The organism is Psychrobacter sp. Sarcosine-02u-2 (assembly GCF_002836335.1).
GTDB lineage: Bacteria > Pseudomonadota > Gammaproteobacteria > Pseudomonadales > Moraxellaceae > Psychrobacter > Psychrobacter faecalis.
In genome coordinates this window covers 1-42,852 of the sequence record NZ_PJBX01000125.1, presented here as the reverse complement: position 1 = coordinate 42,852, position 42,852 = coordinate 1, and the positions used below count along the sequence as shown (strand labels likewise).

The 42,852-nt window shown below is 44.6% G+C and carries 34 protein-coding genes and 2 riboswitches; of the genes, 19 read left to right on the top strand and 15 right to left on the bottom strand.

Going from position 1 to position 42,852, the window contains the following annotated elements; all coding sequences use genetic code 11:
- Nucleotides 1–8 precede the first annotated feature (8 nt).
- Entirely contained in the window at nt 9–989 is a 981-nt protein-coding gene (locus CXF58_RS03755; RefSeq protein WP_102076651.1) for a hypothetical protein, read from the bottom strand.
- Between the two features lie 460 nt (nt 990–1,449).
- Between CXF58_RS03755 and CXF58_RS03750 the strand changes: the two genes are divergently transcribed.
- From CXF58_RS03750 to CXF58_RS03740, 3 genes are all read left to right on the top strand, one after another.
- Nucleotides 1,450–2,685 carry a lipoprotein-releasing ABC transporter permease subunit gene (locus tag CXF58_RS03750; RefSeq protein WP_102076645.1) on the top strand — a complete coding sequence of 412 codons (1,236 nt, stop codon included), beginning with the start codon at nt 1,450–1,452 and terminating at the stop codon, nt 2,683–2,685.
- 51 nt (nt 2,686–2,736) lie between these two features.
- Nucleotides 2,737–3,417 (top strand): lipoprotein-releasing ABC transporter ATP-binding protein LolD, encoded by a 681-nt coding sequence (gene lolD / locus CXF58_RS03745; RefSeq protein ID WP_068408142.1) that lies wholly within the window; start codon nt 2,737–2,739, stop codon nt 3,415–3,417.
- A gap of 186 nt (nt 3,418–3,603) precedes the next feature.
- Nucleotides 3,604–3,921, top strand: a complete 318-nt coding sequence (locus CXF58_RS03740) for a hypothetical protein (protein ID WP_102076644.1) — start codon at nt 3,604–3,606, stop codon at nt 3,919–3,921.
- Nucleotides 3,922–4,030: 109 nt separating this feature from the next.
- Here CXF58_RS03740 and CXF58_RS03735 read toward each other — a convergent pair whose 3' ends face one another.
- Complete coding sequence (locus CXF58_RS03735) at nt 4,031–4,609, bottom strand: DUF2062 domain-containing protein (protein WP_068404088.1); 579 nt, start codon at nt 4,607–4,609, stop codon at nt 4,031–4,033.
- A 287-nt stretch (nt 4,610–4,896) separates the two neighbouring features.
- Here CXF58_RS03735 and CXF58_RS03730 point away from each other — a divergent pair, with 287 nt between their 5' ends.
- The 4 genes from CXF58_RS03730 to CXF58_RS03715 all read left to right on the top strand — a co-directional run bounded on the left by CXF58_RS03730 (nt 4,897) and on the right by CXF58_RS03715 (nt 11,179).
- Nucleotides 4,897–7,971, top strand: a complete 3,075-nt coding sequence (locus tag CXF58_RS03730; RefSeq protein WP_102076643.1) for a ComEC/Rec2 family competence protein — start codon at nt 4,897–4,899, stop codon at nt 7,969–7,971.
- A gap of 258 nt (nt 7,972–8,229) precedes the next feature.
- Nucleotides 8,230–9,285: a signal peptide peptidase SppA gene (sppA, locus tag CXF58_RS03725; RefSeq protein WP_102076642.1), complete on the top strand. Its 1,056-nt coding sequence runs from the start codon at nt 8,230–8,232 to the stop codon at nt 9,283–9,285.
- A 126-nt stretch (nt 9,286–9,411) separates the two neighbouring features.
- A complete protein-coding gene (locus CXF58_RS03720; RefSeq protein ID WP_102076641.1) occupies nt 9,412–10,299 on the top strand; it encodes an alpha/beta fold hydrolase in 888 nt (295 codons plus the stop codon).
- 91 nt (nt 10,300–10,390) lie between these two features.
- Nucleotides 10,391–11,179, top strand: a complete 789-nt coding sequence (locus CXF58_RS03715; protein WP_228706531.1) for a CPBP family intramembrane glutamic endopeptidase — start codon at nt 10,391–10,393, stop codon at nt 11,177–11,179.
- A gap of 98 nt (nt 11,180–11,277) precedes the next feature.
- Here the strand turns inward: CXF58_RS03715 and dusA are convergent, their stop codons facing one another.
- The 3 genes from dusA to CXF58_RS03700 all read right to left on the bottom strand — a co-directional run bounded on the left by dusA (nt 11,278) and on the right by CXF58_RS03700 (nt 15,498).
- On the bottom strand, nt 11,278–12,249 hold the full coding sequence (gene dusA / locus CXF58_RS03710) for a tRNA dihydrouridine(20/20a) synthase DusA (protein WP_102076640.1): 972 nt from the start codon (nt 12,247–12,249) through the stop codon (nt 11,278–11,280).
- 174 nt (nt 12,250–12,423) lie between these two features.
- Nucleotides 12,424–13,725 (bottom strand): MFS transporter, encoded by a 1,302-nt coding sequence (locus tag CXF58_RS03705; protein WP_102076639.1) that lies wholly within the window; start codon nt 13,723–13,725, stop codon nt 12,424–12,426.
- 102 nt (nt 13,726–13,827) lie between these two features.
- Complete coding sequence (locus CXF58_RS03700) at nt 13,828–15,498, bottom strand: phospholipase D family protein (protein ID WP_068404079.1); 1,671 nt, start codon at nt 15,496–15,498, stop codon at nt 13,828–13,830.
- Nucleotides 15,499–16,104: 606 nt separating this feature from the next.
- On the opposite strand from CXF58_RS03700, the gene CXF58_RS03695 reads away from it, so the two are divergent.
- From CXF58_RS03695 to CXF58_RS03680, 4 genes are all read left to right on the top strand, one after another.
- A complete protein-coding gene (locus CXF58_RS03695) occupies nt 16,105–17,301 on the top strand; it encodes an O-succinylhomoserine sulfhydrylase (protein ID WP_416375567.1) in 1,197 nt (398 codons plus the stop codon).
- Between the two features lie 90 nt (nt 17,302–17,391).
- Complete coding sequence (locus tag CXF58_RS03690; RefSeq protein ID WP_068404078.1) at nt 17,392–17,721, top strand: YbaB/EbfC family nucleoid-associated protein; 330 nt, start codon at nt 17,392–17,394, stop codon at nt 17,719–17,721.
- A gap of 121 nt (nt 17,722–17,842) precedes the next feature.
- Nucleotides 17,843–18,436 (top strand): recombination mediator RecR, encoded by a 594-nt coding sequence (recR, locus tag CXF58_RS03685; RefSeq protein WP_102076637.1) that lies wholly within the window; start codon nt 17,843–17,845, stop codon nt 18,434–18,436.
- 142 nt (nt 18,437–18,578) lie between these two features.
- Nucleotides 18,579–19,907: a ribonuclease D gene (locus tag CXF58_RS03680; RefSeq protein WP_102076636.1), complete on the top strand. Its 1,329-nt coding sequence runs from the start codon at nt 18,579–18,581 to the stop codon at nt 19,905–19,907.
- Nucleotides 19,908–19,941: 34 nt separating this feature from the next.
- Here CXF58_RS03680 and CXF58_RS03675 read toward each other — a convergent pair whose 3' ends face one another.
- From CXF58_RS03675 to gcvT, 5 genes are all read right to left on the bottom strand, one after another.
- Nucleotides 19,942–20,634, bottom strand: a complete 693-nt coding sequence (locus CXF58_RS03675) for an esterase/lipase family protein (protein WP_102076635.1) — start codon at nt 20,632–20,634, stop codon at nt 19,942–19,944.
- A gap of 179 nt (nt 20,635–20,813) precedes the next feature.
- On the bottom strand, nt 20,814–23,711 hold the full coding sequence (gene gcvP, locus CXF58_RS03670; protein ID WP_102076634.1) for an aminomethyl-transferring glycine dehydrogenase: 2,898 nt from the start codon (nt 23,709–23,711) through the stop codon (nt 20,814–20,816).
- Between the two features lie 78 nt (nt 23,712–23,789).
- Nucleotides 23,790–24,548, bottom strand: coding sequence for a nitroreductase family protein (locus CXF58_RS03665; RefSeq protein ID WP_102076648.1), 759 nt, complete (start codon nt 24,546–24,548; stop codon nt 23,790–23,792).
- Between the two features lie 280 nt (nt 24,549–24,828).
- A complete protein-coding gene (gcvH, locus tag CXF58_RS03660; protein WP_102076633.1) occupies nt 24,829–25,209 on the bottom strand; it encodes a glycine cleavage system protein GcvH in 381 nt (126 codons plus the stop codon).
- 70 nt (nt 25,210–25,279) lie between these two features.
- On the bottom strand, nt 25,280–26,464 hold the full coding sequence (gene gcvT / locus CXF58_RS03655) for a glycine cleavage system aminomethyltransferase GcvT (RefSeq protein ID WP_102076632.1): 1,185 nt from the start codon (nt 26,462–26,464) through the stop codon (nt 25,280–25,282).
- A gap of 182 nt (nt 26,465–26,646) precedes the next feature.
- Nucleotides 26,647–26,805: riboswitch (glycine riboswitch) on the bottom strand.
- Between the two features lie 52 nt (nt 26,806–26,857).
- Nucleotides 26,858–26,994, bottom strand: a riboswitch (glycine riboswitch).
- A gap of 236 nt (nt 26,995–27,230) precedes the next feature.
- Between gcvT and CXF58_RS03650 the strand changes: the two genes are divergently transcribed.
- The 6 genes from CXF58_RS03650 (at nt 27,231) to CXF58_RS03625 (ending at nt 34,310) form a co-directional block, all read left to right on the top strand.
- The gene (locus CXF58_RS03650; RefSeq protein ID WP_102076631.1) at nt 27,231–27,551 is read left to right on the top strand and encodes a YcgL domain-containing protein; all 321 of its coding nucleotides are present in this window, start codon (nt 27,231–27,233) and stop codon (nt 27,549–27,551) included.
- 249 nt (nt 27,552–27,800) lie between these two features.
- Entirely contained in the window at nt 27,801–28,418 is a 618-nt protein-coding gene (locus CXF58_RS03645) for a hypothetical protein (RefSeq protein ID WP_102076630.1), read from the top strand.
- Nucleotides 28,419–28,674: 256 nt separating this feature from the next.
- Nucleotides 28,675–29,538: an AAA family ATPase gene (locus CXF58_RS03640; RefSeq protein ID WP_068404060.1), complete on the top strand. Its 864-nt coding sequence runs from the start codon at nt 28,675–28,677 to the stop codon at nt 29,536–29,538.
- A gap of 81 nt (nt 29,539–29,619) precedes the next feature.
- The gene (locus CXF58_RS03635) at nt 29,620–30,843 is read left to right on the top strand and encodes a vWA domain-containing protein (RefSeq protein ID WP_102076629.1); all 1,224 of its coding nucleotides are present in this window, start codon (nt 29,620–29,622) and stop codon (nt 30,841–30,843) included.
- 339 nt (nt 30,844–31,182) lie between these two features.
- Nucleotides 31,183–32,373, top strand: a complete 1,191-nt coding sequence (locus tag CXF58_RS03630; protein WP_102076628.1) for a globin domain-containing protein — start codon at nt 31,183–31,185, stop codon at nt 32,371–32,373.
- Nucleotides 32,374–32,552: 179 nt separating this feature from the next.
- The gene (locus tag CXF58_RS03625) at nt 32,553–34,310 is read left to right on the top strand and encodes an FAD-dependent oxidoreductase (RefSeq protein ID WP_102076627.1); all 1,758 of its coding nucleotides are present in this window, start codon (nt 32,553–32,555) and stop codon (nt 34,308–34,310) included.
- Nucleotides 34,311–34,405: 95 nt separating this feature from the next.
- On the opposite strand, the gene CXF58_RS03620 is transcribed toward CXF58_RS03625, so the two are convergent.
- The 4 genes from CXF58_RS03620 to CXF58_RS03605 all read right to left on the bottom strand — a co-directional run bounded on the left by CXF58_RS03620 (nt 34,406) and on the right by CXF58_RS03605 (nt 39,157).
- Nucleotides 34,406–35,248, bottom strand: coding sequence for a phosphodiester glycosidase family protein (locus CXF58_RS03620; protein ID WP_102076626.1), 843 nt, complete (start codon nt 35,246–35,248; stop codon nt 34,406–34,408).
- Nucleotides 35,249–35,304: 56 nt separating this feature from the next.
- Complete coding sequence (locus tag CXF58_RS03615; RefSeq protein WP_102076647.1) at nt 35,305–37,107, bottom strand: FMN-binding glutamate synthase family protein; 1,803 nt, start codon at nt 37,105–37,107, stop codon at nt 35,305–35,307.
- A 583-nt stretch (nt 37,108–37,690) separates the two neighbouring features.
- The gene (locus CXF58_RS03610) at nt 37,691–38,149 is read right to left on the bottom strand and encodes a DIP1984 family protein (protein ID WP_102076625.1); all 459 of its coding nucleotides are present in this window, start codon (nt 38,147–38,149) and stop codon (nt 37,691–37,693) included.
- A 180-nt stretch (nt 38,150–38,329) separates the two neighbouring features.
- Nucleotides 38,330–39,157, bottom strand: a complete 828-nt coding sequence (locus CXF58_RS03605) for an IclR family transcriptional regulator (RefSeq protein WP_102076624.1) — start codon at nt 39,155–39,157, stop codon at nt 38,330–38,332.
- A 174-nt stretch (nt 39,158–39,331) separates the two neighbouring features.
- Here CXF58_RS03605 and CXF58_RS03600 point away from each other — a divergent pair, with 174 nt between their 5' ends.
- Nucleotides 39,332–40,516: an acyl-CoA dehydrogenase gene (locus CXF58_RS03600; protein WP_102076623.1), complete on the top strand. Its 1,185-nt coding sequence runs from the start codon at nt 39,332–39,334 to the stop codon at nt 40,514–40,516.
- Nucleotides 40,517–40,687: 171 nt separating this feature from the next.
- The gene (locus tag CXF58_RS03595; protein WP_219621719.1) at nt 40,688–41,887 is read left to right on the top strand and encodes a CaiB/BaiF CoA transferase family protein; all 1,200 of its coding nucleotides are present in this window, start codon (nt 40,688–40,690) and stop codon (nt 41,885–41,887) included.
- Here CXF58_RS03595 and CXF58_RS03590 read toward each other — a convergent pair.
- Nucleotides 41,884–42,648 carry an IclR family transcriptional regulator gene (locus CXF58_RS03590; RefSeq protein ID WP_102076622.1) on the bottom strand — a complete coding sequence of 255 codons (765 nt, stop codon included), beginning with the start codon at nt 42,646–42,648 and terminating at the stop codon, nt 41,884–41,886. The two genes, CXF58_RS03595 and CXF58_RS03590, sit on opposite strands and share 4 nt — an antisense overlap.
- Between the last annotated feature and the right edge of the window lie 204 nt (nt 42,649–42,852).

Here is a 42,852-nt window from a genome sequence, read left to right as displayed (position 1 = left end):
CTTCTAAATTAACTGGCTTTTGATTGTTGCGCAGTTGTTTGTGGTTTTTGATTTTCTTTGTAAATTGCCGCTTGTAACCAGATATTCGCCTGTACATAGTCATGCACTTCAATAGCAGCGGTGGCTTCGGTTTTAGGTGCGCCGATACGAATGACAAACGGGTCGGCATCTTGCTCTCGCAGTACCACCACATCAAATAAGATGATGGTCTGGCCATTAAATAGTGTTTCTTGCTTACCGAGTACCTGACCTTGACACCAAGCTTCGTCTTCTTGCCCTATGGTATCGCCGAACAAATACGCGCACATATGACCAAGATTAATCTCGACGGGCGCCATTTGTTCTTTGGTTTCAGGCTGCCACGCTTTGATTTGCTCTTGTAAATCGTCAGGCATTTTTCCATCGTTGGCGGCGACGATGTCGTTAAAAGCGCGATGGTAGCGAATGGCTTCTTGGTCTTCGACCATAATCACTTCGTCTTGTTCACTCAGCTTAATCTCATGCGCCCACGCACTAAAGTTCACATAATAAGCGGTATCTTGCTGATATAAATGACGGTTAGCGGTATACAGCTGGTCGAAAGCATAAATAATGCTGCCATCAGCGGTGCGTAAGCGTAAGACGGCATCGTGAGTGTTGTCATTGACAATCATGCGCTCGATTTTGCACGTCAAACCATAAGGGCTATCGACACAAGGGTAGGCGTTAATAAAGCATTCAGGCTTGCCGTCATTCATCGCCAACACTTGATTGATATGACAAGGCTGGTCTTCCGATAGCAATAAGCAGCTGTCTTTGGCACTGACATTGCTATTTAGGCCTTTAGGCATGGCAGCCTGCTCGATCATCTTTTGCAGCCATTCTGGCACGTCATGACTCATATCATCGGTCAGAATGCGCCAATGATCGGCGTGACCAGCAGACTGCTCGTCAGTTAAGGTGATTTTGGTAGGCGATTGGATGTTTTTATATTGATAATTTATGGTCATGAAGATACTCAAACTTAAGTCAGCCATGCGGTTTGGGTCTAAAACTGTGATTGCTGAACCATTATCCTATCGTTGATTGGATTGGTTTATGATAACCAGCAATGTCGTCAGTAAAGAGGCAACAAACAACAATGAGGGGTTAATGACAATTGTCCTTAGCATACAATATATAGGTATAGACGCAACCAATAGCAAGTCCTGCCCGAAAAATAATCATAAAACTTAGGTTTTTGTGAGAAAATACCCGCAGTTTTTGCGAATGACTGGCACAAATAAGTCAAATTGTGTCAAACTAGCTCCCTTTTGACAGCGATATTTGGCTGCTCATAACCTGTTTTTGTGTTCGATTGATATGTTTCTGCGGCAAAGCCTCTCATAAAGGCGATACTATGCAGCATTTGCCGTGGCTGATTTTTTAACATAAATAAAGTCGCACGTAGATAAGATAAAGAGTTTGAATATGTTTCGTCCTTTAGCGTTATTTATCGGCTTACGGTACACCCGAGCAGAACGTAGTAATGGTTTTATCTCCTTTATATCCTTGATTTCTATGATTGGTCTCACGCTTGGCGTCGCGGTCTTGATTACGGTGCTATCGGTCATGAATGGCTTTGATCGTGAGCTAAAGACTCGTATTTTGGGGATGGTGCCGCAAGCGACGGTTATTTCAACCGAGATTATCGGCGACTGGAAGGAGGTGGCAGATAAGATTAAAGAAGATCCGGAAGTCGCCGCCGTCGCGCCCTTTATTCAGCTGCAAGGTATGCTGACCTCTAATGGTCAAGTGGCGGGAATCATGGTCACCGGCGTCGATCCAGAGTACGAAAAGAACGTCTCTATCATCAACGAGCATATGGTAGAAGGCAGTATTGATACCTTACAAAACGGTGAGTTCAGTATTGTGCTTGGTGAAGAGATGGTGCAATCTTTGGGGCTGCGCTTAGGCGATAAAGTGACGTTGGTGTTGCCAGAAGCGTCGCCATCACCAGCGGGTGTGATACCGCGCTTTAAGCGTTTTACGTTGACGGGTATCTTTACCATCAGTCCAGAAGTAGATAGCCTAATGGCGTTTATTCCGATGGGCGATGCGGCAAAATTACTGCGTCTGCCAGAGGGCGCGCAGGGTATTCGTATGAAGCTTGACGATATCTTTAACGCACCGATGGCCGCTCAAAGAGCTGCTGCCATTGCCCCTGAGCAGTTATATCCTAGCGATTGGACCCAAACGCACGGCAATCTGTTTGGTGCGATTCAAATGGAAAAAGCCATGGTTGGCTTGCTGTTGTTCTTAATTATTTTAGTTGCCGCTTTTAATATTGTCTCAAGTCTGGTCATGCTAGTGACCGACAAAAAAGCCGATATTGCCATTCTAAAAACCTTTGGCGCTTCACCGCGTCTGATTACCCATGTGTTTATGGTACAGGGCATCGTTATTGGCTTTATTGGTACCATTGCGGGCACCATACTTGGTGTTATCTTTGCCCTGACCGTTAGTGATATTTTGGGCTTTATCAATCAAACCTTTGGCCTCAATTTGTTTGATGCTTACTTTGTAAATTATCTGCCATCGCAGCTGCGTTTGACCGATGTGGTGCTGATTACCAGTGCGTCATTTATACTGAGCTTTTTGGCGACCATTTATCCAGCGCGCCGAGCGGCGAAAATTCAGCCTGCGCAAACGCTGCGTTACGAGTAATCTACAGGCGTCAATCGTCAAAGCTATGATAAATAAAACAAAGGAAGTACCATGTCTGAAATTTTAAAAGCGACCAATATTAATAAAATTTATGATGAAGGGGCGGTGAGCACGCAAGTATTGACCGGTCTGGATTTGACCGTCAATGCCGGTGAGCGCATTGCGATTGTCGGTACCAGTGGTTCGGGAAAAAGTACCTTGCTGCATTTACTCGGCGGACTGGATACCCCCAGTAGCGGTGAAGTTTGGCTACATGGGCAGCTATTAAATAGTATGAATGAGACCGAGCGCGGGGCGATGCGTAATAAGCACTTGGGGTTTATTTATCAGTTTCACCATTTATTAGCAGAGTTTACTGCTGTTGAAAACGTCGCTATGCCGCTACTGATGCGTCCAAAAGTATCGACGACCGAGGCACGTCAACAAGCGATAGATATTTTAAAAAGTGTCGGTTTGGAGCATCGTTTGGCCCACAGACCCGGTGAGCTATCAGGCGGTGAGCGTCAACGTGTGGCGATTGCTCGCGCGCTTGTGACCAAACCATCACTTATTTTGGCCGATGAGCCGACTGGTAACTTGGATTATGACAACGCGCAAAGCGTGTTTGGGCTGTTATCCGAGCTACAAAGCACCATGCAAACCGCGCTATTGATGGTGACGCATGACCGCAGTTTGGCAGCCCTTGCTGACCGTCAGCTCCTGCTCCGTAATGGACATTGGGAAGATTACTAAAGCCGTCATTTTTAATACTTTTTTTCAATAAGCTGTAGAATTGCTGTTACTGAGCAGCAGCATGATACGGTTAGCTTTTTTATAAAAGTTACTGACTATAAAAATTAATGATAAAAACGACGAAAAAAACAGACTGTATCTAGCAGCTTTAACAAGTAGATAGAATGATAAATAAGGAATGATGAGATGGATAAAAATGATGATCCGATTGAAGCGTTTGGTAGTGCCGAAGAGGGCAATGAGCCACTAAAGCCTTATATGGATCCGACGCTATTTGACACCATTGATAAACAAGCACAAATAGACTTGCTGACGCCGGTTTTTGACTCAATTACCTTAGCGGGTGCAGATTACGATTTAAAGGCGCAAGATAGTGCGACTGGCAAGCGTTATACGCTGCTAAAAGATGAGAAAGTGCTAGATATCTTTGTGATGGATGCCAACCTCACCGACAATGTTAAAAATGCTATCGACAAGCATAAAGAGGAAGAAGGCGAGTTATAAGGTCGCTTATAAATTGGGCAATGATTTTATAAGATATTTCCAACTTTATAAAATGCTGCTATTTTTACAAGATGACTAACGCGACAAGATCGATTATTAATAATTAAGGCTATTCATGCTTGCTGGTTTTTTCAGCAGAGTCTTTCTGACGTTTTTGCCAGCTGGTGACAGTCTTATAGCGCCAGATGGCTTTAAACGCCAAACCGCAGACAATACTGCTGATGACCGCTAAAATTGTTAATCCTAGACAAAAAGCGGCGATAGATACCGTACCTTTATAAGTAATAAAAGGATTGGCGCCATCAGAGATGAGCCATAAGCTAAAATCTGAAATCATTCTGCCGATAATTCGTAAGCTAATCATCGGCACATCAAGGATTTTGGCACCGATATAGTAGCCAGCATAAAACACCGGCAGAGTCGTCAGCGGGTTAGTAATCCAAGTCAGACCAAGCGCCATCGGCACATTGGCACGAAAAATAAGCGCACCGATTAAGGCCAGCAACATCTGTCCTGGCAACGGGAAAAATGCGCTGAGCACGCCGATATAAACCGCTTTATTTAAACTATGGCGATTAAAATGCCATAAACGAGGGTCGGCAAGTTGCGGCGCAAATAGTTTTAATGAGCGACTTTCTAAGATTTTTTCAGGGGTAGGAAGTAGGTCTTTTAGACGTTTGTTTGGCACAGAATCGCCTTTACGTGTTATCTTCAGCCCGCTCAATCATATTGATGGGCTGATATACAGTGATATTATTAATAAAAAATATAGCTATAAATGTTATCAGAAAAGCGGCTAGATAATGTTGAATAATCACTATTGCAATATTTCTGGTAAGTATAGGGTAATAGCCACATAAATGCCATCGCTTGACGGTTTGCTCACTTGATGGTTGGTTCAATGTTTAGAACGGTCATTATTCATCACACAACTTATATGCAATGGACGAGCTATCAAGCAAGCGAGGAGCGCTAGTGTACTGGTTAATTGGTAGCTTGATAATCATCGTTATGATGGGAGTTTTGGCCGTTGCAGATACTATGCCGCTGCCTGTTGGTTCCTTATTACCAGACCTCAGCACATCTTCTATCTTGCCGTTATTATTAATAGCTTTGACCATCGTTCTGGTATTTATCAATCAGCGTTACATTGCGTTTTCACCCTCGATTGACGCTAAAAAGAGGTATGTTAAAAATTCCTCTGCTCAAAATTTTGCTGTTCAAAATGCTGCTAAAACCCCATCTTCTACATCATCATTACTTTATAAATTTGCTCATCATTTATTAATGGCAGTATTAGCAGTGGCGCTGATTAGTGGTAGTGGGCTGCTCGCTTTGATAAATCAGCAACAGGCGCAAAGTAATGCCATCAAACAAACTGTGCGCGTGCAAGCGTTGGTGAGCATCGAAGGCATCAGTGACAGTGTCTATGACGACGCAAGTAATAGTGGCTATCGGCAGGTTGCTACCATTAGCCATATATCGCCTTTACTGTCCGAGCTAACGTCGCAGGGTTTGGACAAACTGAGCGTCAATTACAATGCCAATTATAGAGAAGATGTTAATAATAGCCTAAGCAATAAAGAAAATAACTTAAACGGAGATAATTTCGAATATTTCGAAAATAAACAATATCGTATACTGCTAAATGCTTATCCAAAAAAATCTTTCTCTAAAAAGCCGCTCCCTAAAAAACCTTCTAAGAAAGGTACTGAGAATAAATCGCAGACTATAGAACTAAATCATTTGCAGCCAGGTGATCAGTTATTGATGACTTTGATGCTAGCGCCACTTGCCAACTCTGAGCAAGCACTGAACAATCCAACGGGATTTGATAGTTATCGTTGGTTACGAGGGCGACATATCGATGGGGTTGCCACTATATTAGCGACCAGCACCTCAACTATTCTGTTTAATGGCTCAGCAGCATTGTCTGAAGCTGACAATTCTTATTTATACCGCTTTCGTAACGCGATAGACCAAGGACGTTGGCAACTACGTCAGCATTTTTATCAGGACTGGGCAGGGCAAACTCTCGCAGAGCAGCAAGCAAAAGCGGTGACTTTGAGTTTGCTGACCGGTGATCGCAGTTTAATCAATCGCGATACCAAAGATTTATATCAGCTGGCAGGTATTTCTCATTTATTGGCCATCTCAGGAACGCACGTTTTATTTTTAGCGATTGTATTAGCGGGATTGGCAGTCTTACTGTTGAATCGTTTTTACCCCTCTATCTATCGTCATATCCCGCGCTGGCAATTGCGCTGGTGGGTTATGATGAGCGCGGCTTTTATTTATGCCTTATTTACTGGGTTTGATGTACCTGCTGCGCGTACCGCATGGATGTTATTAGCGATAGGGTTGATACGTTTAACGCTATTGCCTATTAGTACCATGCGTATATTGTTGGCGCTGGCGGTATTGATGGCATGGTTCGACCCGTATGTACTGTGGCAGGCTGGCTATTGGCTGTCCTTTATAGCGGTAGCACTGCTATTAAAGTACGAAGATAGTTCAGTATCATGGAGTCAAACAGAGTCTGCAAGCTTAACGACCACGAACTCTAATGACAATAAAAATGCGAAGATACTTCAACGTACATGGTTGGGATTTAAACGCCTGTTCAAATTACAGTTTTGGCTATTTATCGCGCTATTACCCATAACCTTATTGTTATTCGGCAAAGCGTCATTGTTAGGATTTATCGTTAATTTATTTGCCATCGGTTTATTTGGATGGGTGATTGTACCGCTGAATCTATTGGCAGGGCTGTGCTATCTTATTGTGCCCACGCTGGCAGATGCTATTTGGACTCTGGTAATTGCTCTTGTCGCTTATTTACACGAGCTTATCACGTGGCTAACGGCGTTACCGATATTTTCAGGGGCATGGCTTTATACGCCAGTGAATATGGCAATTTTGCTGATGGTATTATTGGCGATGTTACCGTGGTTATTGCCGCGCGGGCTTATCAGTCGTTGGCTTGCGCTAGCGCCGTTAACGCTACTGGTTATGACGGTATACGCCAATCAGCAGTCGTTAACCATGACTCCGACTCTCTATATTCTGCCAACGGGCGACCAATATTTAAGCGCGGCGGTGCTACAATACCCTGTGCTAAATAATGAAGTTAATAAGACAAACGTTAGCTGGTTAATTTTAGCCGATCATAGGCCTTATGATACTCGTACGATGCCAAGCACGCTAACCGCTGACAAGTTATCTGCGACCCTAGAGCAGCAACTGCGCAGCTTATCTATCACGCGTCTAGAAGGTATGGTAGTCCAAAGCAGTAGCGCGGCCTTGACGACATCTTTAGCAACATTAACAAATAACAACCGTAAGTCATTGCCGACCATCTATAAGCCAAACGGCTCTGAGCTGCTACCAATGACCGTCGCTGAGCTAAGTCAACGTCTCCCAACCGCTCAGTATTGGCAAGCAGGGCGTAGTGAGCGTTGGCCCGAGCTCCAGCGCGCTTATCAACTAGCCAGTCAATCTGGTAAAAATAGAACTCATGCAACCATCAGTGCTCAAGTTTGTGAGCAAGGTAAAACTTGGCAACTCGCCAATGGTGATTTAACGTTGCAAGCTCTCACAGGTTGGAGCAAAATAAACGATGCCAGTGTCTGGGACTGTACGCTTGAACTTGACAGTCGACTGCCTATTCACGTGATAAACTACAATGCTGCTGACCCGCTCAAATCATTAGCTACTAAAGTACAAACACTTCAGTCCGATAACAAAGTGACACCTTCTCAGATTAAAAATGCTCAATCACGTTTGGTTTTAAATGCCGATACCCATCCGCGCGTGTGGCAAATGTGGTCTTTATTATGCGCGATTGAACCGAATACTAAAAATGACACTTTAAAAAACTCATTAAACAACACCTTAGGTAATGTCATAAACAGCACAACATGGCTTGGACATAGTGCCTCGCATATCTCTACTGAGGTAATAACTCAGCAACAAATCCATGAGACAATCACTTATGATAATAAGCCATTAGATGCCGCTCTAGCTTTTGAGGCCGATAGTAAGGATTAACCTTATAATCTGACTTATTGGTATTATCCTTATAAAATACCTCGCTCCTATAACCTGTCACCTTTATAATATCAAGCTATTTCACAGTTCTGCTATTGAACCATGAGAGAAATGCCACCATACTTAGTAGCTTATTCAACTTTATCAAAGCGCTATAAAAGCATTGATACAAGTAAAAATAGCTATCACGCTTTTGCTATATCAAGTTTTTAGTTCTCTCTTTTATCGTTTTACATTGTTTCTGACTTAGGAAGTTATATGCCCAACTGGCCACCAGACCCTAACAAACGTCCTGACAACTCGGCCAACCAGCCAACGCCGATGCAGCAGCAAAATCAGCCGAGCGGACAAGAGTGGCGACTGCTTGAAAATACGTTACTAGCCAGTGTGGTTGAGCAGCGCCGCGCCCGTCGCTGGAGTATTTTCTTTAAGCTATTGACCTTTGGTTATATTTTATTGATATTTTTGACCATTGGCCGTGGTTGTAGTACCAAAACGCCAACCAGTATTGAAGGCGTTGATACCAGTAAGCCGCATTTGGCGGTGGTTGAAATCCAAGGAACGATTAGTAGTGGTGATGTCGCCAATGCTTACGATGTTAATGAGGCCTTAACTCGCGCTTTTGAAAACAGTAATGCCAAAGCCGTGGCGCTTGACATTAACTCGCCCGGCGGCTCACCCGTACAGTCTGATGAAATCTGGCAGACGATGATGGATTTGCGTCAAGAATATCCTGACAAAAAACTCTACGCGGTGATTGGTGATATGGGTGCTTCTGGCGCTTATTATATCGCCTCAGCTGCGGATGAGATTTATGTCAATCCATCAAGCTTAGTCGGTTCGATTGGCGTAATTATGCCAAGCTATAATATCGAAGGCTTAATGGATAAATTTGGCGTTAAAGACCGCACCATTACCGCAGGCGAGTATAAAGATATTTTAAGCCTATCACGTCCACTGACTGACTATGAAGAGCAGCATGTCGAAAAAGTTTTGGATAATACTCATAAGCACTTTATCAATGCAGTCAAAGAAGGTCGCGGCGATCGTCTAAAGAATCCTGAGGAAAACAAACTGTTTTCAGGGCTATTTTGGACTGGCGAGCAGTCGATTGAGCTTGGCTTAGCTGACAAAAAGGGCAGTATCTCAACTTTAGAGAAGAAGCTGAAGCTTGATAACGTCGTCAATTATACGCCAACCGACCCATTTAGCTTATTTATGGATCGCTTTGCGGTTAAGTTAGGCGCGGGTCTTGGCTCAAGCATCAAGCTTGATGTGTTACCGCAAGAAGAGGGTCAGGCGCAGATGCGCTAAGCGCTTTATATTTTAGATTTAATGTGTATGATTGTTAAGGCTGAGTATATGATTATGCTCAGCCTTAATTGTATATAAATTTTGATTATTATAATAAACAGCTATTTAAATTACTGAGAGCTTGTCATGAGTGCCATTAATCCACAGACCTTTGAGTCATTACCCAAATCTAAGATAACCCAAAAACCTGTCATTCATTTTGCCCATGCCAATGGTATGCCAAGCGCCGTTTATGCGCCGTTTTTTGCCCCGCTTGCTGAATTTTTTACCATTGAATATATCCCTATGCTGGGTAATACGCCCGATTATCCAGTAGATAACCATTGGCAAAGCCTGACCCAGCAGATTATTGACAGTGTTAAACGCACTTGTGAGCAGCACGGCGTAAGTCAGTTAGTAGGCGTTGGGCATTCGCTTGGTGCCATGTGTACTATGCAGGCGTTATACCGTGCGCCGGAGATATTTGCGCAAGCGGTGCTGATGGATCCACCATGGATTTATGGCAAAGTCAGCCTGCTCTGGCATTTGGCCAAAACCGCCGATAGATTACCGCTGATGAATAATCGTTTGATGGATAAGCTGTCGCCAGCGGGCGTGTCTAAGCATCGCCGTGATGTTTGGGATAGCCGCGAAGACGCCTATGATAAGCTGCGTCATAAGGGCTTTTTTAAAGATTTCGATGAGCGTAGCTTTCAGGGATATATCGAGCATGGTTTACATGAGCGTGCGGACGGCAAAGTGACACTGGCTATCCCTAAAGCCAGGGAAGTTGAGGTGTTTCGTACCAATCCGTCATGGTATTGGCTGACGCCGAACCGTGCACCAAAAACGCCAGTGACGCTCATCATTGGTGAAGACAGTATCTTTCTTAAGCGCCGCTTCCCGCAGCAAATCAAATCACGCCTTACTATCGATTATGAAACCCACGCTGGCGGTCATATGTTCCCGCTTGAGCACCCAGAGTCGGTGGCGCGTCAAGTGCTTGAGCTTATCAAACAGCAGTTGCCAACATAAACGATGGTTGTGAATCTTAGAGCTTATAAATGCTAGAGCTGATGATAAATATCCTGTGGGCAGCTAGCACACCTTTTTAAGTGATATCTTTATGCTAAAAAATGCGACCACCACAGCTACTCTGACGACTATCCCTAAGTCAGCACCGCTATTTTCACGCTTGGGTACGTTGCTGCTGGTCATTGGGATGGTAGTGACGTTTTTTATCAGTCAATTAATCGGCGTCTATATTGCCAGCAAAATGGTATTGCCCGCTACTAAGCATGCCACTATGGGCGATATTTTCTTTTTTGGTAGCAATGATGGCACCGTGGTCAGTCTTTCTATCGTTATCGGCTGTATATTATTGGTGGCAATCAGCGTTTTATTGATTCGGGTGAGGGGCGGCAATGTAAAACAGTATCTGGCGCTCAAGCCGTTTTCATGGACGGTAGGCATCGGCATGTTAGGGCTATTGCTGATATTTATGATCGGTAGTCAGGCGTTAACATATTTGCTTCATGAATCGCCATTGGTCTTCGTTGACCCCTTATATCAGTCTGTCAGCTCAGTCTGGTTATTGATATTTGCCATGGTGATTGTCGCGCCAATTTATGAGGAGCTGATATTTCGTGGATTGTTGTGGTCGGCTATTGCTGAGCAGTTCTCAAACGTAGCCAACGCAGAGCATCGCGGCGCAATAGTTGCAAGCCTAGTGACCAGCGTGATATTTGCGGTGATTCATCTGCAATATGGCATGTATGAGATCAGCACCATTGTGATATTGGCATTGATATTTTGCTACGCGCGTATCAAATCAGGCTCGCTAGTATTACCAATGCTGCTACATATTGTTAATAATGGCGCCGCGATGGCGCAGTATTTAGCGGAAATTAGTTAAAGGTTTATATATAAACGTAAAATAGCTAATTGATGAATGTCTTTATCAATTAGCTATGCACCCATTGGCTGTTATTTTATGCTTATAGGGATCGATGACTAGGCATCTGGATTTAAGGCTAAGACTTCTTCAGCGGCTCGTTTAATATCATCAATCGTTAGCTGTGGTTTACCGCTTAATGCCTGTCGCCACTTGCGTGCACCTGTCAAACCTTGGAACAATCCTAAATAATGCCGCGTCATCGTTGGTAGGGCTTCACCTTTAGCGCTTTGTTTTTCTAGATAAGGGTACAACTGCGCCAAAATATCCGAGCGCTTAGGACTAGGTTCGCCCCATAAACTATTCGCTTCTGCCAATAAGTACGGGTTATGATAAAACGCCCGACCAATCATCACGCCATCGACATGCGGCAAATGCGTTTTAATATCCTCAATCGTTTCGATACCGCCGTTAATTTCGATATCAAGGGCAGGGAAGTCCTGCTTAAGCCGATAAACATCATCATAACGTAATGGCGGTATTTCGCGATTTTGTTTCGGGCTCAAGCCCTGTAGCCACGCCGTACGGGCATGGACAATAAAGCGTGTACAACCTGCCGCTGCGACTTTTTCGACAAAATCTACCATAAACTCATAACTGTCAAAATCGTCGATACCAATACGATGCTTGACGGTTACCGGAATATCGACCGCTGCCTGCATGTGCTTGACCAAATCAGCAACCGTCTGCGGCTCTGCCATGAGGCAAGCGCCAATCTTATTATGTTGGACACGATCAGAGGGGCAACCAACGTTGATATTGACCTCATCATAGCCGTGCTGCTGGGCAAATTGGGCGCATTGAGTCATCTCGCTAATATCTGCGCCGCCAAGTTGTAGCACCAGCGGATGCTCAAGCGCATCAAAGCGCAGATGCCGCGCGCGGTTGCCATGTAGCAGCGCACCGGTACTAATCATCTCGGTATAAAGATAGACGTGCGGATTAAATAGCCGTGCAAAGTAGCGATAATCTGTCGTTGTCCAGTCAATCATGGGCGCAACAGAAAGTCGTTTGTTGGTCATGTCAACCATTAGGGTAAAGCCTCAGTGTTTTCAAGTGTAAGTCTCACTAGATACTAAAAAATAACAGATAGAGCACCACGCATCATGGATGTAAGGCGCTCTTTTATTAATCAGTCTAGTGAGATTAAAGAATAGGAAAATCAATGACAATGCATAATATTGCTATCAGTAGATAGCAACGCTCTAAATGACCTCATCAATTTTTTTGAATTCGGGTAGGTTATAAAAATAAATACCCACGATAATGCCGATAAAGCCTACAAAGGCAATGTATAGCGCCGGCGAAAAACTGATATATAAAGTCGCATAACCCAGTCCAAAAGGCACCAACACTCCGACAATCCCATAAGCGACATTATAACAAAGCGCCATGCCAGTGAGGCGCACATTGGTTGGAAATAATTGTACCAAAATGGCGGGCACCATCCCCACAATACCGGCGCAAAACCCCAACAGCGCGTACATGATAAGAATGTAATCGCCACTTGCTTGCAGATGATAAAAGAACGCAAACATCTGCGCAATTAATAAGATAGAGCCAATAGCCAATACTTTACCGAAGTTTTGATGGTTGGATATAAAGCCATAAAACACACAGCCAAAAATCATAAATACGATGCCTAAACTGTGTGAAAATCCAAATAAATCCGTGTCTAAGGTAAAGCGCAGTTCAATTAAATCGGGTAGGAGTAGAATAACAACGGTGGTGATACTGGCTATGATAAAGGTGAGCAGCAAACCGATAAAGATAGAATGCTTACAATGCTTAAAGAGCAGGATAAAGGGTTTGGCAATATAGTCTCTTGGTTTTGCGGCTTTCATAGCGATAAAAAACGGCGATTCATCTATCCAGCGCCACGCCAAGAGAGGCACCACGCTTAGGATGGCTGCCATAAAGAATGGTACCCGCCAGCCATAAGCGGCCAGTTGCTCCGTGGTCATGGAGTTGGTCAACCAAAGAAAAAAGGCGTTAGAAAATAGCACACCGACAAAAAAGCTCGCCGTCACATAACTACAAGCGACTGACAAATATTGGCGTGGTACATGCTCTGACACAAAAACCCAAGCTAAAGGCACAAAAAGTCCAAACGCCATTCCTTGTATCAGGCGCAAAATAATGAATAAAGCGGGCGCCGCCATGCCCCATTGGGTATAGGTTGGCAAGCAAGCCATCGCCAGCAAACTTGCGGCTGTCACCAAAATACTCATTAATAATATCGGCTTTCGACCGCTGATATCACCAAAGCGTCCAAAGATAACGCCGCCAAATGGGCGTGCCAAATACCCAATCGCAAAAAGCCCAAGCCCTTGAATTTTTGCCATCGCCGCGCTGGTATTAGCAGGAAAAAAGGCGGCAGCGATGATATCAGCAAGATATAAGTAAATCAAAAAATCAAAGAACGCGACTGCGCTGCTAAAGCAGATAAACAGCACAGCATTTCTATCTTTAGAAGACATCAGAGCATATTGAGAACGAGAAGGCATAATAGATCACGCATCCACATAAAGAGGGGTTTATTAAAATGGGTAAATAAAGCGTATAGAATAAAGGTCGTGCGCTAAAAAGTCTTAGCTATTTATAAAAACTTATAATAACCAATCAATCGGTAGCCATGACATGATGGCCAGCCAAACATGATCACTAATATCGACGCGCGGCTCTGAATCGTAAACGACCTTTTCACCCGCTTCTACGGTATGCCACTGCAAACTGCCATTTTCTAACAACTTAACTTCATAGGCTTGACCCAATAATTCGTCGCTGAGCGCACTATGCAATTGTTTTGCTAGCTCTTCATCATTGATAATGACGCCCATCTCAGTATTGATGTTGGCGGAGCGCGGATCGACGTTATATGAGCCGATAAATACTTGGTAGTCGTCAACGGCAAAAGTCTTGGCATGTAGGCTGGTGGACGATTGACTGCGCGCCTTCCAAAGCTTATTTTCGCGTTTTTCTTCAGAAGCGGTTGATTTTAGCTCATAGATTTTTACTCCGGCTCGCAATAAGCTTGGGCGCCATTGACTGTAGCCAGAATGCACCGCGGTCACGTCAGTGGCGTCAAAGGAGTTGGTCAAAATCTTGATATCAATCCCAGCTTCTGCCAGCTCGACCAGCGTATTGACCCCGTCTTTGGTGGGGACAAAATAGGATGAGATAATCGTCAGGCGTTTGGTTGGACTGCCCAATAAAGTACGCAGCTGATGCACCAAATTGGTATCGGCTGGGACAGTTTTGGTTAATTTGCCAACGTCATCACTTAAAAACTGCATGTCAGTCCAGCGAAAGGGCACGCGCTTATTAATTAGGTCACTATCAATAAAGGAATCTTCGATAGCCGTTTTATAGACGTCTAAGCTGCTCTTACTGTTGTTTTTTTCATCGGCTCTTAGTTTGTCCAAACCTTCCAAAAAATCCGTGGTTTCACCTTTATCAAGGGTGGCAAGGGTTTGGATATCAAATGAAATTGGCGCTGACCAGTAACTGGCAAAGCTATTGTCAATGTCAGCGACTACTTTACCGATGAGCAAAACGTCTAAATCGGCAAATTGGCTGTTTTTATCATTACTTAGGTATTCATCGCCAATATTACGCCCGCCGATAATGGTGATTTGCTTATCAAAAGTCATGCTTTTATTATGCATGCGCCGATTGATGCGCGGTAAACCCGTGACATAGTTCAAGGTTTGAAATTTACGGTACATCAATGGATTAATAATACGTACCGCGATATTTGGGTGGCTGGCAAAACGTAATAAATGCTGATCGAATTTGGCGCTATTATTAAAATCATCTAACAACAAACGAACGATGACGCCGCGCTCGGCTGCGTCCCATAAGTCTTTTAGCATCAACTGTCCGGCTTGGTCATCGTGCCAGATATAATATTGGGCATCGATATTACGCGTGGCCATGTTGGTCAAAATACTGCGCGAAGCAAAGGCGTTGGCACCGGTCACAATCGGATGATAGCCCGATAAATCAGGGTGAATCTCGTTTTGTTCACTGATAGCCGCTACTAGGTCAGTGCTATCCGTCTTTGCATTAGGGTTTGGGCCATTTTGTTGGCCGTCTTTTTGATTGTTGTTTTGCTCGCGACTGCCTTGTTGGTATAAAGCGTCAATACGCGCCGATAAAGCTTGGCTTTCAGGCAAATGCGGCTGCTTTGGCAAACTCTGACATCCACTAAGACCTAAGGTAAGGCCGAGAGTTAAGCTCAACGATAAGTTACTTGGTTCTATACTGAACATCGACATAAATGAGTGACCTTAGTGGACCTGAATGTAATAAAGCACTGGTTAAAACGGGCTTGATTTATGGGTTGTTTTCACCGATGGTAGCACTGAATATGGCACCTATAATGATATTGTTCAAAGCAATATTCGCAGCGCCGCTAAGCTTAACAGCTGACGCCATCTGTGCCTATTGTAAATACGTTATTTTTTTCGGTAGCGGCGACTTATTTTGCCATGATTGACATATCTTGTAGTCATCGTTTGCGCTTGCATTGTGTCGTTAGAAATGTATTACGCTATTTTGCCTTAAAGATTCAATGCAAACTTTTTAACGGCAAGGGTTTAATGGCAAATAAGGCATAACCGCTATGCAAAAATAATATTTAGCAGGCCTTTGAAACCAGCTGTTTGGAATAAGTTGCCATGCTATGATAACGCGAACAAATGCTGTTTATAATCAAAATAAGCGGAATGTTTACTAATAACTTGGGCAATGGAAAATTTATGAGTCAGTCGCAAGCGCACGATGATAGCAATGCAAATAAATTAGATGCAAATGAATCACAAGCAAGCAAATTAGATGCAAACTGGCGCGATGACGCGCTCAATTTAGATCTTAATTATGGCATGCAAACCATCGCCGTACGAGCAGGGCAGCATCGTACCGACGAGGGCGAGCATTCAGAGGCTATTTTTACCACCAGCTCTTATGTCTATGAATCAGCGGCGGACGCTGCCGCGCATTTTAATGGTAGCAAAACGGGTAACGTTTATTCTCGCCATACCAATCCTAGCGTGCGCACCTTTGAGCGGCGTTTGGCGGCGCTCGAAAACGGCGAGCGTGCGGTGGCGACAGCCTCAGGTATGGGCGCGATTTTGACCATGTGTTTGGCGTATCTTAAAGCTGGCGATCACTTGCTCGCTGCCAACCAGTTATTTGGCTCATCGATTGGTTTATTTAATAACTATATGGCAAAGTTTGGCGTTGAAGTCAGTTACGTCGATTGCTTCGATAATGATGCTTGGGCACAGGCTGTGCAGCCAAATACCAAGGTAATTTATTGCGAAAGCCCGAGCAATCCGCTTGCGCAAATTTGTGATATTGGTTATTTAAGCCAGCTGTGTAAAGCCAACGATATCTTATTGGTCGTTGATAACTGCTTTGCCACACCAGCCTTGCAACGACCGTTAGATTTGGGCGCGGATGTGGTCATTCACTCTGCGACCAAATATTTAGACGGTCAAGGCCGGGTATTAGGCGGCGCCTTGGTCGGTAGCGATAAGCTAATACAAGAGGCGTTTACCGTGGTGCGTTCAGGCGGTATCAGTATGAGCCCATTTAACGCATGGGTCTTTACCAAAGGGCTTGAGACGCTGAAATTACGTATGCAAGCGCATTGTCAAAATGCCAATCAAGTAGCAGAATTTTTGGTCAATCATCCCAACGTTAGCACCGTGCACTTTTCAGGATTAAGCGACCATCCTGCGCATGAGCTTGCGACGCGCCAACATCATATGAAAGATGGTTATGGCGCTATCATGGGCTTTGAAGTTAAATCGTCGACTAGCCCTAATTCAAAGGGTACTGATTCAAAAGCCGCAGCGTGGCATGTGATTGATTCAACGCAAATGGTTTCTATCACCAATAATTTGGGTGATGCCAAAACCACCATTACCCATCCCGCGACCACTACCCATTTTCGCTTGACGCCTGAGGCGCGCGCAGAAGCAGGCGTTAATGATAGTCTCATCCGCCTGTCGGTAGGCTTAGAAGATGTGGAAGATATCATCAAAGATTTGGCGCGTGGTTTAGACAGTTTGTAAAGATAAAGGTATAATCGCCATTAACATCAGATTTAGTGATGAATCACGTTTTATAATGATACGCATTAATACAAAATAAAAGAGGCAACTATGAATATTCAAGCATTGATGCAACAAGCACAAACGATGCAAAAGAAAGTCGAAGCAAACGTTGAAAACGCTAAAAAAGAATTGGCCAATAAAGAAGTGCAAGCCGAAGCGGGCAGTGGTCTGGTTAAAGTCACTATGACTGGTCGCCACGTCGTTAAGCGTTTGACCATTGATCCAAGTTTATTGGAAGACGAGCCAGATATGATTGAAGACCTAATCGCTGCTGCCATCAATGATGCGGTGCGTCAAGCGGATGAGCTGTATGAAGAAACCATGGCTGGCGCAACATCAGGTATGGGCTTACCACCAGGTATGCAAGGTCTGTTCTAGATAGCGGATTATAAGCGCTAAAAACTGCTGATTGACCACAAAAATGGGGTTGTTATCGACACGATACGACCCCATTTTTATAGCTACGATTTATAAATTAAGTTAAATAAAGGAAGTTACTTTGCTGACAGCCAAATTTGATCAGCTGGTCAAACAGCTACGTATTTTGCCGGGCGTGGGGCAAAAAAGTGCCCAACGTATGGCATTGCATTTGCTTACCAAAAAACGCCCCCAAGGCATGGCGCTAGCCCAAGCACTTGATGAGGCGATGCGTGATATTGTCGAATGCCAGCGCTGCCATAGTTTTAGCGACGAGGCAGTTTGTCCATTATGCCAAGATCCACGGCGTGATGATGGCTTGTTATGCGTGGTTGAAACCGCAGCGGACGTGATGGCGATAGAGCAAACCGCAGGCTATCGTGGGCGTTATTTCGTGTTGGGCGGGCATTTATCGCCCATAGACGGTATCAGCGCCGATGATCTAAATATCGATCAGCTGGTCTGGCGGGTTAAGCAAGAGCCGGTTGAAGAACTGATATTGGCGACGGGTACGACTGTTGAGGGTCAAACGACCGCCCACTTTATCAGTGAAGCAGTCGGCCGACATGTCAATAAAATCACCCGTTTGGCGCAAGGCGTACCGATGGGCGGCGAGCTTGAATATCTTGATAGTATGACCCTTGGGCAAGCCATGCAAAATCGCTCATTTTTGTAGTATGTCTGTCTCTTTGGTATTACTGCTTTTTTAAAACAAAATTTTGTTCATCTGATTTTATGATATTGTTATAATTCTTTTTTCATTATATTAAGGCGCGGTTTAGCGTTTTATTTTCTTCTATTTCAGCAGGTATCTGCCCGTGTCAAACCATGTTTCAACAGCTTTAACTACTTCTAACCAATCAAACCGCTTAGATAATACGGCTACTGATGATGAGTTATCAAAACCATCAGTCAATGACGAGGTAGCGCCCACAGATTTGCCACCCGAGCCTGATATCGAAGCCTTGTTAGACACCGCCGATGACGCCGCTGTCACTTGGATACGTCAGCAAGAGGATTTGGCTGAAGTTATCGATGCTTTGGCGACTTGCGGGCGGGTGGCACTAGATACTGAATTTATTAAGCGCGATACCTATTATCCGCGTTTGGCACTGGTGCAGTTAAATACTGGCAATCATGTGTATTTACTAGATGCGCCGCAATTGCAATTGGCCGAACTATGGCAGGCCTTGGCTAAAGTAGACGTGGCGATTTGGCATGCCTGCGGTGAAGACTTGGGTATTTTTTATCTATTGTCTGACTGCCCGCCGTTGACCAATATTTTTGATACGCAAATTGCCCTGTCATATTTGACGGGTCAGCTGCAAATGGGCTACCAGCAGGCGCTTGATGATCAGCTAGATATGCATATCGATAAAGAGCAAAGCCAATCAGACTGGCTGCAACGTCCGCTATCAGATGAGCAAGAGCAGTATGCGATAGATGACGTGCGTTTTTTGCCAGCGCTTTATCTAAGTCTTGAATATGAGCTGAAAAAGCAGGGTCTGTTTGAATACGTGTGGGCAGATTGTCAGCTTTATGCCAGTGACTTATATGACGCGCAGCATGTAGCCGATGATGAGATGTATCTAACGATGGCAGATTATCGTTATACCTCAGAGCAAATGGCGATACTACAAGCAGTGGCAACATGGCGCGAAGAGCTAGCACGCGCGACCAATCAGCCGCGTACCTTTGTCATTAAAAAACAAGCAGTACGTGAGATTATTACGGAAAAACCAAGCAGTATGCGCGAGCTTGCACACAAAACTACCATGCACCGTAGTATGCTGCGCCTCTATGGTGAAGAGTTGCTCAAGGTCATTAAAGAAGCCAAAAACCTGCATCCTGCTGAACATCCAGACTGTCTAATACCACCGTATCGCTCAAAAAACAAAGTCTTATCAAAAGCAGTGCAACAAGTAATCGATGCGCAAGCAGAAAAAATTGGCGTGCCTGCTAATGTATTGATGCGTAAAAAATGGCTCGCGCAGCTCTATGAAGTGATTGCCTTTGATAAGGAAATAAGCGAGTTGCCAGAAGGGTTAAAAGGTTGGCGCAATGAGTGGGTGATGCAAACCTTGATTCCAGTGATTGAGGAACATAAAACCGAGTTGCAGCAGGGTATGGGTATCAATGTTCGCTAAACGATAAAAACTAGCTTTTATAAGTACTTAGCATTTATAAATGCTTAAGCTCGCTATGGTCAAACTGTCCATGTTGTAAAAAATATTTGGTTTGTGAGGCCACTGTTTTATCGACCAGCATGCCAGTATGCGAGACGGGCAAGACAATATGATCAGTGGCTGCCTCTATTTTGGTTTCTTTAACATAGACAGTGCCATCGTGTAGCAGATGTTCTGCTGATGGCATGTTGTCTGCTCGACGCAGTTTGCGATTATGATGCTGCAAAAATAACTGCCCTAAGCCATAAGGACGATTACCGGCAATCACGCCTAAGGTAATATGCTCCGGTAACGGTGCGACGGTTCCATCTAGTGCATCGATGTACGAGCGTCCCACTACCGCTGGGGATAAGCGCCAAATATAATCTGCACAAACACTACCTAAATGCGGTGTCCCAAGGGTTACGCAGCGTCCAATTTGCCATTGTGGATATTCAGCGACAAAATCACGAATAATCAAACCACCCAAACTATGACCGACTAAATCGATTGGTTGGTCAAGGTGGTGATGCTTTTCTAGCCAGTTATGTAAGCGGGCGCTATTGGTTTTGATGCTATCTCGCATGCTACGATAGCCATATTGATACGTATCAAATCCTGCTGCTTGCAAGCGTTTGGCAAGAGGGCGCATAATCCACGCCGTTTGATGTAGACCATGAATCAGAATGACGCGGTTTTTTTGTTGCATGTTATTTTCCAAAAGTTATTTTACTGATGTTGTATTATATTAGACTCTAGCCACTAATCTAAACGCTAATCACATGACCCTTTAAATTATTAGCCCAGAATAGACAAAATAAAAACCTCCAAATCAGTAGATGATTTGGAGGTTTGTTTTTATATGAACTGTTTATAGTTGTTTGAAAACTACATATAGTTTTCGATACTTGGGCACGAGCACATAAGGTTCTTATCGCCATAAGCGTCATCAACACGTGCCACGCTCGGCCAGAATTTATGGGCACGAATGTAAGGCAGTGGGAAGGCGGCGGTATCACGGCTGTACGGATGCGACCATTCGCTGCTGGTAATCATCGCCGCGGTGTGCGGTGCATTGACCAGTGGATTATCTTCTAACGTCCAACCATCGTCGCCAGCTTTGGCCTTCATCGCTTCAGCTTTGATAGATATAAGCGCGCTGATAAAGCGATCCAATTCTTCTTTCGACTCAGATTCAGTGGGCTCAATCATCAAGGTGCCTGCGACTGGGAAACTCATCGTTGGTGAGTGGAAACCATAATCCATCAAGCGCTTAGCAATATCGCTTTCACTGATGCCAGTTTCTTCCTTCAACGGACGAATATCGATGATACATTCGTGCGCAACACGGCCGTTTTTACCCGTATAAAGGACAGGATAGTGGTCTTTTAATTGCGCCGCAACATAGTTGGCATTTAATAATGCAAGCTCAGTGGCTTTTAGCAGACCATCACGCCCCATCATGGCAATATACATCCATGAGATTGGTAAGATACTCGCTGAACCATAAGGCGCTGCTGATACGGCTGAGCAATCATTTTGCGCATTATGCACAGGGCTCAACGTATGGTTGGCCATAAATGGTGCTAAATGTGCTTTCATGCCGATAGGGCCCATGCCAGGACCGCCGCCGCCATGCGGAATGCAGAAGGTTTTGTGCAAGTTCATGTGCAGTACGTCTGCTCCAACATCAGCAGGCTGCATCATGCCGACCTGCGCATTCATGTTGGCGCCATCCATATAGACTTGACCGCCATGCTTATGAATCAAATCACAAATATGACGGATGCCTTCTTCAAACACGCCGTGCGTTGATGGATAAGTAATCATCAAGGCACCTAAGCGTGCGCTGTGCTCTTCACATTTAGCCGTCAAATCATCAATATCTACGTTACCGTTATCGTCAGTTTTAACGACGACGACTTGCATACCCATCATCATGGCGGTAGCTGGGTTGGTGCCGTGCGCTGACATTGGAATCAAGCAAACATCACGGTCTGTTTCGCCCAATGACTCATGGTAACGACGGATGGCTAATAGGCCTGCGTACTCACCTGAAGCGCCAGAGTTAGGCTGCATAGACACTTCATCAAAACCTGTGATGGCTTTTAATTGCTCTTGTAAGCTATCAATCATTGCAATGTAGCCAGTCACTTGACCGCGCGGTGCAAATGGATGCACATTGGCAAATTCAGGCCAAGTAATCGGTAGCATCTCACTGGTCGCGTTTAATTTCATGGTACAGCTACCAAGAGAAATCATGCTACGGTTCATCGCCAAATCTTTGTCTTCAAGCGATTTTAAGTAGCGCAGCATTTCATGTTCGGTATGATGGGTGTTAAAGACTGGATGGGTCAAGATATCGTCGCTACGCAAGTGCTTACTATCGAGTGACACGCGAGCTTCTGTCGGCAAGTCATGGGCTTTACTGACGAATAGTTGCGTTAAGACATTAAAATCTTGCGCGTCGCTGGTCTCACTAAAGGCGACGCTTAATTTGGTGTCGCCAAGACGCCATAAGTTGTAGCCAGTATTGTCGGCGTTTTCAAAAATCTGCGTTGCCATTTTTTCTGAACCACAATCAACGACAACACTGTCAAAGAATTGATCATGTACCACGTTTAGATTGCTGTCGTTAGCACCTTTAATAACATCAGCAAATGCAGTTGCAAACGCATGGATACGAGTGGCAATACGCTTGACGCCATTTGGACCATGATACACGGCATACATACCAGCTAGATTGGCAAGTAATACTTGTGAGGTACAGATGTTTGAGTTGGCTTTTTCACGGCGGATATGCTGCTCGCGAGTTTGCAGTGCCATACGTAGCGCGGTATTACCCTGCGAGTCTTTAGAGACACCAATGATACGGCCAGGTGCTGAGCGCTTGGCTTTATCAGAGAAGGCAAAGTAGGCGGCGTGTGGACCACCAAAACCCATTGGAATACCAAAACGCTGGGTGCTACCGAGTGCTACGTCTGCGCCCATATCGGCTGGTGATTTTAATAGCACCAAGCTCATGATATCGCTGACAACGCTGACGTAGGTTTTGTTTTTCTTCACCGCTGCGATAACATCGGTTAAGTCTTTTACATCGCCTTCAACACCGACGTATTGGAAAATAGCACCAAAATAATCACCTGATTTAGCCAGTTCAAAATCACCAACCACCACCTCCCAACCGAAATATTTGGCACGAGTATTGATGACATCTAAGGTTTGCGGATAGATACGCTCATCCACAAAAAACTGGTTTGATTTACTTTTGCTCACGCGCTTCGACATCGCCATCGCTTCTGCCGCAGCCGTTGCTTCGTCAAGTAATGACGCGCCAGCCATCTCCAAACCTGTTAAATCAATACAAACTTGCTGGAAGTTTAGCAATGCTTCTAGGCGACCTTGGGCGATTTCAGCTTGATAAGGGGTATAAGCGGTGTACCAACCGGGATTTTCAAGGACGTTGCGCTGAATAACTGCTGGCATGCGCACAGGCGAGTAACCTTGACCGATATAGTTCTTATTAACCGTGATATCGTCTGCCATGGTGCGCAATTTAGCAAGTGCGGCGTGCTCACTCATCGCCACAGGCAAATCTAGCTCTTTATGCAGGCGCACTGGCTCAGGTACGGTATCATTGATAAAGCTTGCCATGTCTTGATAACCAACGGCATTTAAAAGGTCGGCTTGTTTGGCATCATTTGAGCCTAAATGACGATAGACAAATTCAGCTTCGTTGAATAAACCTTGAAAGGTATCAAACGTTGGGTTTTGAGAGATAGTCATAACGGTCCTTGATAAAAGGGATGATAAAGGAGATGGCTAAAATAACGAATAAAGAATAATTAATAACGGTTTACGGTTTTAGACGTAATGAACAAATTGAGTTTGGTCAAAGCGGAACTGGCTGTTATAAATGCCATTATCAGCGCGCTCGCCAGCACCAATCATCATAATGATATGGTGATCGTCGCTTAAATTTAATAAGCGTTTCATCGCAGGCTCATCAAAGCCGCCCATCGGACAGCTATCAAAACCGTGCGCGCGTAAAGCAAGCATGAGGTTTTCGGCTGCAAGAGCAGTATTGTTGGTGGCCCAGTTTTTGGTGTCTTCAAAGGTATAATAAGGCGATTTAATCGGACCTTTTATACGTCTGACCACTTGCGTTGCACCCCATTTAGCCGCTGATATAACGTTGACTGGTCCGCGTAAGAAATCCATGGTCACAACTTTGTTGTAGTAATCTTTGACCTTTTTTGGCACTGGCGTATCTGGATATTCGCGTAAAATTTGCTTGGCATGATCGTGCCAAACATCGGTACGCGCAACGACTGCAATCAGGCGCGCTGAGGTTTTTGCCGCATTTTGATTCATGCAGTTTTTTATCGCGCGTTTGCGCTTATCCGCATCATCAATCACATAAAATTCCCACGGCTGTAGATTGCTCGAGTTCGGCGCGAGCATGGCCAAACGCAGACAGTCAGCCAACACCTCATCAGGTATCGGTGTATCGGTAAAACGACGCACAGAGCGGCGTGATTCAACCACTTCACGAAAGGCTTGCAGTTGCGGGGTATGATCAGGCGTAGCAATCATGGTTTGCTTATCGGTATCTGGGGTCATATGAAAATCCATGCTGGGATTGAGTGCTTGGCTAGGTTTGTGTGTCGAGATACTTGAGGTGCGTGGTCAAGACTTTTGCTCAATAAATAAAACGCATAAATGAGCGGGCGATTGCAAATGCTAAATTGAGCGCTAAGCAGGTTAGGAAAAAAGCGCACAGATACCAGCTGACGCCAATATCTGTCATAACAAGTCATTTTTTTAATATTAAAAATAGCGATAGCTTAATCAAAGATTGCTTTATTGAACATCGCTTCAAAGCAAGAGCATAAACTGGTTATTACAGCTCGTTTTCGTACTCATCAGCACTTAGCAAAGCTTCGTAGTCAGCGATATTGTCAGGCTTCATTCTAAAGAACCAACCTTCGCCGTATGGGTCAGAGTTGATGATTTCTGGATCATCTTCTAATGCTTCGTTGATAGCAACCACTTCGCCTGAGATAGGCGCGTAGACGTCAGAGGCCGCTTTTACAGACTCAACCACAGAGATTTCGTCATCAACCGCGATAATGTCACCCACGTCTGGCAATTCAACAAACACCACGTCACCGAGTAAGTCTTGAGCATGGTCAGTGATACCAACCGTAATCGTACCGTCGTCTTCTAGGCGCAGCCACTCGTGGCTGGCGATGTATTTTAGTTCTGCTGGGATGTTACTCATGGTCTCTCTCCTAAATGATAGAGAATGGTTAATAAAAAAGGGACGCTCATAATAAAAGGTATCAGGGATATCAGTCAAATTGCTGTTTGCCGTTACGCACAAAGGGCAGCTTGACAACGCGGACGTCGACGAATTTACCCTTGCCGCGCAAATCGACCTGCACGCTATCGTCATCTGATAAGCTGGCAGGCACACGGGCAATAGCAATCGAATTTTTTAGGCTAGGGGAGAAAGTGCCACTGGTAATCAGGCCAGTCTGTTCATTATCCGTGCCTTGATTGATGTTCACGGTCATGCCTTCACGTAAGACGCCGCGTGTCGTCAATAATAAACCGACTTGCTTCATGGCACTGTTGTCATCTTTTGCTTGTTGACGCTTATTTACTAAGGCTTCACGGCCGATAAAGTCGCGCTCGTCTTTTAGCGCCAGTGTCCAGCCCATGTTGCACTCGTAAGGGCTAACATTGTCGTCCATATCATGACCATAAAGGTTCATGCCCGCTTCCATACGCAAGGTATCACGCGCGCCAAGACCAGCAGGTTTGACGCCATTGGCTTTTAATTGCTCAAAAAATGCTGGTGCATCATCGCCATGCATGATCACTTCAACGCCGTCTTCGCCTGTATAGCCAGTACGCGCCACAAACCAATCTTTGCCTTCGATATCGGTTAAATCAGCACCAACGAAAGGCTTAAGGGCAGCCAATGTATCTGCCCAACTTGGTTTGACTTCTGCCAGCTTTGCAACGGCATTCGGTCCTTGGATAGCGAGCATAGCCAAGTCATCACGTTCCGTTAAAGCAACCTCAAAACCTTCGGCAACTTTATTAAACTGTGCCATGTCTTTATCGCGGGTAGCCGCATTTGACACGATACGATATTCGGTGGCGTCTTCATTCATCAGATAAACGATTAAATCGTCAATGATACCGCCTTGCTCATTGAGCATCGGAGAATAAAGTGCTTTACCAACGGTTTTTAATTTATCGACATCATTGGCAAGGAGCTTTTGCAACCATGCTTTGGCATCCGAGCCTTTAACATCAACAACGACCATATGCGAGACATCGAACATCCCGGCGTCGGTACGCACGGCTTCGTGTTCTTCGATTTGTGAACCATAATGGATTGGTAATTCCCAACCAGAGAAATCCACCAGTTTGCCGTCACTATCAAGGTGCGACTGGTAAAGGGGCGTGCGTTTAGGGGCGGAAGTGCTGGTATTTTGAGAACTGGTATTGTGAGTGTCGGTCATAACAAATCCTTATGGAACATCAGCAGCACTTGATAATCAGGTATAAAATATCAAAGTAGCAGGGCAGATGTGCATTATCATAGTAGTGAGTAGCAATCTTGCAGGGCGCAAGCAGTGCAACCAAGGGTCGTACAAAAAAATAGAACAATTAGCCAAACAGACGCCAAACGTCGGTTTAAGCAAAAGCCCTATCTGTCCTGTAACCTGAGATTTTCAACACGAACCATCATGGTGATTTTTTAAAGCAAAAGCCTTAAAAAGTCCAAGCAAGTGATGTCGCATTTTCTCCCCTTCGGTGGGTAAGGCGTCGTCCGTCCTTACCGCTCTCCAGATTTGTTATGCCTTATGTTTTGGAATGCTATGCAGTTGCGATAGCAATAAAACAGTTGTGACATATGTTTTTCAGTCCTTTTACCTGAGCGATTGGCAGGGTGTATGCGCCTTCGGTGGTCATCAAGCAGTGATTAGCGCAGCTCGTAAATATAAGCTCACTTAATATCATGCCCAAGACTCTCTCCTGAAAAACGCTTTTATTATGAAAGGTTCAGGCTGTTTTTACAAGCCATCTGCCGCATTAAAGTCGATAATGTTGTTAAAAACAACTTTTTAGCAGCAGAGCTGACAAATTTATGAATAAATAGCATGTGTAAAAGGTCACTAAATAAGCGGAATTTACAGTGATTTACCATAGCAAAACGTAAAGCGACTACTGATTGCAGCCGCAAATATGCTAATCTATGGCGATAGTTTCTGATAGGTTATTTTTATGCATTGCGATATTTATAAATTTCCCAAACACGACGATATGTATGTTTACATTGCTCGCCCTGATTATCCTGATGATACCGATGAGATTAAGGACTGGCTTGGTGTACTGCCAAAAGAGTTTCGGGCAAGTTTAGGACGTAGTCAGTTTGTCATGCATTTAGACTTGGCGAGCACGCCAAAATTGGCGCGCGTTGACAAAGAAGAAGTGCTGACAAAACTAAAGTCGCAAGGGTATTTTGTGCAGTTGCCACCGCAAGATGTGATGCGCCGTCAAGCTGAGCTACGCGCCCGTGAAGCGCAGGATAATATCTACGATTAACAGGTTTTAAAATTAAGAGACTTTTTTTGAAATTAAGAAACTTCGCTTAAATGCACCAAAAAAGCGACGAAACATTTGCGCTTATGCATTTTGCTAGCAAGTCGTGATAAACTAATCGCCATTAGACACGCATAATTAAGTGCAGTTGATGATTATGTATTTTGTCGCACTGCTAGTCTGACAAAACTTACCCTATACCGCTTGACGCCTTACGCGCCGCAGGTAATAAACGCAGGTAATGAAACACGCATGGATTGGTTAAAAGGCATTATAGACAGCTTACCGATAGGCGCTATCAGTGATATCCTCGGTGAGATTACGATTTGGTGGGGGCAACTGGTAAAAGATGTGCCGCCCGCAGACTTACCTATGTATGCGTATCTTGGCGGCGTAATTATCGTTTTGATACTTTGGTTGTTGGTTGCTCGTATTTTGCCGCGCCCGCTTGGTGGTATGAGTTGGATGATATTGTTTGCCGTCTTGCTCGCGCCTGGTACGGCGCTTGGTGACCCTAGCGTGATTGCGCCGGCGAGTATCAGCGTCGTTTATGCGATTATGATGAAAGATACGGCTGGCGCGATTACCAATATGCTACCGATTTTGGTCGTACTGGTAGTAGGCTTGTTTGTTGGTTTTGTTTGGCAACTGATTCGCGGCGCGTTTGAGTCGAGCTTGGATAAAGCCCGTAGCCGTACGGCAGACGATGCGCAAGCGACCGCTCAATTGACCACTGGTAATTATTTGGCAGACGATGCTCGTTTATCAGAGTCGTTTGATCATTCAGCATTGTCGTCTAAACCTGAATTGGCTAAGACTGAATTAAGTAAGCCTAAAGCTGAGGTTAGCTTAAAAAAAGACCGCAAATAATAGATATGAGTAATAAAGCTTTTTGCTAGAGATTTTTACACTAAAAGACACCCTGCGTGTCTTTTTTTATACTCATTTATAAGCTTTACAGTGAATCAATAATAACTACGAACGCATAAGTATTTTGGCAATTAATGGCACTGTGCTAATCTAAATAATTAGGTATCTGCTAACGATTTTTCCTAAACCTTTTATCATGTTTAACGGATAACAATAACTGATTTTAATAACTTTTTCTAATAACTGAGAATGTATTATGAGCACGACTGATAAAACGAAGAAAAGCTTTACCGGTACGCAAAGCTATATTGCCACTGATGATTTGCAGCTGGCCGTTAATGCGGCGATGACGCTACAAAAGCCGTTACTGATTAAAGGCGAGCCGGGCACTGGTAAAACTTTACTGGCTGAAGAAGTAGCTGAGAGTTTAGGGATGCCGCTGATTACGTGGCACATTAAATCAACCACCAAAGCTGAGCAGGGGCTATATGAGTACGATGCCGTATCGCGCTTACGTGATTCGCAGTTGGGCGACGACAAGGTGTATGAGATTGGCAACTATATCAAGCCCGGTAAACTGTGGGAGGCCTTTACCAGTAATGAGCGCAGTGTGTTATTGATTGATGAGATTGATAAAGCCGATATCGAGTTTCCAAACGACTTACTGCATGAGCTCGATAAAATGTCTTTCTACGTTTATGAAACGGGCGAGACCATCACTGCCGAGCAGCGTCCGGTGGTTATCATCACCTCAAATAATGAAAAAGAGCTGCCGGATGCGTTTTTACGCCGCTGTTTCTTCCATTATATCGACTTCCCAGAGGAAGATACCATGCGCCAAATCATTGAGGTGCATTTCCCAAATATCCAAGAAAAACTCGTCAATGATGCGCTCGATATTTTTTATAAGCTGCGTAATATTCAAGGGCTTAAAAAGCCACCATCAACGTCGGAATTGGTCGATTGGCTGACGCTATTATTGGCTGACGATATGGCACAAAACGAGCTGGAAGAAAACTTACGCGGGGAAAAGTCTATTCCGCCACTATATGGCGCGCTGCTGAAAAACGAAGCCGATGTGAGTTTATTGCAGCGTTTTGCCAATATGATGCGTCGTTAAGCGATAGCTCGTTTGTCATAATTGACGCTAATGAAGCAATCCAACTCGTAACTCTATCAGCCAATAAGTGATGCGACTTTTATGTTTATCAAATTGTTCTATACCCTGCGTACCTACGGCGTGCCGGTCAGTACGCGTGAGCTGCTTGACCTAAACGCGGCCTTAGATCAAGGGCTGATGATGCAGCCGCATCCTGAAAACCCAGAGCTATCTACTTTTGCCAGTCGCGAGGATATGTATCGACTGATTCGGCTTTGTATGGTCAAAGACGAGCGTCACTTTGATAAATTTGACCGTGCTATGGCAGATTATTTTGAGGGCGTCGATAGTCTTGATATGGATGAGCTGCTCGCAAAGTTGACGGATATTCCAAAAGAGTGGCTAGATTTAAAGCTTGATCCAAAAAATCTGACCGAAGAGCAGCGGCGCTTGCTGAAAAAATACGGCTCATTAGAGGAGTTGATGAAAGCGCTTGAAGAGCGTCTTAAAGAGCAAAAAGAGCGTCATCAAGGTGGCAGTAAATGGGTCGGCACTGGCGGCACGTCACCATTTGGTGCCTATGGCGACCATCCAGAAGGCGTGCGCGTCGGCGGCGAGTCACGTAAACGCAGCGCGGCTAAAGTGTGGGAGCAGCGCAAATATCGCAATCTTGATGATGACAATCAGCTTGGCACGCGCCAAATCCAAATGGCACTGCGCAACTTGCGCCAATTTGCACGTACCGGCAGCGCCGATGAGCTAGATATTCACGAAACCATTAAGCGCACCGCTAAAAAAGGTGTGCTCGATATTCATATGCAAGCTGAGCGCCGCAACCGTGTCAAAGTGCTGATGCTATTTGATGTTGGTGGCAGTATGGATGTTCACGTCGAAGCATTGGAAAAGTTGTTTTCTGCGGCTAAAAACGAATTTAAAACCTTAGAGTTTTTTTACTTTCATAACTGCTTATATGATTATGTTTGGAAAGACAACAATCGTCGCCACAGTGCGCCGATGCCGACTTATGAGCTGCTTAATACGTATGGTCGCGAGTATCGGGTGATATTTGTCGGCGATGCATCGATGTCGCCTTATGAGCTGATGACGGTCGGCGGCAGTGTGGAGTATATGAATAACGAAGCAGGTATTGTCTGGTTAAAAAGGGTATTAGCACATTTTGATAAAGTTGCTTGGCTCAATCCTGAAAATCATGCCTATTGGCAATATACTCAGACCATCGTTGAGATTAAAAAGTTGTTCGATAATAAAATGTATCCCATGACGCTGCACGGTGTGGAAGAGATGACCAATTATATGGCGCGGTAATTTTATAATGACGCGTTTATATTCAAACTAATTTATCAGTCAAGCTGATTGAATGTTCTGTTAAGGCAGCGGCGATGTTTTCATGGCCGCTGCCTTTTTTGGTCTAAATAAATCAAATTTATAACGATAGGGCATTGGTATGCCCCGTTAAATATGATAACATTCATCCTAAATGAATCTTATAGTAATATTCCGATTGGATGGGCTAAAAAAGTTTGATTACAGTGTTTGACCACGAGAGTTCGACAGCTGTTTAAACCCAGTCATTGTTGCTAGTGTAAACCTTTCATTTTTAATCCTTTTAATTAATCCTTATAGTAATCCACTGAGAGAGACAACATGGCCTCACCTAAAACATTAGAAATCGTAAAATCAACCGTTCCCGTACTCGAGGAGCATGGAACGGCAATTACCACCGTATTTTATAAAAACATGTTTAATGAGCATCCTGAGCTACTGGACATATTTAACGAAACCAATCAAAAATTGGGCCGTCAACAAACCGCATTAGCGACGACGGTACTAGCAGCCGCTAAGCATTTGGATAAATTGGCGACTTTATTGCCACAAGTCACGCAGATTAGCCACAAGCATAGAGCGTTACAAATCCTACCTGAGCATTATCCCATCGTTGGTCACCATCTAATTGGTGCGATAAAAGAAGTGCTAGGCGAAGCTGCTAACGATGATATCATCGGTGCTTGGACTGAAGCATATGATGAAATTGCCTCGGTATTTATCCAAATAGAACATGGCATGTATGAAGCAGAAATGTGGCAAGGTTTTGCGCCATTTACTATTACCGAAAAATACGAAGCCGCTACTGATATTGCTGCTTTTACCGTCGTTCCAGCAGAGGGTAGTACAGTTGATCTAAGCAAATTGAATTTAACCGCTGGTCAATATATCACCGTAAAAACAGATCCAAAAGATAGTAGCCATACTGCACTGCGTCATTATTCATTATACTCAGCCAGTACCGAAAAAGGTATTCAGTTCGCGGTAAGACGCGACAATCGTAATGAACACAATGGTTTAGTATCTAACCATTTACATGACAACCTCACAGTTGGTGATACTATTTCACTATCTGCGCCTGCTGGTGACTTTTTGTTAAATCAGGATTTGGTACAACAAAATGACATTCCACTGGTATTGATGAGTGCGGGTGTAGGGGTGACACCTATCCTAGCCATGCTAGAGGCGCAAGTGACTGCCAATCCAAAGCGCCCTATCACTTGGGTTTATGCCTGTCAAAATGAGCAGCATCATGCCTTTAATGAGCAAGTTGATAAGCTGTTAGAAAAAGCAGAAAACGTAGAAAAACATATTTTCTATTTTGACGAAGGGCAAATTCTTGATGAAGCATGGTTAGCTAATCTGCCTAAGCCTGCTGATATCTATGTTTGTGGCTCGATGATGTTTATGGACAGTATGATTGATGGGTTAGTCGCATTAGATCATGGCGTTGATAATGTGCATTATGAGCCGTTTGGTCCTAAAATGAGTCTAGAGCTGAAAGCTGGCTAATAAAGTTAAAACGATATACAACAATAGATGAACACATAAGGCAAAGTTATGAAATAACTTTGCCTTATTCTTTTATAGTGCACTTGAGATTAAACAGGTTTGAAACTGGAATATTTAATAGACTCTAAATTAATAATAAAAAATCATTATAAAAATTCGCATAATAACAAGGAAACACCATGGCTGACTCAAATCCTCAAATAATGACCTCTAACAATAATAATCCGCCCGTTAAAACGCTCGCTGAAAATAGGCATGCTAAGAAAAAAGTACTCGTCGCTGGTGGTGGTATCTCAGGGTTAAGTGCGGCGTTTGAGTTGTCCGAAGACCCAAACATTGATATTACCATTGTAGAATCAAGCGCCACATGTGGTGGCAAAATGATTGGCTACTTTAATGCTGATGAGCAACGCTTTGAAGAGCACTCCATTCGCGCGCTAAGCTCTACCTATTTTTCTTTGTTTAATATTTTTGATCGTGCTGGTTTATTGCATATGTTGACAGCGGTTGAAGACTATCAGTTTTATCAAAGTGGTCACGGTAACACTGAAGACAGCGATAATCACACTAATAATAGTGAGCAAAAAGATGAACAAAAAGGTAAACGCGTCGCAATCGATAGACGTGCGGCGATAGATTTGCAGACGATTGAGGCGATGGTTGATACCTTTGATTTAAATAAAAAGAACATGCTGCAACTGGTACAACGCATTGTTCATCATGTCAATGCCAGTGACAAAGAGCGCGCCGCGATGGCATTTAAAACAGCAGGTGAGGTCATCGGTATTGATGATTTTGATGCCCATACTAAGCAATTTATTACCAATTGGTTTGGCATCTTGACTGGTGCCAGAATGCACAGTAAAGCCGTCGATATTATGGACAGTTTTGTACTGATGTTTTTACCGATGACCGAAGCACCCGTGTTGCCAGAAGGTGAGACGTCTAAATCGTATTGCTTTAATCGTCCGACTTCTGAGGTAATCGAGGCGCTAGTAGAGAAGCTAAAAGCGCGCGGGGTAACCATCGTCACTCAAGCGCGTATACTCAATATGCATCATCATGATGATGGACAGATTAGTGTTGATATTAGCGGTGATAATGGCACCACAGACGGTTTACAGCAAGAGCACTATGATGCTGCCGTGATGGCGCTGCCGCACGAAGTATTATGGAAAATGGGACTGTTACCACAGGTTAAGAAGCCTTTTAACGATGAATGGTCCTTTGGCAGCCAGTTTCCTTTAGCCGAAATACCCGCTGTTTTTGAGCCGTTCTTGGGTAAGTCTTATAACTTATGCTTTGATGCGCCGTGGAATATTGTCTTTCAAATTCAGCATCGTGGCGGCTTTTGGCAAGACGTCGAATTCCCTGATAGCTTTGATTATAATCTATCGGCAACTTGTAGCTCACCGTTTAATAAAGGCTCACTATTTGGCAAGCGTTTTATGGAATGTACACCTGCAGAGGCCAAAGAAGAGATTCTATACCAGCTGGGTATTACCGATGCAGAGCAGCGTCAAGCTATCGCGCAAGGCGGCGTGATTGATCCAGTTAATTTGCTGTATACCGATAATTGGCAGCCGTATACTGATATTGAGACCGCTGAGATGGGTATCGTGCAGGATAACGGAAAGCGCTGGGTGGATTTGGCGCAAATCTATGTGCGCAATGCTGATGATGAGCTGATTGAAACCACTACGCAGTGGGATAATGTCGTGGTGGCAGGCGAGATTGTTTCGGTTACTGGACGCTGGAAAATCCCCACCATGGAGCAGGCAGCAACGTCTGGTAAGCAAGCAGCGCAAGCATTATTCACAGTTATGGAGCGAGAACAAACTGTGAGCATAGAAACATCAACACTCATGCACCAAGCACGTTATAAATATCTTGATCCAATAGTATCGGCGCTAAGTGCAGTAACCAAAAGATTGTAATAAGCTGCTATAAGATTTACGAGTTACAGCACGAACTGGTAAAAGGGATGTGGGTAAAGGGTTTAGGGTAATATTAAGATAGGTTGAGAATTATACTATTGATTTAAATCAACCAGCCCAATCATCACGCCCATCTCTTTTTTATCATGTTTATCAATACTAGGCGCATATAATGCTGAAGCAATCCCGCCATCTAAAAACAAAGCATTTGGACAGTTTAAGTCATCCTTAAAAAGCTCGGCAAACTGATAAAAGGTCACAGGCTCTTCACTATTGACAAACTGCACGCTGCCATCACTACAAACACCGGCACCATTGCGCGGTTTAATAGAGGTGCTATCACGGTTAAACTGCGGATGAATCTCGTTATTAATAACCAGCATAGGTCCTGATTGAGTCGCATACCAAGGTTGTGCTTTACCACTTTTGAGCTGTTCATCTAGCGTTTTACTTTCGGTAATCTGTACTTTGCCAGATTTATCCCACCACATGACGCCGTTGGGCAACAGATGAAAGTTGCCGCCGCCTTCTTTGATATTTAATGCGCGCAGCTCTTTACCTTTGATAACCGTATAGCCAATCGGCGCATAATTTTCATTATACATGCCAGCATTCATGGCAAAGTTGAGGGTTTGGTTAGAGGGCAGCGCCGCTAGTAAAGCATCAAAAGTCAGTAGCGGCTGGTTGTTATCAGCATTGCTATCGCTCTGTTGCCAAAATAGCTGTAATGAATAACGCGTGTCGGTCAGTGCCTTTGCATCAACACGGCAAACGCTATAGGCAAAGGGCGTGTTTTGCGCCTGACATGACCAATTTTTGCCATCACTACTTATCGCGTCATGGTTATTATCTTCTGCTGGCTGGCAAGCGCTGATGCTTAATGCAACCAGCGCTGCTGCCAACAATGAGTAAGGGAACCTAAATATAGAACTTGGCATCGATGACTTATCTTTTTATAGGATAACGTTAGATGGTCTAAAAAACGCCATAATCCTTAATCGTCTAATGGCGGAATTTCGCGGAAAGTATTATTGACGTTGCCAATTAATAAACCACCGTCGATGAGATCTACCGAATCATCGGGGTGCTGGGTGGTTGGGGCATTGGTTTCTTTACCTTTATCACGCGAGTCTTTGTTATAAGCAATCAGCGCATCGTTATTGGCAAGGAAGCTATCAGGATTTGCCATCACCCACATTTGGTTAAAGACGTCGGCGCGAGCATTTTCCTCAAGCAGGGCGCCTTGGTCGGCAAAGTAAAAGAACTTCGATAACAGCTTAATCTGGCCATCGTCTAAACGGCGGGCGATATGATACGGCTGTAATTGGCTTGGATGCTGAAGACCAACCGCACCAACGATACTGGCAAGTGATTTTAGCGTATTTTTATGAAAACTTGCCACGCGTTCAGCTTTACTTGGTACATCAAGCGCTTTTTGGCGATAGGGGTCTTGGGTAGCAACGCCAGTCGGGCAAGTATTGGTATGACATGAGCGCGATTGGATACAACCAACGGCAAACATAAAGCCGCGCGCCGAGTTACACCAGTCAGCGCCTAGCGCAATCATACGCGCAATATCAAAGCCTGAGACGATTTTACCACTAACGCCAAGCTTAATCTTATCCCGAATACCCGCACCAACCAAAGTATTATGCACGAGCATAAAGCCTTCAACCATTGGCATACCGACGTTGTCCATAAATTCAACGGGCGCTGCACCTGTACCGCCTTCAGCGCCGTCAATGATGATAAAGTCAGGGTAATTGTCCATCTCTATCATAGCTTTTACAATCGCCATAAACTGCCACGGCTGACCGACACATAGCTTAAAGCCGACCGGTTTACCGCCTGATAAATCACGCAGCTGCTGCCAAAAAGTCACCAACTCGCGCGGTGTGCTAAAAGCACTGTGTGACGAGGGCGACACGCAGTCTTTGCCCATCGGCACGTGGCGCGTATCCGCAATCTCTTGCGTGATTTTTTCTGCTGGCAGTACGCCGCCTTGACCTGGTTTTGCACCTTGCGAGAGTTTAATCTCAATCATTTTTACTTGCGGATCGGTTGCCTGTTCGGCAAAGGACTGTGGGTCAAAATTGCCAAGCTCATCACGGCAACCAAAATAACCGGTACCCAGCTCCCAGATTAAATCGCCACCAAACTTACGATGATAAGGGCTGATGGCGCCTTCGCCGGTATCATGGGTAAAGCCGCCCAATTTAGCGCCTTGATTAAGCGCCATAATGGCATTGGCTGATAAACTCCCAAAGCTCATCGCTGAGATATTAAATACCGACATATCATACGGCTGCTGGCAGCGCTCACCGCCCACGATAATACGAAAGTCTTTATTTTCTAACGGTTGGCTGACCGCTGATTGCAAAAACCATTCTTTACCGTGTGCGTATAAATTATCAAGCGTACCAAAAGCATTGGTATCACTGACGTTTTTTGCTCGTTGATACACCAGTGCGCGCTGCTGGCGTGAAAACGGCACTTGTTCTTTATCATTTTCTAATAAATACTGACGAATCTCAGGGCGAAAATCCTCAAGTACATAGCGAATATGCCCAGCGACTGGATAGTTTCTTAAGATGGCATGCTTTGCCTGTATGACATCATAAATCCCCAAACCCACACCCAATCCGCCAAGAATAATCAGCCACCAATTCATCAATAACAGCCCTGCTATAAACAGCAGGGTCGCGGCGGCAAAAGTACTATAGCGCAACATGACGCCAACTAAATAAGGAGAATCCTGTTTGGGTTTTGGGTTTAGATTGGTACGAGATTGGGGCATAACGATACTCAACAGTGTTACGTAAATAATAAAAACGCGATGATAAAAAACAAAGTATCCATAACAAAATAACCATGTCATAAACATGGTTATTAAGAATAGATTAAATGCTTAAATTTATCGCGTACATCATACACATATGATATCACTGCGACGGTTTAATTGGGTAACAGAGTGCCAATTTTGCGCTCAAAATAACAGTTTTTAGACGTAATCGGCTCGGATTGATTATTTCAAATGATTTTCTGCTGATGATTTGGCGTCGAAGATAAGGAAAAGGCACTCAATGGCAATAACGAAAAGCATTAAAAATAAGATTGAAACCGACTGTCAGTGTCTGGTAGTAAGGTCTAAATAGTGCCTTGTGAGTTGTGACGGGTGCAGGGCATGAATGGTAAAAAAAGCGTCTGCCCGCAACGCGTAGCAGCCACTACAGTATGTTTTCAACCCCCTGCTGTGGCGGTTTGGGGTCTGACACTCGCCCAGTCGGTTCCAAAGGGGCAGTCTATCCGTTTATTATCCAATATTATTGTTAAATAAATAAAACGGACAGAAAATTCTCATATCAATGGTTTAAAAATACTTATTCTACAAGGTCAATTTGCCAGTTATTGGCTTGAATGACAATATTAATCTTACGTAGTTTCATCGCGATGTCGTCGGCTTGCTTTTGTAAACCGGCAACCGAAACCATGATATGCCATTTAATCTCGCGAGGGCTATAACGGTCAACCTCGGTATCAGTGGCTTCAATGGCCTCAATCAATAACTTATGGCGCATCTCTAAGGTATCACGTTCGATCAATAGTGTCAGCATCGATTGACCTTCATTGGTCTGAGCGACAGCGTTAGTTCGGTGAATACGTTCAATCAAAGCCGATAATTCAGTAATGACTTGACTGGCTTCAATCATCAGCGCGTTTGGGTCTTCGTTTGGCGCGTCGCCTTCTTGGACTTTGACATTGCTACGAATACGCCCTTTAATTTGGGCGAGCTTTTTTTGCATATCGCTACGGATGAGGAGGGCTTCGGCGAGTTTCATGGTTGACTCCAATACTTTTATTATTATTGATATTTGCTTTAAAGTTTAGCGCTTCTCATTCTTTAACACAAACCACTTGCCGAAAACTATATAGCACTTCCACCAAATCATTTTGTGCTCTCATCGCATTACCAATACCTTTATACAGCGCTAAAAAATAAATAAATCCACTCAACTTTTCTAAACCCCACTGCCAACCCTTTCAGCCAACGCTTGCAATTTCGGCACAATCATCGCTGCATATTCTTCCGCTTGCCAATTGGCACTCGGCACACTGGCATTGAGCGAATATGCATACTGCCCAGTTGCGATATCAAAGACGCCAACGGCAACTGCCAATATATCGGTAGAAAACTCCCCATCTGATACCGTATAGCCATACTTTACATAGTGCTCTGTCGCCTCGCTTAACGCAGATTGCGCGCGGTCATACTCTTCTTTGGATAAATGCTCTTGTAGATTATTACGAATCACCGACTGTCTCGCTGGCGAGCTCGCTGCATAAAAAGCGCGACCAATGGCAGTGCGGGCGACGGGCACTGCCGAGCCAACTTGTAAATTAACCGATAGGCGAGCAGGGCTACGACAACAAGCGTGATAGCGCATTTCTCCTTCGACTTCGGTTGCCAAATTCACCGATACTTCATTGTCACTGGCAAATTGCCGCAGCAATGGTTCAGCAGTTGCCACCATGTCATGACGACTCCACGCGGTGGCACTTAATCGCACCGCGCTACTGCCCAGCTGATATTGTCCGTGCTCGGTCATACGTAAAAATCCAAGCGTCATCAAGGTATGAATAAGCCGAGTGATGGTGGCTTTTGGCAAGGCGGTCATCTGACATAACTGCTGATGACTGAGCTGCTCATGCTGCTCAAAGGCTGCCAGTAAAGTCAGTCCGCGCCCCAGTGCGGTGACAAACTGCCGGTCATTATCGTCCTTACTTTGCTCAAGAATAGTGGTCATTCGATCGAGTAGTGGCAGAGCTGTAGATACATTTTTTGTCATTTTATGCTCATTTTTTTGATAAAGGTTTACAGCGCGGTAAAAGTTTGCTTAAATAGATTTAAATTATGAAACTAAGTTTCGCACAGCGGAATTAACAAGTCAATCATTTATACAAACGATTTACTCATTAATCACTACTCGTCGGTCAGGAAGACTGATAACAAGGAGTTCTACATGGCAACATCTAAGCGTCCAAGTTTCGATTGGGAAGATCCGTTTTTATTACGCAACCAACTGACTGATGAAGAGCGTATGGTCACAGACAGCGCCCGTCAGTTTTTTCAAAAAGAGCTGATGCCTGGCATTTTAGAGGCCAATCGTAACGAGAACTTTGATCGTAATATCATGCGTCAAATGGGTGAGATGGGCTTGCTTGGTGTGACGATTGAAGGTTATGGCTGTGCCGGTTTATCAAGTGTTGCCTACGGTCTGATTGCCAAAGAGGTCGAAGCGGTGGATTCAGGTTATCGTTCGGCGATGAGCGTGCAGTCGAGCTTAGTCATGCATCCTATTTGGGCGTATGGCACCGAAGAGCAAAGAGAAAAATATCTACCGAAGCTTGCCACTGGCGAGTATGTCGGCTGTTTTGGCCTGACGGAACCAGATTCAGGCTCAGATCCTGCCTCGATGTCGACCCGTGCGCGCGCAGTTGATGGCGGTTACGAGCTGACGGGCAATAAGATGTGGATTACCAACAGTCCTATCGCTGATGTGTTTGTCGTTTGGGCAAAAGATGACGCCGATGAGATTCGCGGCTTTATTTTAGATAAAGGCATGAAAGGCTTATCAGCGCCGAAGATTGAAGGTAAGTTTTCATTACGTGCTTCAGTTACCGGTGAGATTGTCATGGACAAGGTGTTTGTCCCTGAAGCCAATGCTTTTCCAGATATTCATGGTCTAAAAGGGCCATTTGGTTGCTTAAATAAAGCCCGTTATGGTATTGCATGGGGCGCAATGGGCGCGGCTGAGTTTTGCTGGAAAGCGGCGCGTCAATACACGCTAGACCGTAAGCAATTTGGTCGTCCATTGGCTGCAACCCAGCTTGTGCAATTGAAGCTTGCCAATATGCAGACGGAAATCGCTTTAGGTTTACAAGCGGCGTTACGTGTCGGTCGTCTGATGGATGAAGACAATGCCGCGCCTGAGATGATTTCACTCATTAAACGTAATAACTGCGGTAAGGCGCTCGATATCGCCCGTATTGCGCGTGATATGCATGGCGGTAACGGTATCTCTGATGAGTTCCATATTATCCGCCACGTCATGAACTTAGAAGCGGTCAACACCTACGAAGGTACCCACGATATTCATGCGCTTATCCTAGGTCGTGCGCAGACTGGTATTCAAGCATTTTATTAAGCGTTATTGGCTAATTACGTGCGCTACTGTTTGGCTTCCTATAAGCAGATTTTAAACAGTAGCGTACGTTTTTCAGTTGTTCTTCATCATTTAATTGCTTAGCCATTAAATCATGAAGAACAATTTTATCATCAAAAAATCAAAAAATACGCGACACAATAAGGGATTATTATGACGGATATGGCGAAAGGTGCATTACACGGTATCAAGGTGCTCGACTTATCGAGAGTATTGGCCGGTCCTTCTTGTACCCAAGTGCTCGCAGATTTGGGCGCTGAAGTCATCAAGGTTGAGCGTCCACATATCGGTGATGAAACGCGGCACTGGGCGCCGCCAAAATTCAGCGATGACACTTCTGCTTATTACGCCACCATTAACCGCAATAAAAAATCCCTCACTGTCGATATCACCACACCTGCCGGACAAACCATTATCAAACAGCTTGTCGCCGATAGCGATATCGTCGTTGAAAACTTTAAAGTGGGTGGTTTGAAAAAATACGGCTTAGATTATGACAGTCTAAAACAAGACAATCCGCGCCTTATTTACGCCTCATTGACGGGATTTGGTCAGACAGGGCCTGATGCCAAGCGTCCCGGTTATGACTATATCATTCAGGGTCTATCAGGGCTGATGAGCATCACCGGTCCAAGCGACGGCGAACCGCATAAGGTTGGCGTGGCAGTCGTCGATTTATTCGCCGGATTGCAGCTGACCATTGGTATCCAAGCTGCTCTATTAGCGCGCCAACATACTGGGCTTGGGCAACATGTCGATGTAGCATTGCTTGACAGTGCGCTTGCAATGCTCGCCAACGTTGGTATGAATTATTTGGCATCAGATAGAGTCCCGCCGAGACTCGGTAACCAGCATCCCAATATCGTGCCTTATCAAGTTTTTGCAGGGCAGGGTGACGCGCACTTTATCTTAGCTTGCGGTAACGACAGTCAGTTTGCCAAACTGTGCGATGTGCTTGCAGTTAATTGGCATATGGATGAGCACTTTACGACCAATCCTCAACGCGTTGCCAACCGCGAGCTGCTGTGTGATGAGCTGAGCAAAAAATTGGCCGAGCAACCACGTACTTATTGGTTGGAGGTGTTAGATCAAGCAGGTATCCCATGCGGAGCGATTCATAATGTCGCTGAAGCCTTGGCAATGCCGCAAGCGCTGGCACGTGAGATGGTGGTTGATTTTGCTGCGCAAGGCAGCCCTGTTCGCGCACTTGGGAATCCGATTAAATTGTCCACCTCACCGATTACTTATCGGTCGCCGCCACCGCAATTGAGCGAACATACCGATAGTACGCTTGCTGATTTGGGCTATGACAGCGAGATGATCGCCAAGCTTAAAGCCGATGGGATTGTTTAATGCTCGTCCTTAAAACCCAAACGCTGCTCAATTTGCTCTGCCAATTCAATCAGTACCGCACTGACCTCAGCTCGCTTGGACTCATACTCTGCTTGTAAAAAGCTGACCGCCATACCTGCAATAGCATTGCCAGAAGCGTTACGAATATAAGTACCTAAGCAATACATACCTTCGCGCAATTGCCCATCGTCAAGGGAGATACGACTGTTTTTAATAGCCGTCAGCTCGGTGGATAAATCTACAAAATTATCGACGCCATATTGGGTAATAGGCGTAGGGAAACCGCTGGCATAGATGGATTTTATGCTGTCCATAGACATAGTGGAAAGCATGGCTTTACCAGTGGCAGAGAATACTGCCGGTACGCGTACACCAGCGCGGAAAGTAAAGCCAAGCGGCGCCGGCGCTTCATGGCAAGCCAAAAACACCACTTCACCAAAATCGAGCTTGGACAATGTCACCGTATGCTGAAGAAGGATTGGATACTGGACAATAAGGTCTTTGAATAACTGGATGACGCCTTGCTGCTGCTCATATTTGCCCGCCCAATACATCAAATACGAGCCCAAATGAAAGCGGCTGTCGCTGTCTTTATAGATGACATGTTTGGCTAATAAACTTTGCAAAATATTGTGGGTTGAGCTACGCGGCAGGTTAAGCGCTTTGGCAATATGCGCCGCCGTTAAAGGTTGGGCGCTGTCAGTTATCAAATCTAAAATCTGAAAAGTTTTGTCCAAAGCAGGAACGGCAGTGGTGCTCATAAGAAACCTATAAAAGACGATAAAATTAAGGAAGTAGCAAAATAAAATGATAAATCAGCACAAAATTGATAATAGGGGTTGCAAATAGGGGATTATCATTCTTATAATGATGTCTCATATATAGAATACATGTTCAGTATATTGAACAAATAACAAGTTATCAATAATTATTTAAGTCATAACCTTTTATTTTTAGTCGTTTTT

What these genes read in the sequence shown, in the direction of transcription:
- CXF58_RS03595 (WP_219621719.1), top strand. Translation starts at nt 40,688, where the DNA reads ATGACGGATATGGCGAAAGGTGCATTACACGGTATCAAGGTGCTCGAC.
- CXF58_RS03615 (WP_102076647.1), bottom strand. Translation starts at nt 37,107, where the DNA reads ATGCCCCAATCTCGTACCAATCTAAACCCAAAACCCAAACAGGATTCT.
- CXF58_RS03740 (WP_102076644.1), top strand. Translation starts at nt 3,604, where the DNA reads ATGGATAAAAATGATGATCCGATTGAAGCGTTTGGTAGTGCCGAAGAG.
- dusA (WP_102076640.1), bottom strand. Translation starts at nt 12,249, where the DNA reads ATGGTTGACATGACCAACAAACGACTTTCTGTTGCGCCCATGATTGAC.
- CXF58_RS03610 (WP_102076625.1), bottom strand. Translation starts at nt 38,149, where the DNA reads ATGAAACTCGCCGAAGCCCTCCTCATCCGTAGCGATATGCAAAAAAAG.
- lolD (WP_068408142.1), top strand. Translation starts at nt 2,737, where the DNA reads ATGTCTGAAATTTTAAAAGCGACCAATATTAATAAAATTTATGATGAA.
- CXF58_RS03620 (WP_102076626.1), bottom strand. Translation starts at nt 35,248, where the DNA reads ATGCCAAGTTCTATATTTAGGTTCCCTTACTCATTGTTGGCAGCAGCG.
- CXF58_RS03650 (WP_102076631.1), top strand. Translation starts at nt 27,231, where the DNA reads ATGCATTGCGATATTTATAAATTTCCCAAACACGACGATATGTATGTT.
- CXF58_RS03720 (WP_102076641.1), top strand. Translation starts at nt 9,412, where the DNA reads ATGAGTGCCATTAATCCACAGACCTTTGAGTCATTACCCAAATCTAAG.
- CXF58_RS03640 (WP_068404060.1), top strand. Translation starts at nt 28,675, where the DNA reads ATGAGCACGACTGATAAAACGAAGAAAAGCTTTACCGGTACGCAAAGC.
- CXF58_RS03600 (WP_102076623.1), top strand. Translation starts at nt 39,332, where the DNA reads ATGGCAACATCTAAGCGTCCAAGTTTCGATTGGGAAGATCCGTTTTTA.
- CXF58_RS03715 (WP_228706531.1), top strand. Translation starts at nt 10,391, where the DNA reads ATGCTAAAAAATGCGACCACCACAGCTACTCTGACGACTATCCCTAAG.
- CXF58_RS03630 (WP_102076628.1), top strand. Translation starts at nt 31,183, where the DNA reads ATGGCCTCACCTAAAACATTAGAAATCGTAAAATCAACCGTTCCCGTA.
- CXF58_RS03590 (WP_102076622.1), bottom strand. Translation starts at nt 42,648, where the DNA reads ATGAGCACCACTGCCGTTCCTGCTTTGGACAAAACTTTTCAGATTTTA.
- CXF58_RS03605 (WP_102076624.1), bottom strand. Translation starts at nt 39,157, where the DNA reads ATGACAAAAAATGTATCTACAGCTCTGCCACTACTCGATCGAATGACC.
- CXF58_RS03635 (WP_102076629.1), top strand. Translation starts at nt 29,620, where the DNA reads ATGTTTATCAAATTGTTCTATACCCTGCGTACCTACGGCGTGCCGGTC.
- CXF58_RS03665 (WP_102076648.1), bottom strand. Translation starts at nt 24,548, where the DNA reads ATGACCCCAGATACCGATAAGCAAACCATGATTGCTACGCCTGATCAT.
- gcvT (WP_102076632.1), bottom strand. Translation starts at nt 26,464, where the DNA reads ATGACCGACACTCACAATACCAGTTCTCAAAATACCAGCACTTCCGCC.
- sppA (WP_102076642.1), top strand. Translation starts at nt 8,230, where the DNA reads ATGCCCAACTGGCCACCAGACCCTAACAAACGTCCTGACAACTCGGCC.
- CXF58_RS03700 (WP_068404079.1), bottom strand. Translation starts at nt 15,498, where the DNA reads ATGTCGATGTTCAGTATAGAACCAAGTAACTTATCGTTGAGCTTAACT.
- CXF58_RS03705 (WP_102076639.1), bottom strand. Translation starts at nt 13,725, where the DNA reads ATGCCTTCTCGTTCTCAATATGCTCTGATGTCTTCTAAAGATAGAAAT.
- CXF58_RS03645 (WP_102076630.1), top strand. Translation starts at nt 27,801, where the DNA reads ATGGATTGGTTAAAAGGCATTATAGACAGCTTACCGATAGGCGCTATC.
- CXF58_RS03675 (WP_102076635.1), bottom strand. Translation starts at nt 20,634, where the DNA reads ATGCAACAAAAAAACCGCGTCATTCTGATTCATGGTCTACATCAAACG.
- CXF58_RS03690 (WP_068404078.1), top strand. Translation starts at nt 17,392, where the DNA reads ATGAATATTCAAGCATTGATGCAACAAGCACAAACGATGCAAAAGAAA.
- gcvH (WP_102076633.1), bottom strand. Translation starts at nt 25,209, where the DNA reads ATGAGTAACATCCCAGCAGAACTAAAATACATCGCCAGCCACGAGTGG.
- CXF58_RS03750 (WP_102076645.1), top strand. Translation starts at nt 1,450, where the DNA reads ATGTTTCGTCCTTTAGCGTTATTTATCGGCTTACGGTACACCCGAGCA.
- CXF58_RS03625 (WP_102076627.1), top strand. Translation starts at nt 32,553, where the DNA reads ATGGCTGACTCAAATCCTCAAATAATGACCTCTAACAATAATAATCCG.
- CXF58_RS03695 (WP_416375567.1), top strand. Translation starts at nt 16,105, where the DNA reads ATGCAAACCATCGCCGTACGAGCAGGGCAGCATCGTACCGACGAGGGC.
- gcvP (WP_102076634.1), bottom strand. Translation starts at nt 23,711, where the DNA reads ATGACTATCTCTCAAAACCCAACGTTTGATACCTTTCAAGGTTTATTC.
- CXF58_RS03755 (WP_102076651.1), bottom strand. Translation starts at nt 989, where the DNA reads ATGACCATAAATTATCAATATAAAAACATCCAATCGCCTACCAAAATC.